The organism is Mucilaginibacter sp. P19 (assembly GCF_050632265.1).
Taxonomy (GTDB): domain Bacteria; phylum Bacteroidota; class Bacteroidia; order Sphingobacteriales; family Sphingobacteriaceae; genus Mucilaginibacter; species Mucilaginibacter gossypii.
On the sequence record NZ_CP192586.1, the window covers coordinates 5,764,514 to 5,822,184 of the forward strand.

The window sequence follows — 57,671 nt, forward strand, 5'->3', positions numbered from 1 at the left end:
GGGGTAATGGCAGGTTTAATTGCCGGTACATTTCAACGTAGGTTTGGTAATCCATCACCACTCTTGTCGGTTCACCGCTTTCGTCTGTCAAAATTTGTGTTTCCATACTCTTATCCATCGTTAATCAAATTTACTAATTTTTTTGGTTGTTTGATAGGGCAGCCGCCAAAACCGCTGCCCTATATTTAATGGGTTCATAGCAGAATTGAATTAACGGACGTGGGTTAAATTCATATAGTGCCAGATCAGCATAATGGTGCCGACCGATGTTACCAGCCCAATCAATCCAAAGACGATCCATGAAAGCACCGCTTTGTATTGCTCAGGCGTTTTTGCATCTGAGAATAGCTGAAGTTTCCGTGTGATCGGGGCCGGGCCTCTGTTGATCGTCTCTCTGATCGCAACAAAGTCTGTAGACATGCTTTTAGTGATGCCTGCAAGCCCGGCAGTAATGGCTTCCTTTACCACGGACAGATCAGGTGCTGGCGCAGTCACTTTCATATTGGCCAGCTTGGTTGCAAATTCTTCTTTTTGCTTCTTGCTTTCAGTGAACAATCGTTCGATCATGGTGTCTTTTTCCTTAATCTCTACTGCCCGGGTTTCCATGTATTTCTGCATTTTTTCTTCATGCTCGAAAATATTTTTGAGCATATCCGTCATAGTCACTTCATCGATTGCTGTTGCTTCATTCTTCATATTATCATTAATTAATGGTTTTACAATTCAATTTTCCTACCTGCTTATGTGGTAGCTTTGATCCTGGCCTAACTTTTTCTTCTTCTTTTTGCTTGGCGTTTCCGGTTCTTCTTCCGGCATATTTTGAAGCAGGCCAGCAAACAATTCGCCGCCAGCTGCCAGGGCTGCCCTTAAATAATGCGTTTCCGGTTCCCGCTTCAAATAGGTTTTCTGCTCTTTTTGCTCATTCTCGCTAATCACTTCCCGTAACTGATCGGCCAAACTTTTGGGTTGTTCCTGCCCATAAGCTTGACGTTGATCGCGGGCCTGGTTTTTAGGCTGCATTTGCTGTACCTGCCGCTGTGTCTGCTCCTGCCGAATTTTCTTTTCGATGTCGGCCAGGCTGTAACCAACCTGGCTGCCTTTGAACCTGACATGCTGCTGATCGGTAAAAGCAATACCTCGCCCAAGTTCCACCTGATAGCCTTTCTGCTCCATGTAGCTTTTGACTTCCTTTACGCTTTTGCATTGCTTAACGGCCTTCGCCAAATGTGCTTTTAAATGTTCCTTGCGTTGATCCACCCGCTGGCTTTGCGCTACCCGCTGCTCTGGTTTCAGGAATTTGTTAGGGCTCAGCACTTTGGTCAAATTGTACGCTTGTTCCATCCGCCTGCAATATTCAGCCATGCGCCGATAACTGTTACTGTCGCTCGCGGTCGGCCCCTCTAAACCGATCCGGTTGGCAACAATATGCAGGTGTTCATGCTCGGTATCGGCATGGGTAATCACTACGTATTGTCTATCTGCAAAATCAAACTCTTTGGCCAGTCCCTCGGCAATATCGATCTTATCCTGTATGCTGAGTTTACCATTGTCGGCCAGGTCAAAACTGATACTGGCGTGGAACACCGGCTTGCTGACATTTGGGTTCAACTGCGCTACCTCTACAAATTGCCGGATCAATTCTTTCTTGTTGCCAAAGCACTGGTTGTAATAAATGACCTCCGCCTGCTTCTTTTCCATTTCCAGCTTTTGCTGTTTCTCATTCTCCTGCAACCGGCCTTCATGCAGGTAGCTCATGCAGCCGCGAAAACTTTTACCTGTAGTGATTTTCCCGATCATGCCAAATAATTTTTAACCTCTTTTACTATACTCTGCAAGCCTCTGACTTCCTGGTTCAACAATGCTCTGTCGAGCGTATTTAAGTCTTCACCCTTGTTCCGCTTCCTGGCGATCTGATTTAAATTGGCCGCCATGTGATTTAGGGTGCCGGTAAATTGCAACACTTCCTTCGGCAAAGTCTTCACGGTTATCCGGCCATTTAATCCTACTTGACGGAGATAAATTGATACGTTTGTCCTGGCGCGTTTGGCATTGGCCTGTATCATCTTTTTCTCTATGATATTACACATCACCGTCAACTGGCAATCTCTTTTTATTTGCGCCTTCGGGCGGCCACCCTTGTTTACTACTCTTACTTTCTGTGTCTCCTTCTCCATTTGACTTACTTTAAAATCCAAGCTGATAAAGCATAAATCTGTCTTAATAAATTCTTTCCTAATCCCCCCAAATGCGATAGCATGAAGGGGAGCCAGCGAGTTTCGGCAGGGCCGAAACATAGCTGGCTCCGCAAAAAACGAAATTGCCGATGCTGCCATGCCGATGCCTTTCATAAGCCCAACCCCCTACTCTGCTGCTGAATTTTGAGATAGGCATTAAGGTCTTTATAGCCGCTATAAAAGCGGCTGGCATCCTCTACATTCGGAATTGTTTGCTTAATGAAAGCCATCTCTTTTGCTGCCGCCTTATCGTGATCCAGGTACAATTTGGCAGCAGGACGTTGTTGCAAAATCTCCAAACTTTTGCCCACAAAGCTGAGTGAATTCAACACCAGGAAATCGCCAGGCATATCGCGGCCATTTAGTGTTAGCAAAGACAGGAAATCTGTAAAGCCTTCAAATACGTGAACCGTGTCTGCTCCTTGATCGATGTAGGTCAGATCTTTGGGGGACGAGGATAATTTAAGCTGTGCATTACGCAGTTCGTAGCCACCCGAGTTGTTTTTAAAGCCGATAGCCAGGTAACGCTGCTCGTTCAATGTAAACAGTACTTCCTTGCACCATGCTTTAGCCGTGTAATAATCTATTGCACGCTCATGTAGGTATTTTACCAATGTCAGGTTTTGCAATTCCCCAGCCTGGATGATCTTTATTTTATGCTCTGGTTCAGCCTCCGTTTCCTTTACCCGCTGGTGAAAACAAAGAGAGCGATCTCCGGCACTTAACCGGCTTAATAATTGTTCTACTGTACATTGATGTAGCCGAATACCCAAGTCTATGAAATTCCCACCGACCCCCATGCCGTGGTCAAACCATGCATTGAGTTGGGTATTAACCTTAAAAGAGGCTGTATTTTCCTCCCGGATCGGAGAGAGATACCAATGGTTAACCCCTTTAATATATTGTGGCCGGAACCCGCATTGTGCCAGATAATCGACTATCGAAATTTGCCTTGCTTCGTCGCAATTCATTTTGCGCATAGGATTAAAGATTTGTTCAAAAATTTGTTGATTAGCTTTTTTCATCGGCAATACGACGGGTGCACCGCGAGCGAACCTGTGTCGGAGACCGGGCCGGTTACTGCCGCCATTCGGACCGGACGCAATTCGCACGGGAGATGGTCGACTAATGGAGCACCTGTCATTTACGTCGCGCCCTCCGTTTAAACACAAAATCATCCGCCTTTGCAGTTATTTCCTCATAGGTTAGTTTTTTATGGGACATCAGCCACTTGAGAATTTCCTTTCTGGAAAAACGGACACCGCCAGAGGGCATGGCGATATAGGGAATTTTGCCTTTCGACTTTAGTTGGTAGATAGTTTGCCGGGCGTATCCGGTAGTTTTTTCTGCCACTTCGTAGCCACCAATTTCGTCGTCATCCTCGGACGTCTGTACCGGTGCGGCAGGAATTGGAGTGGACTCTTTTAGAATGGTAATGAGATCGGAAACCTTCAGATCTATTACACGGGTGTTTTCATTTATGTTCATTTGCATTCCGTATTGATTTCGGAAGCAAATAAATAGCATAAAATAAACCTATACGAACGGTTGATCGGTATCGAATGACCGTATTTATATTAAGTCTTTAAGTATTATCAAGGTTCGTATTTTAACCTAATTTTTGAGCGCTTGTTTATACACATCTGTGTATTCTGCCGAGGTGGTAATATAGCGCTGACCTTCCAGAAACACTAAATCATTTTCGGGATTAAGTATAAAAATATCACGTAGAAGTTCACGATTTTTATGATGCAAAATATTTGAGGAAAGCACCTTGTGTTCTTCAATACAGAACCGAAGAAAACCTGCGATGGACTTATTAGCCGCATTGGCATATACTGCTGAAACGATCTTAACTTTTCCGCTATCAAATTGGAAAAGTTCACCATTTTTACTGCCTAGGTTCAGGCTGATCAGGAACTGATTAAAGGCTTCCTTCCTTTCTTCTAAAGTCCTACCCTGTAGCCAGAAACTGTAAAAAGAAATACCATTAATTTCATCAAATGAACTCGTAAATTCGGATTGATCTGGCATTTTTAATTTCCTTTTCCAGTCTTTGCTGATCAGAAGAAAATAAATCTCGTCACGTACCTTTTTTCGTTTCAAAGAAAACATATTACTCCCGAAAAAATATCCTCCTATGGCAACAACCAGCGCTGCTAAAACTGATTCCGTAACCATTATTGGACTGGATTTATTATTTCCATAGTACAGTAAATAAGAGATACAGACTATTATTGATAAAGAATATACTACTAATAGAATATAGTGAAACACCAGGGCCTGTATATAGAACCATCGCAGCTTTTGGCATTCAGCCTTGGTCAAGCCTTTAAAGCTATTTCTTATTTGCGCCAGCCTATCTTCAAAACTAAGACCTCCATAACGGTCACCCAGTTCATCGAGCCAATTTCTGTAACTAACAGATAAAATCAATTGTACAGGCACAATCCATAGCGCAAGTAAAATACTACAGATTATTATTGTCGTGCGAAACGTTGGCAATAAACTGTAAAATATGCAAAATATAATGACAGTTATAATTTCAATGAATATCCTTTTCATCTGACAAACTCGGAAACTTTGACATTTCTACTTATTTATTTTGATCAAAAACTTTAGCATAAACGTTTATCATCTCGGTTTTTAAAGCCGGAAATCTAACTAAGCAAATTTGAATTATCTGTTTTTAGTAAACGTATTTTCTATGATCTTAAATTCATCCAAAGTTGGGTTAATTACATCAGTATCAAAAACGGACTTACTTTCATTCCAGTATGTTACTTCATTATCTTCAACATCAATAGGCAGTCCAATTAACTGCAAACTCCCATCATTGAACAGCTCAACTACAGCTATTAATACATCAGAAATTGACTTTACAAATTTAAAAGAATCGGGAAAATTGGGATGTTGTTTTTTTTGGTAACCTATTGACAGAATATAGTTTATAATATTATCTGTTTGTATGAGGGGTGGAAATTTTAACATTTCAAACTTTTTCTTCTGATCGACTATTTTGGCATAAATCTGTGTCATTTCAATTTTGCTGTGTCCAAGTATTTCTTTGACTGTGTAGATGTCCATGCCGAACGTTAGTCCGATGGTGGCGAATGTATGTCGTGCAGCGTGGAAGTGCAGATTTTTCTTTAGCCCCGCTTCGAGTGCCCAAAACTTTAGGTAGACATTAACTACCTGGCTTGATGGCAAATCCCAGAAAACTTTTTTATTTATCGGGTGCTTTGAGAGATTTTCTAAGATTGACTTGGCATCCTCGGTAAGTGGCACCATAACAATTTTTTTTGTGGTTTTAGCTGGCCGGAAAGTGATCTGGTCATTTTCAATTTCACTATAAACTAATTTTTTTACGTCTGAAAACCGTAGACCGGTGAAGCATGAAAATAAAAACGCCTGCCGAATTTGGCTATTTCCCCTTTTCGGAATAAAATTGGCTAAAGTCCTGACCTCTTCGATGGTCAAGGTAGTGCGTTCGGTGTCGCCTTCTTCAATGATCTTAAATGTACTGAACGGCGAGGCTGTAATCACGCCTTTAACTACCAGCTTATTAAAATGTTGCCGAAAAACGGATAAATACGCATTAGTGGTATTTCTACTGACCTGGTTAAGCAGGTAACTTTGAAAGTTGTCTAACAAATCTTCATCTACGTCCTGAACTAAAACCTCTCTTTTGGGGAAATACCTCTTAAGGTGAATAATAAGGCACTCCAATTTATAATTAAATTTCTTGGCCAAACATTGATCAAAGTAGTCTAACAGGTTATAATTTACTTTGACAGGCTGCTTATAACCGTGGTCTGAAAAATTCAATTCGTTCTCTCTTTTATTGCGAAGTGCATTTATGATCTTAAGATTATCTTTGTCTGACTCAGTGATCCGGGTGCCCGGAACAGAATAGTCCTTACCGACATAAATCTTAAGGAACTCATAATTGCGCTTACCTTTGCCCTCTACGGTATTTGAATAAATATCGAGATAAGCACTAAATTTGCCGCTGCTTAACTTTTTATATCTGACCGTTACCATAATTTATTTGTTACTTTTGTTACTCACAATAGCCGAAAAGTAACATCTCAGTAACAAAAATAACATAAAATAAGATCAATTGCAAAAAAGTAAAAGAGAATAAATTAATATAAAATATTGAAAATGAACTATATAACTACTTTATCTTATTTTACTTTACTCTCGATTATTTACCCTTAAAAGCATGGCAGGCATTTACATACATATCCCTTTTTGCAAGCAGGCTTGCCATTATTGCGATTTCCATTTTAGCACATCGTTAAAGTACAAAGATGAAATGCTGCATGCTTTGATCAGTGAGATCAAGCTGCAAAAAGGTTACCTCAACGGTGAAACCATCGAAACTATTTATTTCGGTGGCGGCACCCCTTCTGTTTTGGATGGCGACGAAATCAGCAGGATCATTAACACGCTAACCGAACTCCACACCGTATCTTCCGTGGCCGAAATAACCCTGGAGGCCAACCCCGATGATCTGAAACCCGACAAACTCAAAGCCCTTAAACAAACACCGGTTAACCGCTTCAGCATAGGGATCCAGTCGTTTTTTGACGAGGACCTGGTTTGGATGAACCGTGTACACCGCGGCCAGGAAGCAGAATCATCAGTAAAACGCGCCCAGGACGCCGGATTTGAAAATATTACGGTCGACCTCATTTACGGTTATCCTATGCTTAGCGATACCAAATGGAAGCAAAACCTTGATAAGGTATTTGAGCTTAATGTTCCGCATGTGTCTACTTATTCGATGACGGTTGAACCTCAAACTGCACTTGCAGCCTTTATCAGCAAAAAAACAGCCCCCCATGAATGAGCAACAAAGCGCAGAGCAATTTATAGTGCTGATGGATGCCATGCAGGCACATGGGTTTGAACATTACGAAATCTCCAACTTTTGCAAGCCCGGTCAATACTCCCGTCATAATTCAAATTACTGGAAAGGGGTAAAATATTTAGGAATTGGCCCCTCGGCGCATTCTTATAACGGCGATACACGGCAGTGGAACATCGCTAACAACGCGAAATATATGCAGGCGCTTGAAACCGGAAAACTACAGGCCGAAACCGAGGAGCTAACCGAAGAGAACCGCCTGAACGAATATATCATGACCTCATTACGCACAATCTGGGGCCTTGAACTGGTTAAGCTCAACCAGATAGCCAAAGGCGCATCAGCCGAATTACTCAAAGCTGCCGCCGAATATTTCGATAGGGAATGGATCATACAAAAAGATAATGTTATTTATCTTAGCGCAACAGGTAAACTGTATGCCGATCATATTGCAGTCGGATTATTTTTCTAAACCTTTGAGGTTTTTTACAGTCAGTACTTTGTTACAAAGCAAAATGGTTTTAAAAACTGTTTATATTTATCAAATCGCAATGTTTTATATGCCTGCAATTATGAAAAAAGTACTCATTATCGCCCTATCGTTTATAGCTATTACCATAGCCCCAAAAGCTTTCGCCCAAAAAACTGTAGGCGGTACCGTCATGTCGCCCGCTAAAAATATCGTACAAAACGCATCCGGCTCAAAAGACCATACCACGCTGGTAAACGCCATTAAATCTGCTGGTTTGGCGCCTACCCTATCAGCGGCCGGGCCGTATACTGTTTTTGCACCTACTAATGAAGCTTTTGCCCAGCTTCCTGCAGGCACGGTTGACAACCTGATGAAACCCGCAAGCAAGGCCAATCTTATTAAACTGCTTACTTATCATGTGGTGCCCGGCAAATTAACCTCGGCCGAGCTGTTAACCAAAGTAAAAGAGGGCAAAGGTAAACTGGAGCTTAACACACTGAGCGGCGGCACGCTTACTGTGATGTCGCAGGGTGCAAAACTTTACCTTGTTGACGAAAAAGGGGGCAAATCATTCATCACCATAGCCGATGTTGCACAAAGCAACGGCGTTATCCAGGTAGTTAATTCAGTTTTGAAACCTAATTAAGTTAGTTGCAGTTTGTAATGGCAGAAGCAGTTGGCAGCGGCAGTTGTACAAGCGGTACACTGATTAGAGAAAGATAGGCAAAATATACTCTTTTTATTACACTCCATGAAACTGCACCGGCAACTTCCTACTGCCACTGCAGTTACGTATTGCCACTGCAACTTTATACTGCAACTGTCAACACAATTTCAAAATCGGCACAAATCGTTTACATATTATTTACAAAGAATTAATTTTGCTCGTTAATTAATTTGTGAAAATGAGTATAACGCTTACACCTATTGATAGTGTAGACAATATAAGCAAGGAGGATTTTGTTAACAATTACTTAAATCCGCGTAAACCGCTTATTATCCGCAAAGCCACTGAAAGCTGGCCCGCACTGCAAAAATGGACTTTTGAATACTTGAAAGAGGTAGTTGGAGATAAAACCGTTCCGCTTTATAACAGCTCAAAGGCCGATCCTTCCAAAGCTATCAATGCATCTGCAACTGAAATGAAGTTTGGCGATTATATCGATCTCATTCAAAAACAACCCACTGATTTAAGAATTTTCCTCTTCGACCCAATTAAACATGCCCCAAAACTGCTGGAAGATTATCGTTCGCCATCTGATTTAATGGGTGGTTTCCTGGATAAATACCCCAATATGTTTTTCGGCGGCGCCGGTTCTGTAACATTTTTACATTACGACATCGATCTTGCGCACATTTTCCATACACATTTTAATGGCCGCAAACATGTAATGCTGTTTGATCAGAAATGGACCGACCGTCTGTACTGCATCCCCTTTGCTACCTATGCTTTGGAAGATTATGATATTGAAAACCCCGATTTCACCAAATTTCCGGCACTTGACGGCATTGAAGGACAAGAGGCCATTTTAGAGCACGGCGATACCCTGTTTATGCCAACCGGGTACTGGCACTGGATGAAATACCTCACCGGTTCATTTTCGATATCGTTACGCGCCTGGGATAAATCATGGGCCATTAAAGCCAAAAGCTTGTATAACTTAACAGTGCAGCGCAAGTTTGACAACCTGATGAAAGCTCGCTTTAAAAAGGATTATATGGACTGGAAGGAGAGCCTGGCTATCAAACGCGCTAACAATGCCCTTGTATCAGGCAGGCCATAATATTAAGATATATTTATACTACTTTGGGGTTTATTTCGTTATTTTGAATGCTTTTAAACGAGTAAGAAACAATATTGTAACTTTATTTTAAAATAAGCGTAATCCCCCTAAAGTAATAAACTATTATGTGCTTCATTCTTAACCCGATCGATACGGTTGAAAATATTTCTCCCGAAGACTTCAAGAAGAATTATTTAGACCCTCGTCGCCCGCTGGTTATCAAAGGGCTTACCAAAAGCTGGCCTGCCCGCGAAAAATGGACACCCGAATATTTAAAGCAGGTTGTTGGCAATAAAGTAGTGCCATTGTACGATAATTCAAAGGCCGATCCTTCAAAACCCATCAATCTCGTCGGCAACTGAAATGCCCTTTGATGAATATATCGACCTTATCCGCAGTAAACCAACCGAGTTAAGGATTTTTTCTTTAACATATTTAAGCAAGCGCCACAACTTTTGGATGATATCATATTACCTAAGGACCTGATGGGGGGCTTTTTGGAAAGCATGCCCGCCATGTTTTTCGGCGGTTCAAACTCGGTTACTTTTTTACATTACGATATTGACCTTCCGCATATTTTCCATACCCATTTTGGAGGGCGTAAGCATGTGATCCTATTTGAAAACAAGTGGAAGCGCCGCCTGTACTGTATCCCCAATGCCACGTATGCACTGGAGGATTATGATGTACTAAATCCTGATGTCAAAAAATTCCCGGCGCTTGACGGTGTAGAAGGTATTGAAGTTTTCCTTGAACATGGCGATACCCTGTTTATGCCAACCGGCTACTGGCACTGGATGAAATATGTGGATGGTTCATACTCACTCAGCCTTCGCGCATGGGATGCCAGCATAAGCCGTAAAGCGGCAAGCCTATACAACCTGGCCGTTAAAGGTGGTGTTGATAGCGCTCTAAAAATGATGTTCAAAGGCAAATATGCTAAATACCGCGAAGGACTGGCCGTTAAATGGGCTAATAGAGAGCTTGCCGCAGGGAAACCTTTTTAAAGTCGAAAGTCTTACGTTTTTAGTCTTAAGGCATGATATTGAGTAGCGATGGATTTGTCCATCGCTATTTTGTTTTATACCCACGACCGTGTCTTCACAACCAGCTTGTTTATCAAATGCTCCCGAAAACGTGTATATGAGATACAATCTACCAACGCTCCAAGCCCAAAAGTTTTTTACCCAGATCGCTAAGCTCAGCTACCGGATTTTGCTTTTCCCGTTCCAGCGGATCGCCCGGAAAAGCGTAGCCCTGCATGGCTTCGCGGCTTTGCCAACTGTTAATGCGCCATTGTCTTAGCTCTTCATTGTCTTCCTGGGCGGGCATCATGGATATATACTGCGCTATACGCACTTTATCTGCACTGGTATTAGGTCTTATGCCATGCGGCTGCAAACTGTTAAATATCAGCAGATCACCTGCTTCCAGTTTCACTTTCACAGTCTCAAAACCGGTGGTATCAGGTTTATAATGATCCCTATCTTCGGGTTGGGTTAATTTCCAGGTATCGTATGTACGGTATAGTTCCGGGATACATTGAAAACCACCCATGTTTTCATCAGTCTGATCGGCAAGGGCCAGTACGCCCTGCACATTTTGAGGTTTGGTTTCCGGGTCATAATCCCAGTGAATAAAACCTTTATATTCAAAGCCCGGCCTTAGCGGAAAATTCAGATTGGCCCGGTCAATAGTTACCCATAGCTTTTCGGTGCCCCAGATATCTGAAAAAGCGGCATGTACTTTAGGATGTTGCCGGTTATCCCACATAAACTGCTGATTATAAATTTCAACCATACCCGTATTATTCAGCTCGCTCATTTGCATTTGCGCGTTGGGCTTTTTATACCAGGTGCTGATATCATTAGCATCCTTATCTTCATATTGCCACAGATAATTAGCTAATTTTTCAACTTGCACTTTAGGCACTGCATTTTTGATGATCACGTAACCGTTCTCTATCCAAAATTGCCAATCGGCCTCGCTAAGCACTTTCAGCGGTTCATTGTTTTTACGTTCATTCAGGCGGATCTGGCTTGATTTAGCGGTTGACGGATTACCGGGGATCTCTTTATGTGCATTAGCCGGCGTGGTTGCCACGGTCATGGCTGCGTTTTCGGTCTTCATTTTCTTTTTGATTTATAACTCAAATTTAGGTTGGCATGACAGATGGATTATCCTGTACAATGACCAAAATTTGCTCTACATTGATCATTTTATTTATCTTTACTAAAACCTTATGCTCAATATAGCATGGATAAGATACAGTTAGAGAAGATTAATTTTGAACCTGGCAAATCGTTCAAACTCTTTTCGCCCCGGCTTCGCAACACTTTTCTGTGGCATTATCACCCCGAATACGAATTGGTTTATGTTGAGGCCGATGCTGGGATCAGGCACGTCGGTTCACATATTTCCGGTTACACCCAGCATGACCTGGTGCTTATTGGCAGTAACCTTCCCCACCTTAACTTTGATTACCGGCTGCGGAGCGAATACCATCAGATAGTGGTGCAGCTAAAAGAAGATTTCATGGGAACGGCAATAGGCACCGCTCCCGAATTTTCGACCATCGGGCAGCTTTTTAAAAAGGCCGCCAACGGTATTGCTTTTTATGGAGATACCAGGACTACGGTAGTGCGAAAACTGAAACTTTTACCGGGGATGGATTCTTTTCAGCAATTAATGGGATTAATGGAGATCTTTAACATACTGGCTAGTTCAAAAGAATTTACGATTTTAAACAACGACGAGCCGAACCTGCAGTTTTTTTAAAAGATAAGATCAGGATGGGGGCTATTTATGAATATATCGGCAGTAATTACAATCTTAAACCCGATGTAAATGTAGTGGCGGCTAAAGTGAACTTTACTACAGCGGCTTTTTGCCGCTATTTTAAAAAACAAACTAAAATGACTTTCACCGATTTCGTGAACCAATACCGTGTTGATGTAGCCAAAAACCTGCTCATGCAGGATAAAAACGTTACTGAAACCTGTTACGCTGTGGGATTTGAAAGCTTATCATATTTTAATAAACTCTTTAATAAGATAGTTGGAAAGAATCCCTCCGATTTTAAGCGGAACTGGTTTGCTAAGGATTGATCGGGAATAACGCCTGTAAAATATTGCCACCAGAATTATTCAGCCTGATTTTTTATAGTAATCCTTAACCGCATCAGGCAAAAGATGCAGGTATAAGTCAGGCTCTTCCCTGATGTTTGCCGCTGGTACCGGTACAATTTTACAGGGTTCTTCATAAATAACGCTTTCACAATCCAGGAACCGCCCCATATAAGCGCCATAGGCCTCGGAAGCAAATATCACATTAATAGGCGGCAGCTTCTTTTTAAGATAGCTGGCCCAAAGTCTCGACATATTTTCTATCGAGTCGCCCGCACCCGGCAGCATAGCTTCATCGTAGCTTAATAATACAGGCTTAACCTTGTCATTACCTGCGTAAGTTTTTTCGAGCCAGTCAAGCCTGATATTTCCATCAATGGGCTCATCATCGCTGGCACCAATAACCACTACAAGCTCATCACAATGGTGAAGCGCGTAACCAATCAAAGCCATATGCCCAATATGGAGCGGCAAAAACTTCCCAATTACTAAACCTCTTTTCATGCAGTAGTATTTTTGCGATCCGGTATCTTTATAAATTCCGCTCTTAAGAGAGGAATCGCTAATTCCCACGCTTCCAAATCCCCGTATTTATCCACTTAACCTTTTATCTCCAACCCTGATCTCTTTTACGAGGTGTGGTCACAAACTATCTTCCACTCACCCTTAATTTTCCTAAACCATAGCGTAAAATAGCCGCCTGGTGTATCTTTTTCACGGGTTAGTTTCCATCCTCCCAAAACAAAAGCATTGGTTGCATCCAATACCTTTAGCTGTATGATCTTAAAGCTAAGCTGCCCCATGGCAGCCTTATCGGGATAGGTTTGTTTGTAATGATCAAGTGTTGTTTGCCAGCCGTAAGCGGGTGCCGTTTTTCCTACAAAAACCAACGAGTCTGATTTCCAGTAAGTTTGCATAAACGCTTCAATATCGCCCCGGTTCCAGGCCTCCTCCTGTGTGTGCATTACTTTCAAAATAGCTTGCCTGTTCTGCGCAAAGCAGCATGTGGCAGCAAGCATAAACACAAAACCCAGCAATATTATTTTCATATAATAAAGGTATACAATTTTCTGATTCACGATTTGTCTGATTAATCGATTACCTGTTGTTATATCGGCAAAGTAAATCCTTTAATCCTAAAAATGACTAAAATCATGGTTCAAACGAAAAATAAAATCCAACTTAATACAGTATATTTGGTTTTCATCGGCAGCAAAAAAACAAATTAACTATGGAAAATCAGGTATTAAGCTTCGGCGAAGTTTTATGGGATGCTTTTGGCGACGGAAAAAAGGCTGGTGGCGCACCCATGAACGTAGCCCGGCATCTGGTACAGCAAGGTGTAAAAACAGCGTTTGCGAGCTCTGTGGGTATGGATAACTCGGGCGATGCACTGATAGGCTTTTTAAAAAGCAATGACCTGTATTCGGACCTGATTCAGCAGGACGATGAATTTCCAACCTGTGAAGTTACCGTACAGCTTGATGAAACCAACACCGCTACTTATATTATTCCCCAACCCGTTTCATGGGATAACATACAACCATCGGCTGCACTCACTAAAGCAGCCCAGGCAGCCAGGGCCATTGTGTTTGGCAGTTTGGCTTGCCGTACCGCTACTACCCGCGAAACCTTATTAAACCTGCTTGATGAAACCCCGGCGCTAAAAATATTTGATGTAAATCTTCGCCCGCCGCATTACACCCTGTCAACTATTGAAACATTGGTAGCCCGGGCCGACGTAGTAAAAATGAACGAGGAAGAAGCCAACCTGCTCATCGGTGGAAGTAGTGCTTCCCTGCACGATCAAATTGGCGAGTTCCGTTCCAAATATCATAGCCAAACCATTTGCGTAACCCGCGGTGAGCATGGTGCACTGGTATGGCACGACCATGAATTTTATGATAGTCCCGGCTGCCCTGTAAAAGTTGCCGACACGGTAGGCGCCGGCGATGCCTTCCTGGCAACATTTGTATCCGGCCTCCTTTCGGGAAAACCCATGCAGCAGGTGGTAGATAAAGCGTGCTCCGTTGGCTCATACGTAGCCAGCCAGCGAGGCGCTAACCCGGTATACCCGCCTGAGCTCCTGAATAGTTTGGCTTACATTTAGGAATTCGGATTTCGAATGTTCGATTTTGGATTTATTTTTGGAGATAGAAAATGACTTTTTAATCCGAAATCCCAATTCCGAAATCAAAAATCTAATTGTCATACTTAACTAACAATTTATTTTATCACTTCCGCAGCGAAACTTTTCCTAAAAATATTCCGTTCCTTTATGTACAGAAAGGACAAAATATGCGCGGTTTTGGATTTTCCAAATTTAAGCCCAACCAAATCCCTAAAGGCGGATTTGACGAATTGTTAAAATTATTCCTCGAGTTGCTCAACTATACATCGGGCGATGCAGGCGAAGCTTTAGCCTGGCTTAACGAACTCGATAAACAATATAACCTTACCAACGATGATTATGGCATGGGCGATTTCATCGATGAACTAAAGCAAAAGGGTTATCTCGACGAAAATAATGAGAATGGCGAGTTCCGAATTACGGCAAAAACTGAGCAAAGCATCAGGCAATCTGCTCTGGAAGAGATCTTCGGCAAGCTAAAAAAATCAGGCAAAGGCAACCACCGCTCGCCGCAATCAGGCCAGGGCGATGAAAAAAATGCCGAACGCCGCGAGTTTGAGTTTGGCGACAGCCTTGATCAGATAGACATGACCCAGTCTATCCACAACGCCCAGGTTAATCACGGTATAGGCGATTTCATGATGACCGAACGCGATCTTGAAGTAGAGGAAATGGACTACAAAACCCTTACTTCAACTGTGCTCATGATCGATATTTCGCACTCCATGATCCTTTATGGCGAAGACAGGATCACTCCGGCCAAAAAAGTAGCTATGGCCCTTGCCGAACTGATCCGCACCAAATATCCTAAGGACACGTTGGATATTGTTGTTTTTGGGAACGATGCATGGCCAATAACCTTGCAGGATTTACCTTACTTGCAGGTTGGCCCATATCATACCAATACCTATGCAGGTTTAGAACTGGCTACCGATCTGCTCCGACGCCGTAAAACGCACAATAAGCAGATTTTCATGATTACGGATGGTAAGCCAACCTGCTTAAAGGAAGGCACCAGGTATTATAAAAACAGCATTGGTTTGGACAGGAAAGTGGTTAACAAAACCCTTAACATGGCTGCCCAATGTAAGCGCTTAAAAATACCTATTACCACATTTATGATAGCTAAAGACCCTTATTTGCAGCAGTTTGTTCGTAAATTCACAGAAACAAACGGAGGCAAAGCCTTTTACAGTTCCCTGAACGGTCTTGGTGAGTACATTTTTGAGGATTATATCAGAAACAGAAGAAGGACTGTTAGGTAGAGATTAGTGGTTGGAGATTAGAGGTTAGTTAAATCGGTGAAATCACAAATAATCTGTGGAATCCCCAAAACAAAAAATCGGTGAAATCAATCTTCATCGGTGAAATCATAACAAACGAATGAGTAAATTATTAGATATAAAAACCCTCGGCCAGTTAAAGCAAACAGGCTACAAAAGCCGTTCGGTTAAAGACGAATTACGTGCTAACCTTATTGAACAGCTTAAAAAGCGCGAAGGCGGCTTTGAGGGCATCATCGGATTTGAAGATACTGTTATCCCCGATCTGCAAACTGCTATCCTGTCACGTCACAATATTTTACTGTTAGGCTTACGCGGCCAGGCAAAAACCCGTATTGCCCGGTTGTTGGTTAACCTGCTTGATGAGTATATACCATATATTGAAGGGTCAGAATTATTTGATGACCCTTACAACCCCATATCGTGGTTTGGTCATAGCATCATAACCGAAAAAGGAGATGATACCCCCATCGGCTGGATCCACCGCTCTGAGCGTTATACCGAAAAGTTGGCCACCCCTGACGTTACCGTAGCCGATTTAATTGGTGATGTTGATCCAATCAAAGCTGCCACCTTAAAATTAACCTATTCGGACGAGCGTGTAATCCACTTCGGCTTGATCCCACGTGCACACCGCGGCATTTTCGTGATCAATGAGCTGCCCGACCTGCAGGCCCGGATCCAGGTATCGCTGTTCAACATACTGCAGGAAAAAGATATCCAGATCCGTGGTTTTAAATTACGCTTGCCACTGGATATCCAGTTTGTGTTTACCGCCAACCCTGAAGATTATACCAACCGTGGTTCGATAGTAACACCGCTTAAAGACCGCATTGAGAGCCAGATTTTAACACATTACCCGCGTTCGGTTGAGATTTCACGCAAGATCACGCAACAGGAAGCGTCCCTCACCGATGATCAGCGTATCGCTATTGAGGCTGATGGTTTGGTTAAAAACCTGGTGGAACAGATTGCTTTTGAAGCCCGTAACTCTGAGTATATCGACAAAAAATCGGGTGTATCGGCGCGTTTAACCATTTCGGCCTATGAAAACCTGATCAGTAATGCCGAACGCCGGATGATCATCAACCACGAAAAAACTACCTTTGTACGTATTACCGACTTTTTAGGTGTGATCCCTGCCATCACCGGTAAAATTGAGCTGGTTTATGAGGGTGAACTGGAGGGACCAGGCAAAGTGGCCAATATCCTGATAGGCAAAGCCATCAGAAGCTTACTGCTATCGTTTTTCCCTGACCCGGAAAAGGCTAAGAAAGCCAAAGCCCCTAACCCATATGCAGCTATCATTAACTGGTTTGGCGATGGCAACAATGTAGCTTTGGTTGATGATATGCCCATGCAGGAATACAAAAAAGCATTGGAAGAGGTTGCCGGATTGAAAGACCTTGTAAAAAAGATCCACCCGCGTTTGGGCGAGAGCCAGCAATTGCTGCTGATGGAATTTGTACTTCACGGCCTGTCGGAATTTTCACAATTGAACAAAGGTTTCCTGGATAATGGCTTCGCGTTTTCGGATATGTTTAACAGTTTATTTAACTTGCAGCCCGATGACGATGACCTTGATATTGACGACGACCGATACTAAAATATATGGCGCTATATGATTTTTAAAGCGCTAAGCATATTGTTCTGGATCATAATTGAGCTGCTGGCCGACCGGTATGTTTTATATGGCATCCGTGGCGCGTTCAAAAAATGGCGATTGCTTCAATCAAAAGCATTCGCCATTTTTTATTGGGGCTTTTCGGCCTTGTGTGTGGCCGCGCTTTTAACTGCCGGTTATATTACCATAGCAGGTACGGGTGTACGCGCAGCCTGTTTGCTGGTAACATTTATCCTGCTCATCTGTAAATTTACCTTTATACCATTCATTTTTGCCGATGATATCAGGCGAAAAATTGCGTTGAAAAGGAAAAAACTGATACCTCAATTACTCTCCCAACTGCGCCTGCCGCTGCTACTAATATTAATGATGCCATTCCCCGTTCCGAGTTTCTTTTAAAAGCAGGCTTGCTTGCCGCAACCGTTCCCCTGGCCGCTATAAAAAAGGCCATGCCCAAAGGTTCATATGATTATCATGTACTGTATCAAACTATGTATCTGCCTAATCTGCCAAAGGCCTTTGATGGCTTAAGGATCGGGCAGATCTCGGATATTCATTCAGGCAGCTTTTATAATAAAAAAGCGGTGCGCGGGGGTGTTGAAATGCTTCTGAAAGAAAAACCTGACCTGATATTTTTTACCGGCGATCTGGTTAACGATGAAGCATCGGAAATGACCAGCTACCAGGACATTTTCACTAAAGTAAAAGCCCCCTTGGTGTTTTTTCAACCCTGGGTAACCATGATTATGGTGACTATGGCGACTGGAACTCCCCGGCAGATAAAAAGAAAAATCATGATGACCTGATAACCACCCATAAAAACATGGGCTGGAACCTGCTCAGGAACGAAAATCGTCGTCTAAAAATCAACGGAGAAGAAATAGGGATCTTAGGTATTGAAAACTGGAGCGAATACAGCCGCTTCCCCAAATACGGGCGCATGGACCTGGCCGTAAAAAACACCGATGACCTGCCGGTAAAGCTCCTGCTCTCGCATGATCCATCGCATTGGCGGGCCGAGGTATTACCTAAATACCCACAAATTGATGCTATGTTTGCCGGGCATACCCATGGCATGCAATTTGGCGTACGTACCCCGCATTTTCAATATAGCCCTATAAAATATGTTTATAATGAATGGGCTGGTCATTACCAGGAAAACAAACAACAATTATATGTAAATGTAGGTTTTGGTTTTGTTGGTTTAACCGGCAGGGTTGGAATATTGCCGGAGATTACGATATTTACATTAAAAGCAGGCCGCGATCCCTCATTACCAATTTCCTAAAAGATCCAGGCAGAAGCTGCTATCCTTTTACCGATGAAGAAATTACTACAATCTGTATTAGATTTTCTGCTCTTCAGTAATATTTTCATGTCGCTTTGTGCTGTAGCACAGGCTTTACTTACATTTCATTTAATAGGATCAAAACCTGTATTCCCTGTGTTAGGCCTGTTATTTACATCAACCCTGGGCATTTACAATTTTTGTATCCTCATCACCCGTCCAACTAAACCACAACGGTCGCCTTATAAAAGGGTACGCTGGTTTTTTGCACATTATCGGCTTATGGTAACATTTACCATCGTGTCGCTACTATCGTTGGTCCCGCTTTTCTTTATCATCACTACCGAATCAAAGATCCTGCTCATATTTCTCAGTGTTTTATCATTTGGCTACGGTTTACCCTTGTTTAGTGTAGGCGATCATAAATTTGGTTTAAGAAATATCCCCGGTTTAAAACCGTTTTTAATAACCCTAGTATGGACAATGAGCTGTGTACTGTTCCCGGTATTGGAATCAATGCATAATCACCTAACCGATATCAGCATGCGCGATACTACTATACTCATAGCCAAACGCTTTTTATTTATAGGTGCGCTTACAATACCTTTCGATATCAGGGACCTTTTCGACGACCGTAAAGTGGGCCTTAAGACCATCCCGGTAGTTTGGGGTGAAAAAAGTGCTTATCTGTTTTGCCAGGTATTGCTCACTGGCTACATTGTACTTATGTTCCTGTTCAGGCAAAATGGCTTTAGCCTTGATTTCTTTGCACTCACACTTACCATGTTCCTCACCGGATGGCTCATCTTCAGATCGGCCTGGGAAAAAAACGAGTACTATTACTTTTTTTATATGGATGGGGTGCTGATTTTACAGTATGTTATTGTAGTAGCCTTTAACGCCCTCAAATACTTTTTTCGTTAAAGCATGGCGGCCAATTATAACAACTCGGCATGGTTTTATGATCGGCTTTCAAGAATAGTTTACGGCAAAGCTTTGATAAACGCGCAGGTTTATTTATTAGGCTTTATTCCACCAAAAAGTAAAATCCTCATCGCAGGTGGCGGAACAGGCTGGATATTGGAAGAACTCACCAAAATACATCCTTCGGGTTTAGATATTACCTATGTGGAAATTTCGGCTAATATGACTGAGCTCTCGCAAAAAAGGCAAACCGGCCAAAACACAGTTGCCTTTGTTAACGATGCTGTTGAAAACGTTGAACTTACTGCCGGCTTTGATGTGGTTATCACGCCCTTCCTGTTCGATAACTTTGTGGATAAAACGGTAGACAACGTTTTTAACCATTTACATAACCTGCTCAAACCAGAAGGATTGTGGCTTAACGTCGACTTTCAACTAACCGGCCAATGGTGGCAGAATGTAATGCTCAGAAGCATGTTCATTTTTTTCAGGTTGCTTTGCGGGATAGAAGCCAGCAAGCTCCCGGCTATTGAAAAGCGTTTTAGCACTGCCGGGTATAGCGTAATTGATAATAAAACCTTTTTTGGAGATTTTATTGTGGCGAGGGTGTATAGAAAATTATCTTAAACATGTCATTGCGAGGAGCGGCATGGGCTAAAGTGCCGGGGGCGACGCGGCAATCCCGTGGCCAATGCATGTTCGACCTGTATAGCTACGAGATTGCCACGCTTCGCTCGCAATGACATATTTTAATTGAAACTACTGATTATAAACAAACTTATACCCTATCCCCCTTACAGTTTGTAAGTATTGCGGCGAATCGGCATTGGTTTCAATCTTTTTACGCAGGCGAACGATGTGCATATCAAGGGTGCGGGTATTTACATCGGCGTTGTAGCCCCAAACTTCCATCATTAATTCTTCGCGGTTGATAACCTTGTTTTTGTTTTTGAGGAAATAAAGCAGGATCCTGTTTTCGAGGATAGTTAGCTCTATCTTACGGCCATCGCGGATGAGGAGGTGCGTGTTAGGCAGGTGTTCCATGTTGGCAAAACGGTACGATTCGGGTTTTTCGCTGTTAAGAGAAAACTTGATTTTGTTCTCAATCAGCGCCACCAATACGTCCATGTTATATGGTTTGGTGATATAGTCAGATACCCCAAAGTTATAGGCTTCTATCTTGTCAACATCCTGGGCTTTAGCGGTCATCATGATGATGAGTTTATCGAACCCTTTTTCGCGGATATTACCGCAAACCTCCGAGCCCGGTTTGCCGGGCAGCATCCAGTCTAACAGTACAATATCAGGCTGCTCAGCCAATATCATGGTTTCGGCTTCATTGCCATTACCGGCTTCCAGTACCTTGTACCCCTCTGATTGCAAACGCTCTGAAACCAGGAAACGCAGGTTCTCGTCATCTTCAACCAGCGCAATTTTAATTTCTTTGTTCATATCTTAATTTTCGTATGGAAGCGTAACTATAAATTCCGAACCTTCGTTAACCTTACTGTAAACGGTTATTTCGCCGTTCATAAAATTAACCAGTTCTTTACAAAATGCCAAACCCAGGCCAACGCTCCCGTTTTGATTGTATTGGTTTTCTATTCTGTAAAACTTCTTAAAAACGTTATTCAGTTCATTTTTTGGTATCCCTATCCCCTTGTCTGCAAACGAAAAAACAATATTGCGCTTTTCCTGTGAAATATTGATGAACAACTCCTTTTGCTGAGGGTGCGAATACTTGTATGCATTTTCGATAAGGTTTTGAAAAACACTCCCTAATAATACAGGATCAGTATAAAAAGTTTCAACCCTGTTGATTTTAAATTTAATATTAAAATCAGCGTACTTTATTTTAAAGGTATCAATATACCGGCTAATAAAATTCTCTATATCAATCTCTTCCTCTTTTAAAGTAATGGATTTATTTTCAATCTGCGTAAAGGAAAGCAGCTTGTTCATGAGCTCGTTGAGCTTATCAGCTTCCTCATCCAATATTTTGCCATAATGACGGCGCTGCCTTTCGGTAAGTTCGCCATCGCCACGCAAATTTGAACCGGCTATTTTGATTACGCTTACCGGTGTTTTAAACTCGTGGGTAAAGTTGTTGATAAAATCATACTGAAGCTTGAACAGTTTCATGTTCACATTCAGATTACGGTATATAAGCCAGCCTATCAGCATTAAAAACAGGGTCATTAATAATACAATAGCTCCGATAGGCATAAAGCGGCGGTTAATTTCGGCTGTTAAATAACCCTGTGCCGAACTAAAGAACAGCTTATAATCAGAAAAAGCCACTGGTAATGACACCTCGGTTATCAGTTTATCGCCCTCACTGTCAATAGGGTCATATACTACGGGTTGAATGGATACATTTTCGTACAGCTCGGGATGCGTATTTTTCACCTTGATCAGATACGGGTCGAGGTAAAAGGTCATCATGTTTTGCTTGTATGAAGCCCCTTTGCTGTTACCGAGCATTTGCATGTCACGATAAATACGTACATCCTCGCGCCTGAGAACATTGGTATAACTGATCTTGTCGGGTTTCACATCCCAAAATGCTTTAAAAAGTTCATCCTGACTTGATACTCGTGATGTATCTGAAAAGGCAATATAATTACTTAATTTAATAGCCATCTCTCTGAAATCATCTTCATTGACTGTTCTCCGTTGCTCGGCCCCGTACACCTTGTCATTAACGTGCCAATACTGATAAACCGCCTTAGCAGCTATGTTCAAATTATTTTTACGTACGGTCATCGTAGTTTTGCCGCCAATGAGGGCATCATAAAAGATAACCCGGCGCACAAAATTATAATCATGAAAAACAGAGGCCGCATATTTACCTGCCGATGCCGAATCAAGAAAACCCTGATAGGAGGTTATTTCAGGGATTTTATTCTGAAAAAACTCATAATACGGTTTAATGGTTTGTTCCAGTACCTCAACCTTTTTTGAGGAAAACTCATTTTCAACATACTTTGCGGTGAGGTTATAAGATATAAACAGGGCTACCACGAAAGTTATGGAAATGAACACCAGGAAAATGGTGATCAGCGTAAAGTTTTGCCGGTAAGCGTTTTTCTGTAATGCCATGTCGGCTTATGGTTTAACCCGCATATTCTTATCCAAAAACTTCTCTATTTCGGCATACATTTCCATACGGTTATGTTCGCTCCTGAAATATGCACGTTCATTGGGTTTTAAAAAATATTTCACATCAACGTTACGTTTACGCAGCTCGCGTACAAACTGGTTAAGCTCGCTGATATTAGCCCGCTGATCTTTGGCACCCTGGAATATGATTAAAGGTACCTTAATTTTGTCGGTATGAAAAACAGGCGATATAGCCCTCAACTGATCTGCGTCAGTTTCGGGGTTGCCAACCATTTCGTAAGTCATTTTTAAATAAGGCTTAACAAACGGCGGCGCATCCTTGATATAGGTAAAAAAGTTAATGAGGCCGTATTGTACCACCGCACAACTATATAACTCGGGATGAAAAGACACACCATAAAGCGCTGAAAAACCGCCAAAACGCCCGCCAAAAATGGCAATCTTTTTAGGGTTTGCAACTTTAGTATCAATAAGCCAGTGTACCCCATCGGTAATATCATCCTGAATTTTGCCGCCTACCTGTTTATATCCCGCACTTCGGAAGGCCTTGCCATAGCCTGTTGATCCGCGGTAATTAACCTGGAACACGGCATACCCACGATTGGCTAAAAACTGCACCTGGTCATCATATCCCCAGGTATCACGCCCCCATGGACCATCGTGCGGCATAACTACTACAGGGTAGTTTTCATTTTTATCGCCCCTTGGTAAGGTTAAATAACCATTAATCAGCAAGCCATCGCGCGCATGGTATGATATAGGTTTCATGGCGCATGATTCGGCAGGTACAAGGCTTGAGTTGATATCGCTTAGCTTGGTTAACTTACCACTGTTTTTTTCAAAAAGATAGTATGAACCGGGATTACGGTCGGTATAAGTGTTGAGGATAAATTTATTCTCAGAGCTGTCGCGGTCAACCACCCTGATCTCATTACCCTTAAGCTGTTGCTGAATGGTTTGGTACATCTGCTCAACATCAGGTGCAAGAAAATGCTTACGCGGCATTGATTCGTCCCAGCCGGTAAACTCTATCCGGTGTTTATTTTTTGAATATTCGAAACTGGTGATATCCGCTTTGCTGCAGCTAAAAATTGTCCGCTCTTCTTTACCATCTTCCGCATTAATCTCAACCAGGGCCATCTTATCGCGGTTTACGTTTGATAGCGCATAGAAATAATTTTTTATACCTGTAAATGCTATAGGTCTTACTGCATTCTTAAAATTATTTTCGATTATAGGCTTAAAGGGCTTATCCTCATCGGGGCGGAATAAGATGGTTTCGTTAACCCCGTCTGATGCCCTTTCAAGCCTGATCCTGCCGTCGGCATCTGCAAACCATTCAGTAATATTCCCCGGATTAAGCAGGTAAGTCTTCATTTCGCCGGTTTTCACATTAAGGCGATAAACGTCAAAATTGCCGGGATCTCGCTCATTGGTCTTAATAGTGATGATATCTGGCTGCTGCCGGTTACGGTTAACCAGGCCAATCCTCACATTACCGAATGATAATATAATCCGGCTTTTATTGGTAGCCACATCAAAAGCATACATTTTAACTGAATCGGTAGCGATAAGATCCTGCGAAAAAACAAGCTGGTTATTGTATGTCCAAAAATAATCACCTCTGATTGAATAGTCCTCAAATTGAGTAACCATTCGTTCCTTACCATCGGCTAATGACTGTATAAATATGTTTTGCTTATCTTTAAATGGCTTAAGGTATGATACATATTTACCATCGGGCGAAATTCGGTAAAAGCTCCTTTCGGGTGTTTTAAAAAAGTCAATAATAGGTATCTGCCTTACTTTACTCCTGTTGCAGGAAAAGAAGACGATAATGCAACTCACAATAAGAAAAAATCTGACCCGGCTCAACATAGCTACAAATACCCCATTTTATTCACGTACTCAAATTAGATAAATAAGTTCGATGTTATCAAGATGTCACTACAATTTTACCCTTATATACCGTTATATAAATAATATGGCAAACCGGCTTAAGCAATCCTATTAATTGATTATTTTTGAACAGATGAGGGCTTTATATATTGTTATTATTCTTGCTTTTTGCTTTAGCGGCAGGCTGCTTGCACAGGACAATGAACTGCTGCTGGCCAGGCAATACAATGCTAACGGCGAACCGCAAAAAGCACTCGAAATTTATCAAAAGTTATACAAGCAAAACAACGAGAACTATTACAGTGTATACATAAATACACTGCTCAACCTTAAAAAATTTGATGAAGCCGAAAGCATCACCAAAAAACTGATCCGCCGCCATCCTGATGACCACCAGTATGCTATAATGCTGGGTAATATTTATACACAGGGGGGCAATATGGCCAAAGCTGACGCTATTTATGACGACCTGATCAAAAGCCTCCCGGCCGACCAGGGTGAAATAGCTGCCCTGGCATCCCAGTTTTACCAAAGCGCTAATATTGATTATGCAATCAAAATTTTTCAGCAAGGACGGAAACTGCTTAAAAATGATAACATGTTTACTTATGAGCTTATTAACCTTTACCGTTTTAAGCGCGACAAAATATCCCTCACCGACGAATACCTGAACTTTTTACCTCAAAACCCCAATTTTATAAACCAGGCCGAAAATGCTTTTTCAAATGTATACGAGGGTAGCGCTGATTATGATATGCTTAAAACAGCTTTACTGAGACGCATTCAGAAAGATCCGCAGCAAACCATTTATGCCGATCTGCTTACCTGGCAGTACCTGCAGCAAAAGGAATTTGATCTGGCCCTTAACCAGGCACTGGCCCTGAGCCGCAGACAAAATGACGATGGTAACAGCATCTATGACCTCTGCCGTACCTTCATTGCCAATGAAGCTTATGACGAAGCCATTCGCGGATATGAATACATTATCAGCAAAGGGAAAACATCGTCACTATACATCCCCTCAAAGATTGAGTTGATCAACACCAAAAACCTGAAAGTAACATCGGGCAAATACCTGCCCGAAGATTTGCTTGGACTTGAAAAAGACTATAACGACTTGCTCACCGAATTTGGCCGTAACAGCAGTACCGCCTTTGCCATGCAGAAGCTGGCCAATCTGCAAGCTTTTAAGCTTCACAAACTTAAGGACGCCCAAAAATTATTGGAAGAAACTACCAGGTTAAATGATATCAGGCCAAACCTTTTAGCCGATTGCAAGCTTGATTTAGGCGATATTTACCTACTTAACAACCAACCCTGGGAAGCCACCCTGCTTTACAGCCAGGTTGAGAAAGATTTCCCGCTACTGCCGTCGGGCAGGATGCTTTATTCAGAAATGCTAAAATGGCTTATTATACCGGAGATTTCACCTGGGCAAAGGGACAGTTGGATGTGCTGAAAGTTGCTACATCGCAATTAATAGCAAACGATGCACTTAACCTATTGTTGCTGATCCAGGATAATCTTGCTGCCGATAGCAGCGGGGCGGCGCTTAAAGTGTACGCCCGGGCCGATTTGCAGATTTTTGCTCAAAATCCCGAAAAGGCAGTAATGATATTAGACAGTATTGGCAAAAAGTTCCCGAACAATGCTTTAGATGATGATATCATGATGTCAAAATCTCGCATCCTGATCCAGCAGAAGGATTATGCCGGAGCGGTACCTTTATTAAAGAAAATTGTCGAAGAGCACCCCGCCGATCTTTGGGCCGATGATGCCGTATTTATGTTAGGCGACATTTATGAAAACAGGTTGAACGATAAAACCACTGCCAGGAACTACTACCAAAAAATCATAACTGATTATCCCGGCAGCCTCTGGATCAACGAAGCCCGCAAACGTTTCAGAGTATTAAGGGGCGATAAACCGGATGCGTCTTAAAGTTGGTAAGTGGTTGATTAGGTTAAATGGCGAGTGGTTGTCTAAATTGCTGCTGTTCTGAATATGCCAACCAGTCACCTAATCAACTACTCACTAAATCAACCATTCACCCAATCAACTTAAATAACTAATTTTACAACATGATTGTATACAACGACACCATAATAATTGACGAAACCATTCATGACGAATGGCTTAACTATATCAAAACCATCCATATCCCGGCTATCATGGCTACCGGACATTTCAGCTCGTACCGCATCCTGACTGTTATTGATTCGCCTAACGAAGGGGTTACCTACTGTATTCAATACAATGCTGATAGCATTGAGCATTTTCAGCAGTTTTACATGAACCACCTGCACAAATTTCAGGCTACCCACCAGGAAAAATTTAACGAAAAATTTGTGATGTTCAATACCCTGATGGAAGAGGTGGAATAAACTAATTGTGCCAGCGATGCGTGGCGTTGAGGTCTCGTATCTCTGGCACACACTAACAATTTAGTTATTTATTTTCTACAACTTTTGCACCTCTGGTGCTGACCGTCCTATGGCGAGTTTTATTCTTCAAGAGCGCCAGGTATCACTAAAAGAATCAAAAATAAGGCTGCCACTGTCACAATTAGACAAATCAGACCGGCAAGCAATGCACGCCATATAGTAAAAGTTTTACCTCCGGTGGCAAAATGTTCCTTCATTTGTTCGCCCTGGAACTTTTGTACAAGTAGGAAAGTCCCCCAGGCATAAGCCAATGGAAATATAAACCTTGGAAACCGCTCTATACTTGAAGTAATAACAGCCAGGCCAATAATTGCGATCAATGCGACAACGGCAATTATCCAGGTTGTGGTTGATTTATCTTTCTCATTAAACGCTTTGTAGTTTTGAGATACCAAATACCCCGCGGCTAATGGCCCGAATATAAATGTTGCTACCCTGATTGAGTTAAGGGTGTATATTTTAGGTTTCTCTTCTTCAAGTTGCTCTACAGCCTGGCTATATGGAATCATGAAAGGTTTAAATTAATTAACGAACTAAGATAGCATTCAGCAGCAATTTATCTGTAACATTCCTGCATAATTATTATAGGCTACGTATTTCAATACTTTCACCGTTAGCTATTGCAAGCTGTTTAGTTTTGCGATTGAATACAATTTGCGCCAATTCATTTTTGTTCACGATACTTGAACGCTGCCTACCGCTATTAACCGATTCTGCTTTTTCCAAAACTTCGCCGGTATTGACATTGATGATCTTTGGATATTCAAATGTATCCCACGCCAATTCATCACTAATAGCAAATAGATTGCCGAACTCCCCATCCACTTTTACAGGTGTAGATATCTTATTAGTCCTGATATCCCAAATCGCGATATGCTTTGGGGGAAAATGATCATCGTCATCGTCAATCAATTCATCAGAAGAGCCAATAAGTACCTTGGAGTCATCTATAAAACTTGCAGTACATAGTTCCGTAGATGAGCAGTGACGTAGTTTCGAATTATCAAGAAGGATTGGATGTTTTATACACTCCTCTATATCGAAAATATAAACATCGTCTAAGGGGTGCCAATGCCACCCTTTACTCATTAAAAACTTACCCGACGGGCTTACTTCCAGCCTTGAATGAAAGAAATCGTCCGGCTTGCGCCCGGAGATATTGGTTACTATTTCACCGGTTTCAACATTTTCAAAATCGAGCTGGCAATATTCGGCTGGGCAGTGAATTAAATACGTCACTTCATTCATTGTTATAAATGCCGCCGGGTATTCGTAAACATTCGCACAATAATATGTCCGGTTAATTTCTCTTAGCAAATCACCATTTTTCAGCAATAAGCCTTTTGTACCAAGCTTTTGATAAATAAAGGCATATTCCCCTCCTACTGACGTTATAGCTCCATCAAAACTATAAGCATAAGAATATTGGTAAAGCTGCGTTTGTTTCCCATCGATATTATATTGCTGACCAGCATTTGCCCAATCGATTATATTTTCATTTAACCATGAAATGGTTTTCAGGAAACCAGCACTAATTTTTTTATGTTCCATCTAACAGAATGAATTAACAACGCAAGATTTATTTCGCAAACATCACCTTCATCCCAGTAACGTGCTTTATACAACGCGCAGGTTTCTTTTCATCCTGAACAATGATGCGGAACGGCCCATCGGCAGGGGCCAAGGGCTGGCCATCGATTTTATCAGCAAGAATGATCACGCGGTCGGTAAAACCTTTATCCAGCTCGGCAAGGGCAAAAAGTACCTGGTAGCCGTCACCGGCTTCAACTAAAAGATATTTAGCCAGGTTTTTACCATGTAAGTCGGCGCCCAGGGTAACACCTGCTTTAGTCAGTATTTCGGATACAATTACGCCCGAATAGATGTGGGCTTTTCCGTCCTTGTCCTTACGGGTAACTGTCGTTTGCTTGTATTGCTGCAACTCGGCAGGGCCAATGGTTAGTGGATTTGTTACTTCTCCGGTTATTTTTACTACGGCTTCTTTTGTTTGCGCCTGTGTTGTTAAACCGGCTATCAATAGCAGCAATATAAGGGTATATTTTTTCATGGCTTATGTCAGTTTTTTTGATTGATGCAGATCTGCAAAATGTTTATATCATATGGCGATCCCGTTATATTTTAAAAAAAATAACGCAAAAATGCAGAATAGGATCGACAAATCAATCCACCACGAATACCGTTTTTTAATTTTCAATACTAAACCCAGAAAAAACTTTTACTTTTTGCTATTACTGTCTAAAAATTGAGAGAATTTTTGCTGCAGATCTTTAAACTCCCCAATAACTTCCAACCCAAATGGTGTAAGCAAGGCTACTCCACCACCCTTTCCCCCTCTTTTTGAAATTACCAGCGGCTGCTTAAAACCATCGTTCATGTGGTTAACTAAATCCCAGGCCTGCTTGTATGACATTTTCATTTGCAGCGCGGCCTGCCTGATGGAGCCCGACGCATGGATCCGCTCAAGTAACTCGACCCTGCCATGGCCAAGTACTTTTTCCTCGTCCATTTCTATCCAGATGCGACCGTTAAGTTTAAATGAAGGGATTTCCATTAATAATTGTTAATCATCAAATTTATTACAGCTGATACACTACACAGTTACTCCCTTGCTTTTTTGGGCCCGCAGCATTTGCCCGTAATCCATGCGGCGCACCATAGCATTAACAGTGCTGGCTATTCGGTTAGCGCGGGTAGCTTCGGTTTTGGCACTCTCTATCCATTTTATAAAATACCCCCGGTGACTTTCGGCAAGACTATTGAAAAAATCGCCGCCTTCAGGTTCATATTCAAAGCACTCCAGCAAGTCATCCGGAACTATGTATTTAAAATCATCATCGGGTTCAAGCCGTACCCGGAGCATAGCCCCGCGATGTTTATGGATTGCTTTACAGATTTCCCGGCGCAGGGCCATGATAAAATTCCCCTCTCCCATTGGCATCAGGGCCATACCACGCACCTCAAACTCATCAAGCTTACCCTTTACACGAAACGATTTTTTATTACCAGGCTTCATTTCCTGCGCCACATCGGCGGGAATTTCGATGTAGGTCCACCCGGTTTTTTCGCCCTGTTCGGCAAACTGTAAAATAATGGCATTAAAATCAACCATAAGTATTATTTAATAGCATATTGTTATCATCATCACTAAAAAATATGCGAAAATGTTAAATGTTTGTTAAATCGTCATATTTAGTTGTAGAGGCTGTAACGTAATGCATAGTAGCAATGTCTTATGAGTATAAAAACAATTTAAAAGTTAAAAACCTAAAAAACAACAACAATATGAAAACCTTAAAATCAATCATGCTTGGCTTAGCCTTATTAGTAATAGGCACTGCAGCAAAAGCAACAAATAAAATTGAAGGCGATAATTTAACCAAAAACTACGCCATCAACACTTATATAGATGCCATGACCCGCGGCAAAATGCAGGGCTTTAACGAAGTGGTAGATCAATCGGCAAAATTCAGCATGTTACGCGGCACTAAAGTATTAAGTTTTACCAAAACTGAAGTAGTTGACTTATTAAAAGCCAATAAAAATACCGAGCAGGATTGCATTACCAGCACTTCAATTGTTGAAAGCAACAATGACCTTGCCGTAGTAAAAGTTGATATGAAATACAGCACTTTTACCCGCAGCAACTATGTAACCGTTACCAACACCGGCAGCGGCTGGAAAATTACAAACGTGTACAGCGTTTTTAAATAAGTAAGTTTTAGTTTAGTGTTTAATATGTAAGTAGGTAAAGGCCCCGTTGGTGCGGGGCTTTTTTTATTTTATTTCACCAGCGGATCAAGTACCTTTTTCCATTGATCATAACCTTTGCTATTAAGGTGCAGGTAATCGTTATTAAACAAACTTGAATCCGGGGCTGTAGTACCCGGCTTGTAAGTAGCCGGAACGAGGTCGACATAATAACTTTTTGGTTTACCTTTCAGATAGCTTTTCACCAGCTCATTCGCGGCATAAACCACATCATAATATTTAGCGCGCACCGGGCTCGGTTTAATCGACATGAAATACACTTCGGCACCCGGCAATTTCTGATGGATTAGTTCCCACAGCTTTGCAAATGAAGCGGCAACCGCCTGGGCCGATTTACCTGCCGCTATATCGTTTTCGCCGGCATAAACAAAAATTTTGCGTGGCTTGTATGGGAGCAGGATGTAAGGCGTGTAATAATCTGCTATCTGCCATAATTCGCAACCGCCTACTCCCCTCCTTATAATAGGCCTGCCGGCATACCGCTGCTCGAGATCTGTCCACTTACGGATAGATGAACTGCCGATAAATAAAATACCACCTGGCTTTGGAAAACTCAGGCTATCCTGATGTTTAAAGGCCCTGATCTCATTATCAAACGGGAAACCCTGTTGGGCCAATACATCAATGCTAAATGCAAGACCTATGAAGAGAAAAAAACTTCAGTTTCATTATGGAGTAGCTATACGTTCTTCAAAAAATAAAAACGGCAATTGGTTTTCAATGCCTTTGATGATCCAAACCGGTCCATCTTCGGCATGCAATATAATTTTTATTGATTGATTTTGCTGCTTTTCGCATTCAGCTAATACCTGTAAACATGATCCGCAAGAGGTAATTGGTTTTACAATAGGAAAATCATCTGAATGTGCCGTTACTGCCATGGCCTCGATAGGATCATCAGGGTGATTGGCGCCCCAGTTAAACAATGCCACCCGCTCGGCACATAAACCCGATGGATAGGCTACATTTTCCTGGTTACTGCCATAAATAATTTTACCGCTTTGCAAACGAAGTGCAGCCCCAACACGGAATTTGGAATATGGAGAATGTGAGTTTTTTAATGCTTTCTGTGCTTCAAGGCACAGCTGCCTGTCGGCTTTATCAAGATCGGCCAGCGACTCATATTCGTCAAAGGCTATTTTAATTTCGTGACTTATCATATATTATCGACCCTTGTTAAAAAATCGGGGGAAACAAGATAAGGAAATTTTAACAGGATTAAAATTTTGAAAAGATTTATTTACATTTATTCCATTATCTAAACTCACTCACGCTCATGCAATTTATTAAATCATTTAAGTTTGTTTGCTTAATGCTATTAACAGCCGCTATTACTTTAAATGGATGCAGCTTTAACAATACTTATATAAACAGGGAAGAAGATAAAAAGGACGGTGAAAAAGTAACGAATAAACTTTTTGAGCTTATAAAAGCTAAAAAATACAACGACACCTTTAAGCTTTACAGTAATCAGTTTTGGGCGGTTACAACAAAGGATAAATTACTTGAGTTATACACCGCAACAGAAAACAAACTTGGCGACCTTGACTCAACAACGGTAAACAAATGGGAAACACGCAGGGTTGTGGGTACTAACCCATCCGCAGAATATGTTTTTGCATACAACACCAAACACAGCAAATATAAAGCGGTTGAATCGATCAGGCTTGTAAAAGAAAAAGATGGTTCGATTAAAATCCTCGCCTATAATATCAACTCCGACGGCTTCTTTAAATAAAAAGCACCTAATCAAAACAAAAAATTAGGGCATTACAAAAAATTGAGCTCGTGGTATATGTTATCACCGCACCACTTTTGCGGCTATTTCAATTATTGCAATCGTATCCCACATCGTGCGGTATGGTGAAAACACTGACCACTGGCTTGAAACAAATTAGGGGATTTTCTTAAGTTACACAACTCAGGAAAATCCCCTAATCAGGCAAATCAAGGTTTATACAGCCACTGGCAACTCTTCCTCAGCTTCAGTTTCTTTAGCTATTGTTGGGTTGATGGTTTCATCATCCTTTTCAACCCTCAGGTTATTAACGATATGCATTTGGCGGGCTGGAGTATTTTTGCCCATAAAATATTCGAGGAGCGCCTTTACATTGGCATCTCTTAATATTACAGGGTCAAGCCGCATGTCTTTACCAATAAACAAACCAAATTCTTCGGGCGAAATTTCACCTAAACCTTTAAACCGAGTGATCTCGGGTTTATTACCCAATTTAGCTATGGCGTTGCGGCGTTCCTCATCGCTGTAACAATAAATGGTTTCCTTTTTATTTCGTACGCGAAATAACGGTGTTTGCAATATGGAAACGTGACCGGCCTTTACCAGATCAGGGAAAAACTGCAGGAAAAAGGTCATCAACAACAGGCGGATGTGCATACCGTCCACATCGGCATCGGTAGCTATTACAATGTTGTTGTAACGTAAAGCATCAAGGCCGTCCTCTATATTCAGGGCATGCTGCAGCAGGTTAAATTCTTCGTTTTCGTAAACTACCTTTTTGGTTAGGCCAAAGCAGTTAAGGGGTTTACCTTTTAAGCTGAACACAGCCTGGGTCATCACATCACGCGATTTAGTGATCGAACCACTGGCCGAGTCACCTTCGGTAATGAACAACGTGGTATCTTGTTTACGTTCGTGCGTATCGTCAAAATGCACTTTGCAGTCGCGCAGTTTGCGGTTATGCAATGATGCTTTTTTGCACGCTCGTTGGCCAGTTTTTTAATACCTGCAATATCTTTACGCTCCCGTTCTGATTGCAGGATCCTTTTTAGCAAGCCATCAGCAGCTTCTGTGTTTTTATGCAGATAATTATCAAGCTCCTTTTTAACAAAATCATTAATAAAACCACGCACAGACGGACCATCCGGACCAACGTTTTGTGAGCCCAGCTTGGTTTTGGTTTGCGATTCAAAAACCGGCTCCTGAACTTTTATGGCAATAGCCGCAACAATTGAAGCCCTGATATCCGAAGCATCAAACTCTTTTTTATAAAACTCGCGTACGGTTCTTACTACCGCCTCGCGGAAGGCGGCCTGGTGCGTACCGCCCTGGGTAGTATTTTGACCGTTAACAAATGAGTAATATTCCTCGCCGTATTGCTGACCGTGGGTCATGGCTATCTCAATGTCTTCGCCCTTAAGGTGGATAATTGGATACCGTAAAGTTTCAGCATCCGTATTACGGGTAAGCAAATCATATAGGCCGCGTTCCGAAAAATACTTTTGATTGTTAAAATTGATAGTAAGGCCCGCGTTCAGGAACACGTAGTTCCAGATCATACTTTCTACAAACTCCGGGATAAACCGGTAATGTCTGAAAATGGTATCATCGGGTATAAAATTGATAGCAGTACCATTCCGCTGGGTGGTATCTTTTTCACTCTCATCACGAATCAGTTCACCTTTGGCAAACTCGGCCAGTTTGGTGCGGCCGTCACGATATGATTGCACTGTAAATGAGTTGGAAAGCGCGTTAACCGCTTTGGTACCCACCCCATTTAAACCTACCGATTTTTGAAAGGCCTTGCTATCGTATTTACCGCCTGTATTTATTTTGGATACACAGTCGATCACTTTACCCAAAGGGATACCGCGGCCATAATCGCGCACCGATACCTTATGGTCGCTCATGTTCACCTCAATGGTACGGCCTGATCCCATTACAAACTCGTCTATCGAGTTATCAATGATCTCTTTAAGCAGTACGTATACACCATCGTCATAAGCAGAGCCATCGCCCAGTTTACCAATATACATACCGGGGCGTAAACGGATGTGCTCCTTCCAATCAAGGGAGCGGATACTATCTTCACTATAATTAACTGGTTCTGCCATGTATATAAAGTAGAAAATTAAACAGCGTAAAAATGCGCCTAACTGCAAAAATAAAACTTCCCGCTTGAATTAACGGAGAGCAAATATCAACTTATTAACATTGGGGAATTATATAAAGGAAATGACACAGCAGAGAGATTACTTTTCTGTATCTCTCTACGGCTTAAACTTCAAGCAATTACTTGCCCTGTCTACATTTTTAAAAAACTCGGGGCCTTTATCATTAGTAAAACAAACAGCCATAATGGTGCCGGTATGGTTACGCTGTAATGCAATAAGCAGCGCGTATTTATAATGCTTGGTAGCAGGCAAATCGAGCAGGTTTAACAGGTATGACTTACCGGCATCAGCTTTATATCTGTTTAAAACGTTAACCGGTATGCTCCGCATAAAGTTATCCCTTTCGCCGGTAAAAGCTATGGCGTGCGCCCTGCTCATGTTTATATATATCGAATCTGGATTTTCGGTTTCCCGGTCAATATCATATTGCCCCTGCTCATAACTGGTATAATTCTGTTTCTGGGATTTTACCTGGAACCATACTTCAAAATCCTGCCCCGGCAACTGCAACGCATAATCAAATGAAAAATCCTCATCATTGGGAGCGGGAATCTCTTTAAACCCCCTGGGTGGGGTATAAATTACATTGGCCTGGGCCAAAAGCTTGGTAAATTCTTTAAACTGATCTGTACCTGCTGTTTTGAGCTTTGAGTAGCCAGGCTTAACCTTCGCTGTTGTATGTTTCTTATTATTTTGGGCATATAACGGCCTTGGACTTATCTGAGCTATGCTTTTTGTAAAGCACAGCAACAACAAAGCCATAAGCAATAAGGGCCGGGTTAACTTCAAAATAGTTTTCATTTAAGGGGCAGCCAGGAAAAAAACCTGGTTAAAGCACCATAGGTAAATATATAAACAAATTAATTAATCAACACCCTCTCGCATTCAAATAACCGCTATGCTTTAACGACAATATCAATCAATTATTTGTTACATTAATAATTTTTACGCACGTGATTAGTAATTGTTGCAAACCTACCTAAACGTAACAATTTTGTTATAAACCAATATTAACAAGACATTAAAATGTAGCTCACTTCATCTGCACATCAGCACATAATCCGTATCTTTACCAATCCAAAAGTTTTTATTGAATAATGAGTGAAGATCTGCATCAAAACGATACACCAAACCCTAATGAAGAAAAACTCCACACCGTTGCCTCACTCGATGGGTTATATGAAAATTGGTTTCTTGATTATGCATCCTATGTAATTCTCGACCGGGCTGTTCCCCATATCAACGATGGTTTAAAACCCGTACAACGCCGCATCCTGCATTCGTTGAAGGAAATGGACGACGGGCGTTTTAACAAAGCCGCCAATGTTATAGGTAACACCATGAAATATCACCCTCATGGTGATGCTTCTATTGGTGACGCGATGGTGCAGATTGGTCAGAAAAACCTGTTGATTGATTGCCAGGGAAACTGGGGCGACCCGGTAACCGGCGACTCGGCAGCGGCACCCCGTTATATTGAAGCGCGCTTATCAAAATTTGCGCTTGATGTTGTTTTTAACCCGGATACCACCGTTTGGCAGGCCAGCTATGACGGCCGTAACAAAGAGCCTATTACTCTGCCGGTAAAGTTCCCCTTGCTGCTTGCACAGGGAGCCGAAGGTATTGCGGTAGGTTTGGCTACCAAAATCTTACCTCATAACTTTATTGAGTTAATTGATGCTTCCATAGCCGTATTAAAAGGTGAACGCCCTAACCTCATGCCTGATTTTCCGACAGGGGGCATGGCTGATGCTTCACTATATAATGAAGGTCAGCGTGGAGGTAAAGTGAGGGTAAGGGCTAAAATTGTTGAGCGCGATAAAAAAACGCTTGCCATTACCGAAATACCATTTACTACTACTACCGGCAGTTTAATTGACAGCGTGATCTCGGCCAACGATAAAGGTAAGATCAAGATCAAAAAAATTGAGGATAATACCGCCAGGGATGTAGAGATCATTATTCACTTGGCTCCGGGCATCTCGCCCGATGTAACCATCGACGCTCTTTATGCCTTTACCGATTGCGAGGTATCCATATCACCAAACACCTGCGTAATACAGGATGATAAGCCGCGCTTCATGAGCGTGAACGATATGCTTACCGAAAGCACATTCTTCACCAAAGACCTGCTAAAACAGGAGTTGGAGATCAGGCTGAAGGATTTAATGGAGAAGATCTTCTTCAGTTCATTACTTAAGATCTTTATCCAGGAAGGGATGTATAAAAATCCTGAGTACGAAAACTCGGGCAATTTTGAAGTGGTATTGGAAGTATTGAACCGCTTGTTTGAGCCTTTCTTTCCGCAGTTTTACCGCACCATACAGCCCGAAGATTATAAAAAGCTGATAGATAAACCTATGAGCAGCATCACCCGCTTTGATGTTAAAAAAGCGGATGAGCAAATGAAGGCGCTCGAAAATGAGATAAAACAGGTAAAACATCACCTAAAACACCTTACCGAGTATACCATTGCCTGGTTCGAAAAACTGAAGGATAAATATGGTAAGGACAGAGAGCGCAAAACCGAACTGCGCACCTTTGATAAGGTTGAAGCTGCACAGGTAGCATTGGCTAATATCAAACTATATGTTAACAGGGCCGACGGCTTTATTGGATCTGGCCTGAAGAAAGATGACTCGGTTGAATACGTTGGCGATTGTTCAGACATTGACGAGATCATTGTTTTTAGGGGCGATGGCCGCTGTATGATTACCAAAGTGCAGGACAAGGTTTTTGTGGGTAAGGACATCATTCACGTTGCCGTATTTAAAAAGAATGACAGAACGCACCGTTTATAATATGATATATAAAGACGGCGAGAGTGGCATCAGTTATATCAAACGATTCTCGGTAGTGGGTGTAACCCGCGATAAGGAATACGACCTTACCAAAGGCACCAAAGGCTCAAAAGTATTGTACTTTACCGCCAACCCTAACGGCGAGGCCGAAGTGGTGAACGTACAGCTTAAACCTCACTCCAAACTTAAAAAACTACAGTTTGATGAGGATTTCGCATCTATAGCTATCAAAGGCCGCGGTTCGATGGGTAATATCATTACCAAATACCCGGTTAAAAAAATCATACTGAAAAGCAAGGGTGTGTCAACGCTGGCCGGACGTAAGATCTGGTATGATGATATCCTGAAGCGCCTGAACGCAGATGGCCGCGGCAAATACCTGGGCGAATTTGATGGTGACGACCGCATTCTCACCGTGCTCAGCAATGGCGTTTATGAATTAAGCAGCTTTGATCTTAACAACCACTTTGATGATAAGATGATCCTTATCGAAAAGTATGAGCCGCAGGCAGTGTTCTCGATAGTACACATTGAAGGCAAATCCAAAAACTATCTTGTTAAGCGTTTCTCTTTTGAAAACATAGCCGTTGGTAAGCAGATAAGCCTGATCAGTGAAGAAGCCGGATCAAAAATGGTGTTGATCGGTCACACCGCGCCGGTAATCAGCATGACACACTTGAAAGGCAAAGATCAAACACCTGAAACCCTCGAACTGAATTTAGCAGATGTTATTGATGTAAAAGGAATGAAAGCCATGGGCAACCGCCTTTCACAACATCCGGTAAAATCAGTTGAGCTGATAAGTGATGGCATTAACCAGGCAACGGAAACTGCCGAAACCGACATTAACGAAGAAGCTACTCTTGCATCAACAGATACAAATGAAGATGAGCCTGTAGTTTCTCAGGAAGACGGGCCGGCAACACCAGCCGATCAATCTGAAGAGTCGCCAAAGCCACCTAAAAAGATCGATTTTGAGATCACTAACCCCGACGATATCGACATGGACGATCAGGGACAATTAGGGCTATTTTAACGCAAAGCCACCGGTAACAATAGCCGGTGGCTTTTTTATTTACCTGCCGATTAATCCCGTTTATCCAATACTCAAACAATTAGCAAAAAAATCATTTTACAGCTATACCCCCTTGTTTACAGCTGTATTTTAGTTATTTTTGAATATTACTAAATCTTATATCATAAACAGGCATGTACTTCGGCGGTGGCAATTATTATTATATTATATTGATATTAGAGGCATTTTGTATCATTCACAGCCTGCGGCGCGGCACCCAGCAAAAATGGCTTTGGATCCTGATAGTAATACCCGTATTTGGCTGCTTGTATTATATATACAGCGAAATACTATCCAACCGAGGTATCCGTGCACCTAAACTAAATGTTGAAGCGGTAATAAACCCCGGGGCCAAAATTAAACGCCTTGAAGATGAAGTAAGGTTTACCGATACTTTTGCCAACCGTGTTAAACTGGCAGATGCCTATCTGGACGCCGGGCTTACCGATAAAGCACTCGAAATATATCAAAACAGTCTCACCGGTGCCTTTGCCGAAAACGAGCACGTAATGGCGCAGCTAATTGTAGCTTATTTTGAAAAAGGCCAGTATAACGAGGTGATTCCTATTGCTAAAAAACTTTATAAGCTACCACAATTTGCCCGCTCAAAAGCGCACATCCTGTATGCCAAATCGCTTGAGCTTACTTACCAGGAAGAGTTGGCCGAAAATGAATTTAAACTGATGAAAGGGCGTTACTCCTATTTTGAGCCCCGCTATGAATACGGCATGTTCCTTACCCGTGCCGGCCGCGATGACGATGCCTGGCAAATTTTCACGGATATGCTCAACGAGCAATCGCAGTTAAGCCCTGTTGAGCGAAAAAGCAATAAAGTATGGTTTGCAAAAGCTAAGGATGAAGTAAAGAAGTTATCAGCGGTGAGGAAAACGGCGTAAGACTCGTTCAGATACAACATTCTTTCTTAATCGCTCCCGACCAATAAAAACTGATTGTCATTTCGACAGAACAAGTGAGGGAATACGCGTGGGAGTGAGGAGAAATCTTATACGCCTTGTATAAATCATACATTATCGCTCTGCAAAGCCTAAAAGATTTCTCTTTCGCCCTACCGCGCACTCCTCCCCCTGCTCTATCGAAATGACATTTTTTTAAGCATCATCCCCCTACCGTCATCCCTAAGTCATACTGACAACCTGACACCATCGGGTTAAAAAATTGTTAAGCCGCAAAACGCAAATAACCTTTTGCTGACATTAAAACAGTTTAGCCTGTCAATACTTGCCATAATACCCGCTTGGCATAATTGATGTTGCATATTGGGCTGAAAAACTTAAATAAAAATAAACAGTTATAACTATGTCATTAAACATTAAACCGATCGGCGATAGGGTTGTAGTGGAAGCTGCAGCAGCCGAAGAGAAAACCGCTTCAGGTATCTTCATTCCTGATACTGCCAAAGAAAAACCTCAACGTGGAACCATCGTTGCTGTTGGACAGGGAAAAGTTGATGAGCCTTTAACCGTACAAGTTGGTGACCAGGTTTTATATGGTAAATATGCAGGTACTGAAATTACCTATGAAGGTAAAGAGTACTTAATTATGCGTGAATCAGACATATACGCAGTTCTTTAACCAATTAGTGAATTAGTGAGTTATTGAATTAGTGAATTTATTCCTGTTCAAACCGCTGGTTTAAAATCAAAGAAATTAAAAAAATAGATTATTGAAAGCGAAATCAAATCACTCATTCGCTAATTCAATAATTCAATAATTAAAACATCATGGCAAAACAAGTTAAATACAATGTTGAAGCACGCGACGCCCTGAAACGCGGTGTTGATATCCTTGCTAACGCAGTAAAAGTAACCTTAGGTCCTAAAGGCCGTAACGTAATCATCGACAAAAAATTTGGCTCACCAGCCATCACTAAAGACGGTGTTACTGTTGCTAAAGAAATTGAATTAAAAGACGCCCTTGAAAACATGGGTGCTCAAATGGTTAAAGAAGTAGCTTCAAAAACTGCCGATATTGCAGGTGATGGTACTACTACTGCTACTGTTTTAGCTCAGGCTATTGTAACTGCAGGTATTAAAAACGTGGCTGCCGGTGCAAACCCAATGGATTTGAAACGCGGTATCGATAAAGCGGTTGCAGCAGTTGTTGAAAACCTGAAAACCCAGTCGCAAACTGTTGGTGAAGACAATAACAAAATCAAACAAGTCGCTTCTATTTCTGCAAATAACGACGAGGTTATCGGTTCGTTAATTGCTGAAGCAATGGAAAAAGTTGGTAAAGACGGTGTTATCACTGTTGAAGAAGCAAAAGGTACTGAAACTGAAGTTAAAACTGTAGAAGGTATGCAGTTTGACCGTGGTTACCTTTCTCCTTACTTCGTAACCAATGCTGATAAAATGGAAGCTGAACTGGAAAATCCTTACATCCTGATCTATGATAAAAAGATCTCTTCGATGAAGGAATTGCTTCCTATCCTTGAAAAACAAGTACAAACCGGCAAACCATTATTGATCATTGCTGAAGATCTTGACGGTGAAGCTTTAGCTACTTTGGTAGTTAACAAAATCCGTGGTTCACTGAAAGTTGCTGCTGTTAAAGCTCCAGGTTTCGGCGACCGTCGTAAAGCTATGTTAGAGGATATCGCTATCCTTACCGGTGGTACTTTGATCTCTGAAGAAAGAGGTTACAAATTAGAAAACGCTGATCTTAGCTACTTAGGTACTGCTGAGAAAATCGTTATCGACAAAGATAATACTACTATCATCAATGGTGCTGGTTCTGCAGAAGAGATCAAAGGCCGCGTAAGCCAGATCAAATCACAAATTGAATCAACAACTTCTGACTACGACCGCGAAAAATTACAAGAGCGCTTAGCCAAATTATCTGGCGGTGTTGCTGTACTTTACGTAGGTGCTGCTACCGAAGTTGAAATGAAAGAGAAAAAAGACCGTGTTGACGATGCTTTACACGCTACACGTGCCGCTGTTGAAGAAGGTATCGTAGCTGGTGGTGGTGTTGCCTTCATCCGTGCTGTTGCTTCTTTAGCTGACCTTAAAGGCGATAACGAAGACGAAAACACTGGTATCCAGATCATCCGTCGCGCTATCGAAGAGCCTTTACGTCAGATCTGCGAAAACGCTGGTATCGAAGGTTCAATCGTTGTGCAAAAAGTAAAAGAAGGCACTGCCGACTTTGGTTACAATGCACGTACCGATAAATACGAAAACCTGATTGCTGCCGGTGTTATCGACCCAACTAAAGTAGGTCGCGTAGCTTTAGAGAACGCTGCTTCAATCGCTTCAATGTTATTAACAACTGAAGTTGTATTGGCTGATGATCCTGAAGATGCTCCAGCTGGCCCACCAATGGGTGGCGGTGGCATGGGCGGCATGATGTAAGAGCCCCCAAGCCCCCTGAAGGGGTGTATAGAAACTTATATACTTTCAAAACCCTGTATGCAAAAGCATACAGGGTTTTGTGCTTTAAAAGAGGCCGTTATAGTCATCCTAAGGTAATTCAACGGTCATTTATTAATCATTTGATTAATTTCCAAATCCTCTGGGCGTAGTAATACGTAATTTTGCATAACAAATCTGATACAGCACTAATCAGGCACAGGATTTGAATAATGCAGGTCATGAAACGTCTATCTCAAAAAACAAAACAAATACAAAGCACCCTGGTTGAGTGGGTGTTGTTTAAGGGCCCCGAGCTCTTCGTTTCCCTGTACAGTTAATAGATAATTATTAACTTTGCGCCCAGTTATGAAACTGGACAGATTTTACATTGAGTTCCACCATTGGCTTATTAACCGCGGCCCTAATTATGTAGGTGGACTAATCATATTTTTTATTGGGTTATGGTTTATTAAGTTTTTGCGTGCAAGGCTGCGCATGCGTATGATGAAACGCGGCATCCATTCGTCACTGCAGCCATTTTTCTTAAGCCTAACCATTACAGCTTTATATGTTTTACTCATTATTTGGGTAATGAACATCATAGGGCTTGAAATGAGCATTTTCACTACCATTATCGGCGCATTTTCGGTAGCAGCCGGTTTGGCGCTGTCGGGCACATTTCAAAACTTTGCAGGTGGTGTGCTGATCTTGTTATTAAAACCTTTTGAGATAGATGACAGCATTGTTGCGCAAGGGCAGGATGGCAAGGTGGTATCTATACAGATGTTTTATACCGTACTTATTACTGCAGATAACAAAACCGTCATTATCCCTAACGGAAAGCTGTTTAATGAAGTTATTGTAAACATAACGCGCGAAGGCCGCCGCCGTCTTGATTTTGAATTGCGGGTGGGCTATAACAATGATATAGAAAAGGCGAAGGCCATCATGACAGGCGTAGTAAATGCCAATAAAGATATCCTTCATGACCCGGCCGCGCGCGTGGGTGTTATTAGCCTGGATAACGATTGTGTAAGGTTTACCATTAATGTTTGGGTTGATCCTGCCGATTTCCTCAATGCTAAAATAAACCTTCAGGAACAAATGCTTAAAGAGCTTGCCGCAGGTGGCGTTAATTTCCCTAAACCAGGATTTTGATAAGAAGCAGGAAACCGGGAATCAAAGGCCCTTCAAAAGGATAATTCTTTCACGAAGGCGGATCGGATCATCAATAATGCCTTCGGTTATTAAAAATCAGTAAACATTATAACACATAAAGCTTGCTTGTTAAAGCAGGCTTTTTTTATCTTAGGGAAATCAAACCCTTGAAAAAATATGAGTTTTAAAACCCAGCTCAGTTCAATTTTTATTGATGAAAATAATATCCCCCCGAATTTCAGATTGAAGAAGTACACCAGCGCGAATATCTGAGCGGTGGCGAAATGAAACCATGGAACGGCGAAGTAAGTGAAGTTTACTCACCTGTTGGTTTTTGGGCAGAGGACGGTACTTTTACCCGGAAGCTGATAGGCACCTACCCGGTTTGCACCGAAAAAGAAGCTTTTGAAGCCCTGGATGCCGCGCTTGAAGCCTATGACAATGGCCGCGGCGAATGGCCCACCATGAGCATTGCCGACCGTATTAAATGTATGGAGCGCTTTATTTACAAAATGAGCGAACAACGTACGCTGGTGGTAAAACTGCTGATGTGGGAAATAGGTAAATCATACGCTGATTCGGCTAAAGAATTTGACCGTACTATTGAATACATCAATGCCACCATCGACGCGTTAAAAGATATTGACCGTCAGTCGTCACGCTTTGAAATGGCCGAGGGGCTGGTGGCCCAGATCCGTCGTTCGCCCCTGGGGGTAGTGCTTTGCATGGGGCCGTTTAATTACCCGTTAAACGAAACTTTCACTACGCTGATCCCCGCGCTGATTATGGGGAACACCATTTTATTTAAACCGCCTAAACACGGCACACTATTGCATTACCCATTGCTAAAAGCTTTCCAGGAATCATTCCCTAAAGGAGTGGTGAACACCATTTATGGCAGGGGCGCAGTGGTAACACCCGGGCTGATGTCATCGGGCAAGGTGAATGTGCTGGCTTTCATTGGCTCAAGCAAAGTAGCAAATGATTTGAAAAAGCGTCACCCTAAAATTAATCGCTTAAGAGCTGTTTTAAGTCTGGACGCCAAGAACGCAGCCATAGTCACCAAACATGCCGACCTGCAGCAGGCTGTGAGCGAGTGCATTTTAGGCTCGCTGTCATTTAACGGCCAGCGTTGTACTGCTATTAAAGTGATATTTGTACATAAAGCCGTTGCTGATGAGTTTTTAAAACTATTGAGCGAGGCCGTTGCCAAACTTAAGTTCGGACTGCCCTGGGAAAAGGACGTAAAACTTACCCCGCTCCCCGAACCTCATAAACCAGCTTACCTTACCGATATTGTAAATGACGCTTTAGCCAACGGCGCAAAAGTGATTAACGAAAACGGCGGTGAAACATCGGCTTCGTTCTTTTTCCCGGCCATAGTTTACCCGGTTAATGAAAACATGAAACTGTACCGCGAAGAGCAATTTGGACCGGTGATCCCAGTAATTCCGTTTGAAGATATTGAGGAGCCTATCGCTTACCAGATAGATTCGCCACATGGTATGCAGGTGAGTATTTTCAGTAATGATGCCAGGGAAATTTCGTCACTGATCGATCCCTTTGTGAATTTAGTAAGCCGCGTAAACATTAACAGTCAGTGCCAGCGCGGTCCGGATGTATTTCCGTTCACCGGGCGCAAGGACAGCGCCGAGGGTACACTTTCGGTACATGATGCGTTAAGGTCGTTCTCAATCCGTTCATTAGTTACCACTAAAATGACCGAAACCAACAAAAACATCATCAACGAAATTGTGAATGACAATGATTCCAATTTCCTGAGCACGAAGTTTATATTGTAGGGAACCGTTAGGACGTCATGAGGAGTAGCCCCAGGACAATCCTAAAACTACAATACATATTACGAATGACAATTAACAACTTACAGTCATGCAACTATGATACACGAAGCAATCCCGATTTACAGTCGCCCTGTATGGTTTGGATTTGCTTCGTGTCTGTTTTAAACGTTATCATTGTGATCATGTAACGGCCAGTTACATCATTACCGCTACGCTACCATATCTTCACTCGTTTATCCGGGTCTATCCACATCTTATCACCTTTCTTAATATGAAAGGCTTCGTAAAATTCAGGCACATCGGTAAACGGCCCGTTAACACGCATAAAACCGGGCGCATGCTCATTGGTTAAGATCTGGCTCGAAAGTGATTCTTTCCTGTCCTGCGTAAGCCAGCCTAATGAGTATCCTAAAAAATAGCGCTGTAATGGTGTTAACCCGTTAATGAGTTTACCCTCTTTATATTGCTGTGTTTTTTTGAACGCGTCAAGACCTATTACAATGCCGCCAAGGTCAGCAATGTTCTCACCCTGAGTGGCTTTGCCATTTACATGCAAACCATAAATGCTGTAACCATTAAACTGGTCGATAAGCATTTTGGCACGTTGACTAAATTTTACCGAATCCTGCGGTTTCCACCAGGCTTTAAGGTTTCCGGCAGCATCAAACTGGCGGCCCTGGTCATCAAAACCGTGGGTCATTTCGTGGCCAATAGTTGAGGCAGCAGCATAGCCGTAAATGACGGCATCATCAATATTTTCATCCTTGTAGCCGGGAATGGTAAAAATGCCGGCAGGCAATACAATCTCGTTGTTTGACGGGTTATAGTAAGCATTATAGGTTTGAGGCGTTATATCCCATTCAGTACGGTCGACAGGTTTGCCTAATTTAGCTGCACTGAAATTATGCCACCATTCGTTTGCCCGTAATACGTTGAGGGCGTAAGGGCCCCGGTTAATTTCCAAAGTTGAAAAATCCTTCCATTTATCCGGATAACCAACTTTAGGGACAACTTTTGATAATTTGTAGTAAGCTTTCTCCTTGGTTTCGGGGCTCATCCAATCCAGCTTTTCAATATGCTCTTTAAAGCTGGTGCGCATTTCTTCAACCAGTTTTACATAGCGTTCTTTTGTCTTTTCGGGGAAATATTCTTTTACGAAGATTTGCCCTAATACCTCGCCCATCAAACCGTTTTCAGTATCCAGCACCCTTTTCCAGCGTGGGAGTTGGGCCGTACTGCCATAAATCACCTTATCATAAAACCGAAACACCTCCTGATCAAACGGTTTGCTCAGGTATGGCCCAAAAGCAGTGACCAGGCTCTTGCGCAGGTAATTCTTCCAGTCATCTATAGTAAAAGTTTTTAGTGCTTTATTAAGCGCCCTGTAATACTCAGGCTGTCCTACAATTACGGTATCCGCATTTTTGTAGTCCATCTTTTCAAAAGTGGGTTTCCAGTCAATATCCGGGGCCAGCTTGCTCAGCGCGGCAAGTGGCATTTTGTTATAGTTATGATAAGGATCGCGCAGGTCCTCCAGTTTCCGGCTGCTATCAGCCAGGAAAGTTTCCAGCGAATAAGTTTTCTTAGCGGCTGCAGTTGCCCTATCAGCAGGCAGGCCTGCCAGTTTAAATATGGCGGGCAGGTAATTATTTTGATAGTCGGTACGGATGGCTACGCTATGCGCATCTTTATTAAAGTAGTAATCGCGGTTAGGCATACCAATGCCCGATTGGTATAAACCCAAAGCCATCTTTGCACTGTTCTTAGCATCCTGCCCAACATAAGCGCCGATAGGCTGTGTAACGCCAATCCTTTGTAAGTGTGCAAACTCCTCAACCAGGCTTTTGATATCCGTTATCCGGTCAATTTTATCCAGTTCATCTTTCAGTGGTGCAAGCCCCTGTTTTTCGATGTTAACGGTATCCATCCCGCTGAAATAAAAATCACCTATTTTTTGGGTGTTGCTGCCTTTAGGAGCATTAGCCTTAAGCGCATCCTTGTTGATCTTTTTCATCTTGTCTCGCAGTTCTTCCTGCACAACATTGCCGATGCCCCAGGCAGCGTACGCCGCCGGAATAGGATTTTTGCGGAGCCAGGTTCCGTTGGCATATTTAAAGAAGTCATCGCCCGGTTTTACGGTGGTATCCATATTATGGATCACTGGGTCGCCGGCTTCGTAAGCTTTTGTTTTGTCGGTTTGGCTACAGGCACTAAGTAAGGTGCCAAACGCGGCGGCAACTATGGATAAGGATTGGGTTTTTCTGTTCATTTTTTAGGCGTGTGTATGAATTAAAATACAACAACTGTATGGTAAAATAGAATTTAGGACAGCTTATTTTTTAAAATATGATAATTTATTATATCTCCTGGAAAAAACCTGCTAAGGAAACGTTAAAATAATAACAAATTTTACGAAGTGTTTCCAACCTGATATCAATAATACCTGATTCGAGCCGAGCAATATTTATGTGCGTTTCGTTAAAAAACTTCTCCTGCGTAACCTGATTTTGTTTGCGTAAGGTTTTTATCTGCAAGGCAACTTTGCGTTTAAATGCGTTATTAGTGTTGTTAAGGTATTCAAAATCAGTTAAAAGCATGACTGGATCGGCTAATATGATACTTTGTATTTTTTGTGCAAGCTAAATATAAAATAACACCATTACATTTTATATGCAGATATTATTCTTTTATAAAAATGGGCGACTAACGTTTAAACATGAAATATTAATGCCACAATTTTATAATTATGGCAAAGGATTTGTATATAGATATTCGCCCTGTATCATCTGTGAAAAAATAAAAGATTTAGTAACATCTACCTGTGAAAAATTAAATTGAATTCTCAGACGCCCAAGTTGAGATTTTTTGTTCTTTGTTTTGGGTTTAATCAATAGTTTAAATTAATTAGGGGAAAGGGAGCTTCAAAAAAAGCTCTCTTTTTTTGTTTATAAAAATTACTATGCATGCATAGTAATTTTTATATATTTATGCTTTTAATTATACCAATGTATTTTGAACTGACCGAAGAACAAAAAATGATTCGCCAGGCTGCGCGTGATTTTGCGCAAACAGAATTAAAGCCAGGTGTTATTGAACGCGATGAACAGCAAAAATTCCCTGCCGCACAGGTTAAGAAACTTGGTGAACTGGGTTTCCTGGGCATGATGGTATCTCCGCAATATGGCGGCGCTGGCATGGATGCCATATCATATGTGCTGGTGATGGAGGAACTTTCAAAGATTGACGCATCCACGTCAGTAGTTGTTTCTGTGAATAATTCGCTGGTATGCTATGGATTGGAGAAATATGGCAGCGAAGAACAAAAGCAAAAATATCTGGCACCGCTGGCCAAAGGTGAATGCATTGGCGCTTTCTGTCTTTCGGAGCCAGAGGCCGGCTCTGATGCTACGTCACAAAGCACTACAGCCATTGATATGGGCGATCATTACCTGCTTAATGGTACTAAGAACTGGATCACCAGCGGGGGCAGCGCATCTACCTATATTGTAATAGCACAAACCAATGCCGAAAAAAGCACCATGGTATTAACGCTTTTATTGTGGAAAAAGGAACGCCCGGCTTTACTGTCGGCCCTAAAGAGAACAAGATGGGCATCCGCGGCTCGGATACCCACTCGCTGATGTTTGCCGACGTTAAAGTGCCTAAAGAGAACCGCATTGGCGAAGACGGTTTTGGGTTTAAGTTTGCCATGAACGTACTGGATGGCGGCCGTATAGGTATTGCTTCGCAGGCTTTAGGTATTGCTTCAGGTGCTTACGAACTTGCAGTGCAATACGCTAAGGAGCGCAAAACTTTTGGTAAACCGCTGGCTGATCACCAGGCTATCCAATTTAAGCTGGCCGATATGGCTACTGAAATTGAGGCAGCACGTTTGATGTGCCTTAAAGCGGCATGGTTTAAAGATCATGGAAAACCCTATGCCCAGGCATCATCAATGGCAAAACTTTATGCATCTGAAGTAGCTATGCGCACCACCACCGAAGCGGTACAGATCCATGGCGGGTACGGTTACGTGAAAGAGTATCACGTTGAACGCCTGATGCGGGATGCCAAAATAACCCAGATTTATGAAGGAACATCTGAAATTCAAAGAATTGTCATTTCGCGCGGATTGTTGAAATAACGGCGCTGTTTTTATACCTTTGAAAGTATATAGATTAAGTAGACTATATATTTAAGTATGACTTTCAAAAATATTATAGCCGGTATTTGCGGATTACTATTTCTGCAAACCGGCTTTGCTCAAACCAAACTAAAAACAGGTGTGTGGCGCGGTGCGCTTAAAACTAAATCAGGCACCGAAATCCCTTTTAATTTCGAGTTCAGCAATAGCGGGAGCAAACAACAATTAGCTATCATTAACGGTGCCGAGCATTTTAAAGTAACAGATGTTGCTACCAAAGGCGATTCTGTTTTTATCCATATGCCGCTGTTCAATTCAGAATTTAAGCTGAAACTTAACGGAGATAGCCTTAACGGCAACTGGGTAAGGCACCTGGCCGATAATGATCTTCTTGTTCCGTTCAGCGCCCGACCTAACACTTCATGGCGCTTTTTTAAGAATACCGAAAACCCGGCATTTAATATCGGAGGCCGCTGGTCGGCGGTGTTTGGTGAGGGCGAGGGCCGCGATACCACCGTTGGCGAGTTTAAGCAGGAGGGCAATAAACTTACAGGCACTTTCTTAACCACCACCGGTGATTACCGTTATTTAGAAGGCTCGGTAAGTGGTAATAAACTTTACCTCTCTACTTTCGACGGTGGTCATGCCTATACTTTTACTGCTACCATTAGCGATGATAAGACCTTAACCGACGGTAAATTTTTCGCCGGCTATTCATCTGTGCAGGCATGGACTGCTGTAAAGGATGAAAACGCCAAACTTCCCGATGCATATTCACTCACTTCATTAAAACCGGGGTATAAAAAAATAACTTTCAGCTTTAAGGACCTTGATGGCAAAACTATCTCGCTTGATGATGCCAGGTTCAGAAACAAAGTGGTAATTGTACAGATATTGGGCTCATGGTGCCCTAACTGTATGGACGAGAACTGCTTATATGGTTAACTACTATAACAAATATCACAATAAAGGTGTTGAAGTAATTGGTCTGGCTTATGAACGCACCACCGATTTTGAAAAATCAAAGAAAGCGCTGCAGCAGGTAAAAGACAGGTTTAAAGTACCTTATCCATTGTTGGTGACCGGCTATACCAGCGATAAAAAACAAACCGCCCAAAGCCTGCCTATGTTATCAAAAGTGGTTGGCTTCCCTACCACCATCATTATTGATAAAAACGGCGACGTACAAAAGATCCATACAGGTTTTAGCGGCCCCGGTACGGGGAGCATTATACCGAGTTTATCAACGAGTTTGAGAAATTGACGGATGAGCTAATCCAGGCCCCACCCGCCCCCTAAAGCGAGTGCTTGTATGCACACGCGCTTGTCAAAAGAAGATTTTAAACAAAAAACGCATTGCTGCCGGCAATGCGTTTTTTGTTTATGCTTAAAAAGGGAGCTTGAAGGTAGTCACCCTTTTAACGGGCGGAAGGGGCGACCTCAACGCCAAAATACGCTTCCAACTCATTTAACGTTGATGAGCTGGTTGCAATATCTTTAATGATCACACCTTTTTCCATCAGCAGGATGCGGTCGCACACATCAGTGATGTGGTTAAGATCATGGCTGGATACTATGGTAGTTACACCCTTATTCCTGTTCAGATCTTTCAGCAGGTTTTTAAGCCTGAACTGGGTACTTGGGTCAATATTGGCAAAGGGCTCGTCCAGCATGAGCAATTGAGGTTCCTGCAACAGGCAGGCCGCTACACCAACTTTGCATTGGTTACCTTTTGACAGGTCGCGAATGTACTTCCCTTTCTTCAGTATCTCGCCATTAAAAAAATCGGTCAGGCTAACTAACACCTCATCAACATATGTGCGGTTATGACCATGCAGCCCTCCTATAAAATAAAAATATTCTTCGGGTGTAAGGTAGTCTATCAGGAAACCTTCATCAAGATAAGCAGCGGTGTAATCTTTCCACTTCTCATGACCGGCTACAATTTCTCCGTTTGAAAGGATTTCGCCACTTTCGGCGCGAATGAGGTCGAGCACCATCCGGAACAACGTAGTTTTGCCTGCGCCGTTATTACCTACAAGGCCTACGCTTTCGCCTTTGTTAATTTGCAGGGCGGGTACATCTACAACGGTAATCCCGTTATAAACTTTTTCAAATTTCTTACTTCAATCATGGTTATTTGTTTCTGAAGCCTTCGGCAACGGTATAACGTTTTTGTATAAAATCCTCCTCAAGTTTTTTAACCCAAAAATCGCGGGTTAAAATAAATATGATCCCGGTACCGGCCAGCATGGCCAGGCCGATGTCCGCGTGTTTGAACAGTGAGAAGGGAAGATAAATAATATACGGCGTAATCATCAAGGGAAACGAAATAAGCATTTGCGTTGCCCCCACCCCTTCCCAATTAAACGACGCGCCTTTTGACAGATCTATCCGTTTGGCATTGCGGTTAGCAAAAAACAGTACAATGGTGGTGTTGATACCAATGTTCCACAGGTACATTACAAAATGTACCAAAACAATGCGCCAGCCAAAATAAGCATAAGGCGTAGTCAATATAAAAGCCACGGTTGATACCATGGTAAACAGCAGGTATTTTGCCTTTAAAAAATCGCGGAAATTGATCTTGCTTACCAACAGGCCATCAAAATGAGCGCCTTGCCAGCTATACATGAACTGCCCGTAACTGATAATAAAAATACCAGTCATGAACATGCCCACAAAAATGTACCAGGTTTGTCCGTAATGGCTGTTGGTATAAAATATGAGCCCGTAAAACATAAAGAACAGCCCCATAACCAATGTCGATCGTGGCCGCTTATTACGGAATATCAGTTTCAGCTCGTTTGCGGCAAGGTCGCCTACTTTACCAAACCTGTTTAACAGCGGAAACTCCGTACTGCTTTTATAAGCCGATGCCTTGCGCGAACTCAGCTCTTCGAGATACAGGTTTTGCTTTAAATAGGCAAAATTTATGTAATACATGGCTGCTGCAAGCACAACAGGCGGCAATACCAACACCGGTTTATTGAGCAAATGGCCAAAATACAGATAGGAAATATTGCGTACCGAATAGAGGTGAAACCTGAAATCACCGGTAATAATAAGGATGAGAGCCGCTGCGAAAACCAGGAAGACCCATCCGTTAAGATTGGCCCTGCGTTTAATAAACAAGGCCATGTAGTTATTGAAAAGCATGAAACCGATAATAGCCAATATAAAAGCGAGCGCAGGCAAAGCACCCGAATCGGTAAGGATCACTTTTAAAATAAAAGGTACAAAAAGTATAATGGGCCACAGGTTAAACACCGAAAGCATGGCCGTAAAGGCCAGATAGCCGACCACCCTATTCCTTTTTATAGGTAAATGAAGATATGGTTGCACCCGTAACGTTGGCAGCTCCTGCAATTGCATGCGCATCATCAGGTCAAATAAAAAATAAAGCAGGATGATACCGCAAAAAGAAACCACTATGTCATCATGCGGAAAAACCTGGCCCAAAATTTCATTCAAAAACAAACCGGCAAGCAAAATACATCCAAAAAGATAAAGGATAAGTAAGCCCATCACCACACGGATAGCAATACTTTTACCTGTGTTTTTTGACCGCCAGAAAGCTTTAAGTTCGTGCCCGAGAAAGGTAGTGATCATAAGTATAGACAGTTAAAGGTTAAGGTATAGGTTTTATAAAGCTAAAAGCAAAATGCATAAAGCCCAAAGCTATAATTTGTTCTATATAAAAGCGACAGGCACGATGCGTAAAGCCTAAAGCTATAAATTAATTAATATTGGTCAATTTGTTATATGATATTAATTAACAGGCTCAATAAAACGAAGCTTAAGTTAGTATTTATACCTGTCGCCCCAAAGTTTTCTTAACTTTTCTTTTGATTCGTTTTCACGCGCGTTGTTACCGGGGTCGTAAATTTTTGTTCCGCGGATAGCATCCGGCAGAAAATCAAGATCGGTAAAATTACCTTCGTAGCTATGGGCGTATTTGTAATCCTTGCCGTAGCCTATGTTTTTCATGAATTTGGTTGGTGCGTTACGTAAGTGCAGCGGCACCGGTAAATCGCCGGTTTGGCGCACCAATGCTATGGCCGCACCAATAGCTGTTGTAGCCGAATTACTTTTAGCCGATGTTGCCAGGTAAATAGCCGTCTGCGATAATATCAGTTGCGATTCAGGCATACCAATCTTATTAACCGCCTCAAAACAACTTTGTGCAAGCAGCAAGGCATTGGGGTTAGCGTTGCCAATATCTTCGGATGCCAGGATCAGCATACGGCGGGCAATAAACAAAGGGTCTTCACCGCCTACGATCATTCTCGCCAGCCAGTAAACTGCACCGTTGGGGTCAGAGCCCCGCATGGATTTGATAAAAGCTGAAATGATATCGTAATGCTGCTCACCGGTTTTATCGTACAACGCCATGTTTTGTTGTACATGTTCCAATACAACCTCATCGGTTAATATTATCTCCGGCGTGTCAAAAGCATTTATCAACAGCTCAAAAATATTGAGCAGCTTGCGGGCATCGCCTCCCGAAAGGCGCAGCAAAGCTTCGTAATCTTTTATGGTGATGCTTTTATCCTTTAAGATTACGTCTTCCTTCATAGCCTTGTTCAGCAGGTCGATCAGATCGGTTTCGGATAGCGGCTGTAAAATATACACCTGGCAACGCGACAGCAAAGCCGAGATCACTTCGAAAGATGGGTTTTCAGTCGTTGCGCCTATTAACGTAACAATGCCCCGCTCTACAGCGCCTAACAATGAATCTTGCTGCGATTTGGAAAAGCGGTGGATCTCATCGATAAATAATATCGGTAGCACCTCGCCTTGTTTCTTTAACAACGACGCTTTTTCTATCACCTCCCTTACGTCTTTTACGCCCGAGTTAATAGCACTCAAAGCAAAAAACGGACGAAACAATGACTGCGAAATAATATAAGCCAAAGTGGTTTTACCCACTCCCGGCGGTCCCCAAAATATCATCGACGGCAATGAACCCGACTCGATAGCTTTACGCAGCACTGCTCCCGGCCCAACAAGGTGTTTTTGCCCAACATAATCATCAAGCGATTTGGGGCGCATACGTTCGGCTAATGGCGGGAGGTTATTCATAAAAGTAAAATTCAGAAAAGAAAACGCCAAATCCTAAAAAAATTAGTAATTTATAAGATTGGTGTTTGTTCAAACGAAGGGGTGACAATTATTCAGGAAGGCCTGTACTTCTGAATTTTAGAATCGGTGCGCTATGAAGGGGAAATAGCAATCGGTTGAAGACTTACAAAGTTTTTGCAACTTCGTAAGTCTGGGCCTACAACATGTTATCCGTCGACGGGCTGACCGAGAGGCCTTCCTTTTGTCATCACTCCTTCAAAAAGCCACCGCATTTAATCACTCAACATACCTCAATCCTGTGTAATAGGTTCATGATGTGCGTGGCAGGCCTCAGCACAATCGATACAGGCTTTGGCACATTCCTGGCAATGGTCGTGCTGATGTTTACCGCACTCAGCGGCGCAAAGGCGACAGATCTCCTCGCATAAAACCAGGTATTGGTGGGCAATAACTGAATCTCTTTGCAATAAGCGGGCTCCCTGGACACATATGTCAGCGCAGTCCCGGTCAAGACTAATGCAGTTGGCCATCATTTTAACATCCTCTTCGTGCAGGCATGCAGTAGCACAATGTTCGCAAGCTAAAGCGCAATCCAATAATTTTTGAATTATAACGCGGTGATCATGATTTTGCATAATGGTAGATTTTAATTATTACTTAATATACTACCCTTTGCAATTAAAAAAAGTTTGAATTAATTTGAATTATTCGGTTCAGATTCTGTAAGAATCAAAAAAGGCCGCTTCCAAAATGGAAGCGGCCCTAATATATATATATTGAATTTTTATTAATTACTGTTGGTTAGGGTTTTGATCGCTGTCGTTATTTTCAGGATCATCAGATGGGGTGCCTACAATTTTGTAAGCTTTATTGCCGTCGTCCTGAGTTTCCTGGTAGTAATAACCATCAGGGGATACAAACAGCTTTTCACCGTTGATCTTGATCTTGCGGCAATCCGGTGGCAATTGAGTTACAATGTCACCAATTTGCGGGCCCTGGTCAACACTGCTGCCATCGCCGTTGCCCTGATCGGTAGTTAATTGGCCATCTTTACCTGCAATCACGTAAACAGTTGAGCCGTCATCTTTGGTGTATGGCTGGTAGTAAACACCATTTAACTCGTAGTACTGTTCGCCATTGATCATGATAGATTCGGCACCTGAAGGCAGGGTTTTAATCTCGGCCCCTATCGGCGGTTCAACAACGGTATACTGGTCATTGTATTGACGGTAGTACAAACCATCGCTGTAAAAATATTGGTAATCGCCCCACCAGAAAGGATAGTAACCATATGGCAAGAAACCTATGCTAAAACCTAACCGCGGATAATAGAATGAATTATAGTAGTTACGGTATGGATAATAGTAGTGGCTGCCAAAATACCCCCCGCGGCCACCGTAATGGTAAGTACCAGGATAAACCCTGCGACCACCGTATGCGTATGAACCGCCTCTGTAATAAGTGCCTCGACCGCCATTATAAACGCGCCTGTCTACAGTAGTATAGCTGCGGTTACCATTGTATACGGTACGGCCGGTGCTACCATAGCTACGCTGGGGTGCTACGGATGTGCCATTTGGCCTTATTGCGTAATCACGACCACCATAACTGCGTTGTTGAGGAGCGCCTATGCTACCACGAGAGTCAGTTCCATAGCTCCGTTGCGGAGCCGCGATAGCGCCGCGTGTGCTACCATTAAATGAAGTTGAGGGGCGGGAAAAACTACCACCAGAAGGACGGGAAAAACTACCGCCTCCGCCACCACCGCCTGACGGTCTTGAACCGCCGCCTCCTCCGCCACCGCCGCCGCGAGAACCGCCGCCACGTTGTGCATCAGCATTGAATGCCAGGGATAAGCTCAATAAGCCCCCTAATGCAATTGTTAATAGATTTTTATATGTCCTTTTCATGATGAAAGATTTTTTAACAGATCAGCATGGTATTTTTTGCTGATATAAATATATAGACTATTAAATGTTTAAACGGTTTAACGCGTTTTTAATTATTTTTCACTCAAAAAGCGAACCAATACCATCCATACGTACCGGCTATTGTTTTCGCTACGCTATATCCTCGGCAATGAACAAAAAAGGTTGCTCAAACTGCAGGGTAAAAAAACCATCATGGGTGGTTTTATACCTGTTATTGCCTGTAGTTTCAAGCCCGCTTATTTGTAAGCCCGACGGATGCGAAAGTACTTCAATGAACTCACCTGCGGGTTTCCACTTACTAAAGCCCGAATTAACCGGGTAGATCTTTTGCCGTTCCCTAAAAATCACCAGGTTTATTTTATCAGCATAAAACAAAAAATCTTTCAGGTCCAGCACATCGGTAATTACATTGACCGCCTGGTAATTATGCGTTACCAAGTATTTTAAAGCTGCGCCTGCCGCATTGTCACCTCCCGAAGGCATCACCTTCACGTCCGACTGCAAATCACCCGAATCACCATCACTTATTATCCAGTCGATTTTAATCCCTGATGCATCCAGCTTTTCGGCGGTACCGGTAGAGCAGATCACGGTCGGGCTCCACTCCAGCAACTGCCCCAGCATTTCCTCATCAAAAGTATCCATGCTTAAAACTAATAAAGCTGGTTCCTGTTTTTCGCGAACTATATGATGTGATGACATTGCTAATGTAGATGGAACAGATGAATATTAAATGAAAATATAAAGATGGGGTTTTTATTGATTGCTGAAACCAAATCAAAGTTTTATGACGGTAGAATAATATAAAAAGGTCACCTTTTTATTTGCAGGGTATTAATGATAAATAAACCTCATCATGAAAGCAAAAATTTTATTGTTCGTGCCTTTATTATTCACAGGCTGCATCACGGATTATTACGACCGGCGTTTATCTGTTATTAATAAATCGTCGGTTCACGTTGCTGTGGAGGTAGTTAACGATACAACTGTGCGAACAGAAAATGGCATTCCATATTATCAATCGCATGTGATAGCACCTAATGACACCTCTTTTATAACAAAGTCGGGAAAAAATGCCTGGCTTGAGTATATTAATAAAGGGAAAACCAAAACTCTGTACGCTTATTTTTTTGACATCGATAGCTTAAATAAATATCAAAAGGGAGGTGCCGATATGAGTTATTTGCTTGGAAATAAAAAGTATTTAAAAAGACTCGATTATACGCTTGATGAATTAAAAAGGGTCGATTGGCAGATCAAATACCGATAGGGTCTGAATCAATACATCTTCCTGTAAAACTCCTTCAACTTCGCAGCCGGGTCTGCAGCCAAATTAATGGCCGACGATATTGCGATACCATCGATGCCTGTTTGGAGCAAGGGGCCTACATCA

At 42.2% G+C, this 57,671-nt stretch carries 58 protein-coding genes and 4 pseudogenes (2 of these 62 running past the window's edge); 30 read left to right on the plus strand and 32 right to left on the minus strand.

What is annotated here, in order from left to right; translation table 11 throughout:
- The 8 genes from ACQ86K_RS28260 to ACQ86K_RS28295 form a co-directional block, all read right to left on the minus strand.
- A protein-coding gene (locus ACQ86K_RS28260) for a zeta toxin family protein (protein ID WP_431199175.1) crosses the window boundary here: on the minus strand, window positions 1–106 show its start. Its footprint begins 1,691 nt before the window's first position; the window shows 106 of its 1,797 coding nt (coding positions 1–106); the start codon lies at window positions 104–106; its stop codon lies beyond the left edge, outside the window.
- Window positions 107–210: 104 nt separating this feature from the next.
- Complete coding sequence (locus ACQ86K_RS28265; RefSeq protein WP_091171722.1) at window positions 211–696, minus strand: hypothetical protein; 486 nt, start codon at window positions 694–696, stop codon at window positions 211–213.
- 36 nt (window positions 697–732) lie between these two features.
- Entirely contained in the window at window positions 733–1,797 is a 1,065-nt protein-coding gene (locus ACQ86K_RS28270) for a relaxase/mobilization nuclease domain-containing protein (protein WP_091171720.1), read from the minus strand.
- The gene (locus ACQ86K_RS28275) at window positions 1,794–2,348 is read right to left on the minus strand and encodes a plasmid mobilization protein (protein WP_256337492.1); all 555 of its coding nucleotides are present in this window, start codon (window positions 2,346–2,348) and stop codon (window positions 1,794–1,796) included. The genes ACQ86K_RS28270 and ACQ86K_RS28275 overlap by 4 nt, the downstream gene beginning before the upstream one ends.
- The gene (locus tag ACQ86K_RS28280; protein WP_431199176.1) at window positions 2,345–3,259 is read right to left on the minus strand and encodes a toprim domain-containing protein; all 915 of its coding nucleotides are present in this window, start codon (window positions 3,257–3,259) and stop codon (window positions 2,345–2,347) included. Before ACQ86K_RS28280 ends, ACQ86K_RS28275 begins: the two co-directional genes overlap by 4 nt.
- A gap of 115 nt (window positions 3,260–3,374) precedes the next feature.
- Window positions 3,375–3,722 (minus strand): helix-turn-helix transcriptional regulator, encoded by a 348-nt coding sequence (locus ACQ86K_RS28285; RefSeq protein ID WP_143020826.1) that lies wholly within the window; start codon window positions 3,720–3,722, stop codon window positions 3,375–3,377.
- Window positions 3,723–3,848: 126 nt separating this feature from the next.
- Window positions 3,849–4,799, minus strand: a complete 951-nt coding sequence (locus tag ACQ86K_RS28290; protein ID WP_431199177.1) for a hypothetical protein — start codon at window positions 4,797–4,799, stop codon at window positions 3,849–3,851.
- Window positions 4,800–4,913: 114 nt separating this feature from the next.
- The gene (locus ACQ86K_RS28295) at window positions 4,914–6,278 is read right to left on the minus strand and encodes a site-specific integrase (protein WP_091171713.1); all 1,365 of its coding nucleotides are present in this window, start codon (window positions 6,276–6,278) and stop codon (window positions 4,914–4,916) included.
- Between the two features lie 184 nt (window positions 6,279–6,462).
- On the opposite strand from ACQ86K_RS28295, the gene ACQ86K_RS28300 reads away from it, so the two are divergent.
- The 5 genes and pseudogenes from ACQ86K_RS28300 (at window position 6,463) to ACQ86K_RS28320 (ending at window position 10,373) form a co-directional block, all read left to right on the plus strand.
- A complete protein-coding gene (locus tag ACQ86K_RS28300; protein ID WP_431199178.1) occupies window positions 6,463–7,092 on the plus strand; it encodes a coproporphyrinogen-III oxidase family protein in 630 nt (209 codons plus the stop codon).
- On the plus strand, window positions 7,085–7,582 hold the full coding sequence (locus tag ACQ86K_RS28305) for a hypothetical protein (RefSeq protein WP_431199179.1): 498 nt from the start codon (window positions 7,085–7,087) through the stop codon (window positions 7,580–7,582). The genes ACQ86K_RS28300 and ACQ86K_RS28305 overlap by 8 nt, the downstream gene beginning before the upstream one ends.
- 100 nt (window positions 7,583–7,682) lie before the next feature.
- A complete protein-coding gene (locus tag ACQ86K_RS28310) occupies window positions 7,683–8,228 on the plus strand; it encodes a fasciclin domain-containing protein (RefSeq protein ID WP_091171993.1) in 546 nt (181 codons plus the stop codon).
- A gap of 259 nt (window positions 8,229–8,487) precedes the next feature.
- Window positions 8,488–9,366, plus strand: a complete 879-nt coding sequence (locus ACQ86K_RS28315) for a cupin-like domain-containing protein (protein ID WP_091171709.1) — start codon at window positions 8,488–8,490, stop codon at window positions 9,364–9,366.
- A gap of 125 nt (window positions 9,367–9,491) precedes the next feature.
- Window positions 9,492–10,373, plus strand: a pseudogene (locus ACQ86K_RS28320) (cupin-like domain-containing protein).
- Between the two features lie 148 nt (window positions 10,374–10,521).
- Here ACQ86K_RS28320 and ACQ86K_RS28325 read toward each other — a convergent pair.
- Window positions 10,522–11,496: a phytanoyl-CoA dioxygenase family protein gene (locus ACQ86K_RS28325; protein ID WP_091171707.1), complete on the minus strand. Its 975-nt coding sequence runs from the start codon at window positions 11,494–11,496 to the stop codon at window positions 10,522–10,524.
- A 126-nt stretch (window positions 11,497–11,622) separates the two neighbouring features.
- On the opposite strand from ACQ86K_RS28325, the gene ACQ86K_RS28330 reads away from it, so the two are divergent.
- Both ACQ86K_RS28330 and ACQ86K_RS28335 read left to right on the plus strand, forming a co-directional pair.
- Window positions 11,623–12,144, plus strand: coding sequence for a hypothetical protein (locus ACQ86K_RS28330; protein ID WP_431199180.1), 522 nt, complete (start codon window positions 11,623–11,625; stop codon window positions 12,142–12,144).
- A gap of 14 nt (window positions 12,145–12,158) precedes the next feature.
- Entirely contained in the window at window positions 12,159–12,473 is a 315-nt protein-coding gene (locus ACQ86K_RS28335) for a helix-turn-helix domain-containing protein (protein ID WP_431199181.1), read from the plus strand.
- 39 nt (window positions 12,474–12,512) lie between these two features.
- On the opposite strand, the gene ACQ86K_RS28340 is transcribed toward ACQ86K_RS28335, so the two are convergent.
- Window positions 12,513–12,995: an adenylyltransferase/cytidyltransferase family protein gene (locus ACQ86K_RS28340; protein ID WP_091171703.1), complete on the minus strand. Its 483-nt coding sequence runs from the start codon at window positions 12,993–12,995 to the stop codon at window positions 12,513–12,515.
- Window positions 12,996–13,120: 125 nt separating this feature from the next.
- Window positions 13,121–13,540 carry a YybH family protein gene (locus ACQ86K_RS28345; protein WP_091171701.1) on the minus strand — a complete coding sequence of 140 codons (420 nt, stop codon included), beginning with the start codon at window positions 13,538–13,540 and terminating at the stop codon, window positions 13,121–13,123.
- 182 nt (window positions 13,541–13,722) lie between these two features.
- Between ACQ86K_RS28345 and ACQ86K_RS28350 the strand changes: the two genes are divergently transcribed.
- The 8 genes from ACQ86K_RS28350 (at window position 13,723) to ACQ86K_RS28385 (ending at window position 20,368) form a co-directional block, all read left to right on the plus strand.
- A complete protein-coding gene (locus ACQ86K_RS28350) occupies window positions 13,723–14,601 on the plus strand; it encodes a carbohydrate kinase family protein (protein ID WP_091171699.1) in 879 nt (292 codons plus the stop codon).
- A 188-nt stretch (window positions 14,602–14,789) separates the two neighbouring features.
- Window positions 14,790–15,887, plus strand: coding sequence for a vWA domain-containing protein (locus ACQ86K_RS28355; RefSeq protein WP_090531322.1), 1,098 nt, complete (start codon window positions 14,790–14,792; stop codon window positions 15,885–15,887).
- A gap of 118 nt (window positions 15,888–16,005) precedes the next feature.
- Entirely contained in the window at window positions 16,006–17,511 is a 1,506-nt protein-coding gene (locus ACQ86K_RS28360; protein WP_091171696.1) for a sigma 54-interacting transcriptional regulator, read from the plus strand.
- Window positions 17,512–17,550: 39 nt separating this feature from the next.
- The gene (locus ACQ86K_RS28365; protein ID WP_431199182.1) at window positions 17,551–17,928 is read left to right on the plus strand and encodes a hypothetical protein; all 378 of its coding nucleotides are present in this window, start codon (window positions 17,551–17,553) and stop codon (window positions 17,926–17,928) included.
- An 8-nt stretch (window positions 17,929–17,936) separates the two neighbouring features.
- A complete protein-coding gene (locus tag ACQ86K_RS28370) occupies window positions 17,937–18,335 on the plus strand; it encodes a metallophosphoesterase (protein WP_431199183.1) in 399 nt (132 codons plus the stop codon).
- Window positions 18,260–18,817, plus strand: coding sequence for a metallophosphoesterase (locus ACQ86K_RS28375; protein WP_431200953.1), 558 nt, complete (start codon window positions 18,260–18,262; stop codon window positions 18,815–18,817). The genes ACQ86K_RS28370 and ACQ86K_RS28375 overlap by 76 nt, the downstream gene beginning before the upstream one ends.
- 33 nt (window positions 18,818–18,850) lie before the next feature.
- Window positions 18,851–19,741: a hypothetical protein gene (locus tag ACQ86K_RS28380; RefSeq protein ID WP_256337491.1), complete on the plus strand. Its 891-nt coding sequence runs from the start codon at window positions 18,851–18,853 to the stop codon at window positions 19,739–19,741.
- A gap of 3 nt (window positions 19,742–19,744) precedes the next feature.
- Window positions 19,745–20,368: a class I SAM-dependent methyltransferase gene (locus ACQ86K_RS28385; protein ID WP_091171690.1), complete on the plus strand. Its 624-nt coding sequence runs from the start codon at window positions 19,745–19,747 to the stop codon at window positions 20,366–20,368.
- A gap of 132 nt (window positions 20,369–20,500) precedes the next feature.
- On the opposite strand, the gene ACQ86K_RS28390 is transcribed toward ACQ86K_RS28385, so the two are convergent.
- From ACQ86K_RS28390 to ACQ86K_RS28400, 3 genes are read right to left on the minus strand one after another with little or no spacing between them, the layout of a single operon-like run.
- Window positions 20,501–21,193, minus strand: coding sequence for a response regulator transcription factor (locus tag ACQ86K_RS28390; protein ID WP_090530416.1), 693 nt, complete (start codon window positions 21,191–21,193; stop codon window positions 20,501–20,503).
- 3 nt (window positions 21,194–21,196) lie between these two features.
- Complete coding sequence (locus ACQ86K_RS28395) at window positions 21,197–22,843, minus strand: sensor histidine kinase (protein WP_091171688.1); 1,647 nt, start codon at window positions 22,841–22,843, stop codon at window positions 21,197–21,199.
- A 6-nt stretch (window positions 22,844–22,849) separates the two neighbouring features.
- Window positions 22,850–24,712, minus strand: coding sequence for a prolyl oligopeptidase family serine peptidase (locus ACQ86K_RS28400; RefSeq protein WP_431199184.1), 1,863 nt, complete (start codon window positions 24,710–24,712; stop codon window positions 22,850–22,852).
- Between the two features lie 184 nt (window positions 24,713–24,896).
- On the opposite strand from ACQ86K_RS28400, the gene ACQ86K_RS28405 reads away from it, so the two are divergent.
- The 3 genes from ACQ86K_RS28405 to ACQ86K_RS28415 all read left to right on the plus strand — a co-directional run bounded on the left by ACQ86K_RS28405 (window position 24,897) and on the right by ACQ86K_RS28415 (window position 27,147).
- Window positions 24,897–26,222, plus strand: a complete 1,326-nt coding sequence (locus ACQ86K_RS28405) for a tetratricopeptide repeat protein (protein WP_431199185.1) — start codon at window positions 24,897–24,899, stop codon at window positions 26,220–26,222.
- The gene (locus ACQ86K_RS28410) at window positions 26,168–26,704 is read left to right on the plus strand and encodes a tetratricopeptide repeat protein (RefSeq protein WP_431199186.1); all 537 of its coding nucleotides are present in this window, start codon (window positions 26,168–26,170) and stop codon (window positions 26,702–26,704) included. The genes ACQ86K_RS28405 and ACQ86K_RS28410 overlap by 55 nt, the downstream gene beginning before the upstream one ends.
- A gap of 140 nt (window positions 26,705–26,844) precedes the next feature.
- Complete coding sequence (locus ACQ86K_RS28415) at window positions 26,845–27,147, plus strand: DUF4286 family protein (protein WP_090530427.1); 303 nt, start codon at window positions 26,845–26,847, stop codon at window positions 27,145–27,147.
- 119 nt (window positions 27,148–27,266) lie between these two features.
- Here the strand turns inward: ACQ86K_RS28415 and ACQ86K_RS28420 are convergent, their stop codons facing one another.
- The 5 genes from ACQ86K_RS28420 to ACQ86K_RS28440 all read right to left on the minus strand — a co-directional run bounded on the left by ACQ86K_RS28420 (window position 27,267) and on the right by ACQ86K_RS28440 (window position 30,337).
- Window positions 27,267–27,716: a hypothetical protein gene (locus ACQ86K_RS28420; RefSeq protein ID WP_091171681.1), complete on the minus strand. Its 450-nt coding sequence runs from the start codon at window positions 27,714–27,716 to the stop codon at window positions 27,267–27,269.
- Between the two features lie 73 nt (window positions 27,717–27,789).
- Window positions 27,790–28,758 carry a hypothetical protein gene (locus ACQ86K_RS28425; protein WP_091171679.1) on the minus strand — a complete coding sequence of 323 codons (969 nt, stop codon included), beginning with the start codon at window positions 28,756–28,758 and terminating at the stop codon, window positions 27,790–27,792.
- Between the two features lie 28 nt (window positions 28,759–28,786).
- Window positions 28,787–29,275 carry a molybdopterin-dependent oxidoreductase gene (locus tag ACQ86K_RS28430; RefSeq protein WP_091171677.1) on the minus strand — a complete coding sequence of 163 codons (489 nt, stop codon included), beginning with the start codon at window positions 29,273–29,275 and terminating at the stop codon, window positions 28,787–28,789.
- Window positions 29,276–29,443: 168 nt separating this feature from the next.
- Window positions 29,444–29,779, minus strand: a complete 336-nt coding sequence (locus ACQ86K_RS28435; protein ID WP_091171675.1) for a winged helix-turn-helix domain-containing protein — start codon at window positions 29,777–29,779, stop codon at window positions 29,444–29,446.
- A gap of 39 nt (window positions 29,780–29,818) precedes the next feature.
- Window positions 29,819–30,337, minus strand: coding sequence for a YdeI/OmpD-associated family protein (locus tag ACQ86K_RS28440; protein WP_431199187.1), 519 nt, complete (start codon window positions 30,335–30,337; stop codon window positions 29,819–29,821).
- Window positions 30,338–30,510: 173 nt separating this feature from the next.
- Here ACQ86K_RS28440 and ACQ86K_RS28445 point away from each other — a divergent pair, with 173 nt between their 5' ends.
- A complete protein-coding gene (locus ACQ86K_RS28445) occupies window positions 30,511–30,939 on the plus strand; it encodes a nuclear transport factor 2 family protein (RefSeq protein WP_167516316.1) in 429 nt (142 codons plus the stop codon).
- A gap of 68 nt (window positions 30,940–31,007) precedes the next feature.
- Here ACQ86K_RS28445 and ACQ86K_RS28450 read toward each other — a convergent pair whose 3' ends face one another.
- Both ACQ86K_RS28450 and ACQ86K_RS28455 read right to left on the minus strand, forming a co-directional pair.
- On the minus strand, window positions 31,008–31,613 hold the full coding sequence (locus tag ACQ86K_RS28450; RefSeq protein WP_431199188.1) for a GDSL-type esterase/lipase family protein: 606 nt from the start codon (window positions 31,611–31,613) through the stop codon (window positions 31,008–31,010).
- A 51-nt stretch (window positions 31,614–31,664) separates the two neighbouring features.
- Complete coding sequence (locus tag ACQ86K_RS28455; RefSeq protein ID WP_091171669.1) at window positions 31,665–32,156, minus strand: cytidine deaminase; 492 nt, start codon at window positions 32,154–32,156, stop codon at window positions 31,665–31,667.
- Window positions 32,157–32,272: 116 nt separating this feature from the next.
- On the opposite strand from ACQ86K_RS28455, the gene ACQ86K_RS28460 reads away from it, so the two are divergent.
- Window positions 32,273–32,734, plus strand: coding sequence for a DUF4019 domain-containing protein (locus ACQ86K_RS28460; protein ID WP_091171666.1), 462 nt, complete (start codon window positions 32,273–32,275; stop codon window positions 32,732–32,734).
- Between the two features lie 216 nt (window positions 32,735–32,950).
- Here ACQ86K_RS28460 and ACQ86K_RS28465 read toward each other — a convergent pair.
- Window positions 32,951–34,848: pseudogene (locus tag ACQ86K_RS28465) on the minus strand (DNA topoisomerase IV subunit B).
- 156 nt (window positions 34,849–35,004) lie between these two features.
- Window positions 35,005–35,709, minus strand: a complete 705-nt coding sequence (locus ACQ86K_RS28470) for a hypothetical protein (protein ID WP_091171664.1) — start codon at window positions 35,707–35,709, stop codon at window positions 35,005–35,007.
- Between the two features lie 296 nt (window positions 35,710–36,005).
- Here ACQ86K_RS28470 and ACQ86K_RS28475 point away from each other — a divergent pair.
- The 6 genes and pseudogenes from ACQ86K_RS28475 to ACQ86K_RS28500 all read left to right on the plus strand — a co-directional run bounded on the left by ACQ86K_RS28475 (window position 36,006) and on the right by ACQ86K_RS28500 (window position 45,118).
- Window positions 36,006–38,745 (plus strand): annotated as a pseudogene (locus ACQ86K_RS28475) (DNA gyrase/topoisomerase IV subunit A).
- A gap of 173 nt (window positions 38,746–38,918) precedes the next feature.
- On the plus strand, window positions 38,919–39,680 hold the full coding sequence (locus ACQ86K_RS28480) for a hypothetical protein (protein ID WP_091171660.1): 762 nt from the start codon (window positions 38,919–38,921) through the stop codon (window positions 39,678–39,680).
- A gap of 421 nt (window positions 39,681–40,101) precedes the next feature.
- Window positions 40,102–40,377, plus strand: coding sequence for a co-chaperone GroES (gene groES / locus ACQ86K_RS28485; RefSeq protein ID WP_090530466.1), 276 nt, complete (start codon window positions 40,102–40,104; stop codon window positions 40,375–40,377).
- 149 nt (window positions 40,378–40,526) lie between these two features.
- Window positions 40,527–42,158 (plus strand): chaperonin GroEL, encoded by a 1,632-nt coding sequence (gene groL, locus ACQ86K_RS28490; RefSeq protein ID WP_091171658.1) that lies wholly within the window; start codon window positions 40,527–40,529, stop codon window positions 42,156–42,158.
- Window positions 42,159–42,524: 366 nt separating this feature from the next.
- Window positions 42,525–43,316: a mechanosensitive ion channel family protein gene (locus ACQ86K_RS28495; protein ID WP_431199189.1), complete on the plus strand. Its 792-nt coding sequence runs from the start codon at window positions 42,525–42,527 to the stop codon at window positions 43,314–43,316.
- 284 nt (window positions 43,317–43,600) lie between these two features.
- Window positions 43,601–45,118: an NADP-dependent glyceraldehyde-3-phosphate dehydrogenase gene (locus tag ACQ86K_RS28500; RefSeq protein WP_431199190.1), complete on the plus strand. Its 1,518-nt coding sequence runs from the start codon at window positions 43,601–43,603 to the stop codon at window positions 45,116–45,118.
- Between the two features lie 214 nt (window positions 45,119–45,332).
- Here ACQ86K_RS28500 and ACQ86K_RS28505 read toward each other — a convergent pair whose 3' ends face one another.
- Complete coding sequence (locus tag ACQ86K_RS28505; protein WP_431199191.1) at window positions 45,333–47,387, minus strand: M13 family metallopeptidase; 2,055 nt, start codon at window positions 47,385–47,387, stop codon at window positions 45,333–45,335.
- Window positions 47,388–47,475: 88 nt separating this feature from the next.
- Window positions 47,476–47,715: a helix-turn-helix domain-containing protein gene (locus tag ACQ86K_RS28510; RefSeq protein ID WP_091171651.1), complete on the minus strand. Its 240-nt coding sequence runs from the start codon at window positions 47,713–47,715 to the stop codon at window positions 47,476–47,478.
- Window positions 47,716–48,123: 408 nt separating this feature from the next.
- Between ACQ86K_RS28510 and ACQ86K_RS28515 the strand changes: the two are divergent.
- From ACQ86K_RS28515 to ACQ86K_RS28525, 3 genes and pseudogenes are all read left to right on the plus strand, one after another.
- Window positions 48,124–49,262 (plus strand): annotated as a pseudogene (locus ACQ86K_RS28515) (acyl-CoA dehydrogenase).
- A 57-nt stretch (window positions 49,263–49,319) separates the two neighbouring features.
- Entirely contained in the window at window positions 49,320–50,207 is an 888-nt protein-coding gene (locus ACQ86K_RS28520) for a peroxiredoxin family protein (RefSeq protein ID WP_431199192.1), read from the plus strand.
- A complete protein-coding gene (locus ACQ86K_RS28525) occupies window positions 50,200–50,526 on the plus strand; it encodes a peroxiredoxin family protein (RefSeq protein ID WP_431199193.1) in 327 nt (108 codons plus the stop codon). Before ACQ86K_RS28520 ends, ACQ86K_RS28525 begins: the two co-directional genes overlap by 8 nt.
- Before the next feature lie 154 nt (window positions 50,527–50,680).
- Here ACQ86K_RS28525 and ACQ86K_RS28530 read toward each other — a convergent pair whose 3' ends face one another.
- The 6 genes from ACQ86K_RS28530 to ACQ86K_RS28555 form a co-directional block, all read right to left on the minus strand.
- Window positions 50,681–51,358, minus strand: a complete 678-nt coding sequence (locus ACQ86K_RS28530) for an ATP-binding cassette domain-containing protein (RefSeq protein ID WP_431200954.1) — start codon at window positions 51,356–51,358, stop codon at window positions 50,681–50,683.
- Between the two features lie 40 nt (window positions 51,359–51,398).
- Window positions 51,399–52,874 (minus strand): DUF5687 family protein, encoded by a 1,476-nt coding sequence (locus tag ACQ86K_RS28535; RefSeq protein WP_091171645.1) that lies wholly within the window; start codon window positions 52,872–52,874, stop codon window positions 51,399–51,401.
- Between the two features lie 192 nt (window positions 52,875–53,066).
- On the minus strand, window positions 53,067–54,347 hold the full coding sequence (locus ACQ86K_RS28540) for a replication-associated recombination protein A (RefSeq protein WP_091171643.1): 1,281 nt from the start codon (window positions 54,345–54,347) through the stop codon (window positions 53,067–53,069).
- Between the two features lie 290 nt (window positions 54,348–54,637).
- The gene (locus ACQ86K_RS28545) at window positions 54,638–54,982 is read right to left on the minus strand and encodes a four-helix bundle copper-binding protein (protein ID WP_091171641.1); all 345 of its coding nucleotides are present in this window, start codon (window positions 54,980–54,982) and stop codon (window positions 54,638–54,640) included.
- A gap of 156 nt (window positions 54,983–55,138) precedes the next feature.
- Window positions 55,139–56,257, minus strand: coding sequence for a DUF6515 family protein (locus tag ACQ86K_RS28550; RefSeq protein ID WP_176844523.1), 1,119 nt, complete (start codon window positions 56,255–56,257; stop codon window positions 55,139–55,141).
- A 150-nt stretch (window positions 56,258–56,407) separates the two neighbouring features.
- Window positions 56,408–56,980 carry a hypothetical protein gene (locus ACQ86K_RS28555; protein WP_091171637.1) on the minus strand — a complete coding sequence of 191 codons (573 nt, stop codon included), beginning with the start codon at window positions 56,978–56,980 and terminating at the stop codon, window positions 56,408–56,410.
- 154 nt (window positions 56,981–57,134) lie between these two features.
- Between ACQ86K_RS28555 and ACQ86K_RS28560 the strand changes: the two genes are divergently transcribed.
- The gene (locus ACQ86K_RS28560; protein WP_091171635.1) at window positions 57,135–57,548 is read left to right on the plus strand and encodes a hypothetical protein; all 414 of its coding nucleotides are present in this window, start codon (window positions 57,135–57,137) and stop codon (window positions 57,546–57,548) included.
- A gap of 8 nt (window positions 57,549–57,556) precedes the next feature.
- On the opposite strand, the gene ACQ86K_RS28565 is transcribed toward ACQ86K_RS28560, so the two are convergent.
- Window positions 57,557–57,671 carry the 3' portion of a thiamine phosphate synthase gene (locus ACQ86K_RS28565; RefSeq protein WP_091171634.1) on the minus strand. 512 nt of this gene lie beyond the right edge of the window, so 115 of the gene's 627 nt are visible here — the last part of the coding sequence; its start codon lies beyond the right edge, outside the window — the gene reads right to left on this strand; it ends in the stop codon at window positions 57,557–57,559.

Coding starts and splice junctions, on each gene's coding strand:
- ACQ86K_RS28460 (WP_091171666.1), top strand. CDS start 32,273: ATGCAATTTATTAAATCATTTAAGTTTGTTTGCTTAATGCTATTAACA.
- groES (WP_090530466.1), top strand. CDS start 40,102: ATGTCATTAAACATTAAACCGATCGGCGATAGGGTTGTAGTGGAAGCT.
- ACQ86K_RS28305 (WP_431199179.1), top strand. CDS start 7,085: ATGAATGAGCAACAAAGCGCAGAGCAATTTATAGTGCTGATGGATGCC.
- ACQ86K_RS28555 (WP_091171637.1), bottom strand. CDS start 56,980: ATGTCATCACATCATATAGTTCGCGAAAAACAGGAACCAGCTTTATTA.
- ACQ86K_RS28395 (WP_091171688.1), bottom strand. CDS start 22,843: ATGGCATTACAGAAAAACGCTTACCGGCAAAACTTTACGCTGATCACC.
- ACQ86K_RS28290 (WP_431199177.1), bottom strand. CDS start 4,799: ATGAAAAGGATATTCATTGAAATTATAACTGTCATTATATTTTGCATA.
- ACQ86K_RS28340 (WP_091171703.1), bottom strand. CDS start 12,995: ATGAAAAGAGGTTTAGTAATTGGGAAGTTTTTGCCGCTCCATATTGGG.
- ACQ86K_RS28360 (WP_091171696.1), top strand. CDS start 16,006: ATGAGTAAATTATTAGATATAAAAACCCTCGGCCAGTTAAAGCAAACA.
- ACQ86K_RS28280 (WP_431199176.1), bottom strand. CDS start 3,259: ATGAAAAAAGCTAATCAACAAATTTTTGAACAAATCTTTAATCCTATG.
- ACQ86K_RS28480 (WP_091171660.1), top strand. CDS start 38,919: ATGTACTTCGGCGGTGGCAATTATTATTATATTATATTGATATTAGAG.
- ACQ86K_RS28380 (WP_256337491.1), top strand. CDS start 18,851: ATGAAGAAATTACTACAATCTGTATTAGATTTTCTGCTCTTCAGTAAT.
- ACQ86K_RS28495 (WP_431199189.1), top strand. CDS start 42,525: ATGAAACTGGACAGATTTTACATTGAGTTCCACCATTGGCTTATTAAC.
- ACQ86K_RS28405 (WP_431199185.1), top strand. CDS start 24,897: ATGAGGGCTTTATATATTGTTATTATTCTTGCTTTTTGCTTTAGCGGC.
- ACQ86K_RS28355 (WP_090531322.1), top strand. CDS start 14,790: ATGCGCGGTTTTGGATTTTCCAAATTTAAGCCCAACCAAATCCCTAAA.
- ACQ86K_RS28345 (WP_091171701.1), bottom strand. CDS start 13,540: ATGAAAATAATATTGCTGGGTTTTGTGTTTATGCTTGCTGCCACATGC.
- ACQ86K_RS28500 (WP_431199190.1), top strand. CDS start 43,601: ATGAAACCATGGAACGGCGAAGTAAGTGAAGTTTACTCACCTGTTGGT.
- ACQ86K_RS28270 (WP_091171720.1), bottom strand. CDS start 1,797: ATGATCGGGAAAATCACTACAGGTAAAAGTTTTCGCGGCTGCATGAGC.
- ACQ86K_RS28560 (WP_091171635.1), top strand. CDS start 57,135: ATGAAAGCAAAAATTTTATTGTTCGTGCCTTTATTATTCACAGGCTGC.
- ACQ86K_RS28510 (WP_091171651.1), bottom strand. CDS start 47,715: ATGCTTTTAACTGATTTTGAATACCTTAACAACACTAATAACGCATTT.
- ACQ86K_RS28455 (WP_091171669.1), bottom strand. CDS start 32,156: ATGATAAGTCACGAAATTAAAATAGCCTTTGACGAATATGAGTCGCTG.
- groL (WP_091171658.1), top strand. CDS start 40,527: ATGGCAAAACAAGTTAAATACAATGTTGAAGCACGCGACGCCCTGAAA.
- ACQ86K_RS28535 (WP_091171645.1), bottom strand. CDS start 52,874: ATGATCACTACCTTTCTCGGGCACGAACTTAAAGCTTTCTGGCGGTCA.
- ACQ86K_RS28315 (WP_091171709.1), top strand. CDS start 8,488: ATGAGTATAACGCTTACACCTATTGATAGTGTAGACAATATAAGCAAG.
- ACQ86K_RS28295 (WP_091171713.1), bottom strand. CDS start 6,278: ATGGTAACGGTCAGATATAAAAAGTTAAGCAGCGGCAAATTTAGTGCT.
- ACQ86K_RS28410 (WP_431199186.1), top strand. CDS start 26,168: ATGGCTTATTATACCGGAGATTTCACCTGGGCAAAGGGACAGTTGGAT.
- ACQ86K_RS28430 (WP_091171677.1), bottom strand. CDS start 29,275: ATGAAAAAATATACCCTTATATTGCTGCTATTGATAGCCGGTTTAACA.
- ACQ86K_RS28525 (WP_431199193.1), top strand. CDS start 50,200: ATGGTTAACTACTATAACAAATATCACAATAAAGGTGTTGAAGTAATT.
- ACQ86K_RS28285 (WP_143020826.1), bottom strand. CDS start 3,722: ATGAACATAAATGAAAACACCCGTGTAATAGATCTGAAGGTTTCCGAT.
- ACQ86K_RS28325 (WP_091171707.1), bottom strand. CDS start 11,496: ATGAAGACCGAAAACGCAGCCATGACCGTGGCAACCACGCCGGCTAAT.
- ACQ86K_RS28470 (WP_091171664.1), bottom strand. CDS start 35,709: ATGAAAACTATTTTGAAGTTAACCCGGCCCTTATTGCTTATGGCTTTG.
- ACQ86K_RS28550 (WP_176844523.1), bottom strand. CDS start 56,257: ATGAAAAGGACATATAAAAATCTATTAACAATTGCATTAGGGGGCTTA.
- ACQ86K_RS28545 (WP_091171641.1), bottom strand. CDS start 54,982: ATGCAAAATCATGATCACCGCGTTATAATTCAAAAATTATTGGATTGC.
- ACQ86K_RS28275 (WP_256337492.1), bottom strand. CDS start 2,348: ATGAAAGGCATCGGCATGGCAGCATCGGCAATTTCGTTTTTTGCGGAG.
- ACQ86K_RS28390 (WP_090530416.1), bottom strand. CDS start 21,193: ATGAACAAAGAAATTAAAATTGCGCTGGTTGAAGATGACGAGAACCTG.
- ACQ86K_RS28420 (WP_091171681.1), bottom strand. CDS start 27,716: ATGATTCCATATAGCCAGGCTGTAGAGCAACTTGAAGAAGAGAAACCT.
- ACQ86K_RS28350 (WP_091171699.1), top strand. CDS start 13,723: ATGGAAAATCAGGTATTAAGCTTCGGCGAAGTTTTATGGGATGCTTTT.
- ACQ86K_RS28440 (WP_431199187.1), bottom strand. CDS start 30,337: ATGGTTGATTTTAATGCCATTATTTTACAGTTTGCCGAACAGGGCGAA.
- ACQ86K_RS28540 (WP_091171643.1), bottom strand. CDS start 54,347: ATGAATAACCTCCCGCCATTAGCCGAACGTATGCGCCCCAAATCGCTT.
- ACQ86K_RS28335 (WP_431199181.1), top strand. CDS start 12,159: ATGGGGGCTATTTATGAATATATCGGCAGTAATTACAATCTTAAACCC.
- ACQ86K_RS28310 (WP_091171993.1), top strand. CDS start 7,683: ATGAAAAAAGTACTCATTATCGCCCTATCGTTTATAGCTATTACCATA.
- ACQ86K_RS28265 (WP_091171722.1), bottom strand. CDS start 696: ATGAAGAATGAAGCAACAGCAATCGATGAAGTGACTATGACGGATATG.
- ACQ86K_RS28415 (WP_090530427.1), top strand. CDS start 26,845: ATGATTGTATACAACGACACCATAATAATTGACGAAACCATTCATGAC.
- ACQ86K_RS28425 (WP_091171679.1), bottom strand. CDS start 28,758: ATGGAACATAAAAAAATTAGTGCTGGTTTCCTGAAAACCATTTCATGG.
- ACQ86K_RS28445 (WP_167516316.1), top strand. CDS start 30,511: ATGAAAACCTTAAAATCAATCATGCTTGGCTTAGCCTTATTAGTAATA.
- ACQ86K_RS28385 (WP_091171690.1), top strand. CDS start 19,745: ATGGCGGCCAATTATAACAACTCGGCATGGTTTTATGATCGGCTTTCA.
- ACQ86K_RS28435 (WP_091171675.1), bottom strand. CDS start 29,779: ATGGAAATCCCTTCATTTAAACTTAACGGTCGCATCTGGATAGAAATG.
- ACQ86K_RS28505 (WP_431199191.1), bottom strand. CDS start 47,387: ATGAACAGAAAAACCCAATCCTTATCCATAGTTGCCGCCGCGTTTGGC.
- ACQ86K_RS28330 (WP_431199180.1), top strand. CDS start 11,623: ATGGATAAGATACAGTTAGAGAAGATTAATTTTGAACCTGGCAAATCG.
- ACQ86K_RS28300 (WP_431199178.1), top strand. CDS start 6,463: ATGGCAGGCATTTACATACATATCCCTTTTTGCAAGCAGGCTTGCCAT.
- ACQ86K_RS28520 (WP_431199192.1), top strand. CDS start 49,320: ATGACTTTCAAAAATATTATAGCCGGTATTTGCGGATTACTATTTCTG.